At 62.7% G+C, this 57,158-nt stretch carries 53 protein-coding genes, 2 tRNA genes and 1 pseudogene (2 of these 56 cut by a window edge); 21 read left to right on the plus strand and 35 right to left on the minus strand.

Annotation, left to right across the window (positions count from 1 at the left end; genetic code table 11):
* Positions 1-860, minus strand: partial view of an O-antigen ligase domain-containing protein gene (locus E0H22_RS16235; protein ID WP_233022044.1) — the 5' portion only. 553 nt of this gene lie to the left of the window's left edge; the window shows 860 of its 1,413 coding nt (coding positions 1-860); the start codon lies at positions 858-860; its stop codon lies beyond the left edge, outside the window.
* Between the two features lie 107 nt (positions 861-967).
* Here E0H22_RS16235 and E0H22_RS16240 point away from each other — a divergent pair.
* Positions 968-1,044 (plus strand) — tRNA-Arg (locus E0H22_RS16240).
* A 230-nt stretch (positions 1,045-1,274) separates the two neighbouring features.
* Here the strand turns inward: E0H22_RS16240 and E0H22_RS16245 are convergent.
* Positions 1,275-1,769 (minus strand): DUF305 domain-containing protein, encoded by a 495-nt coding sequence (locus E0H22_RS16245; protein WP_233022045.1) that lies wholly within the window; start codon positions 1,767-1,769, stop codon positions 1,275-1,277.
* A gap of 299 nt (positions 1,770-2,068) precedes the next feature.
* On the opposite strand from E0H22_RS16245, the gene E0H22_RS16250 reads away from it, so the two are divergent.
* The 3 genes from E0H22_RS16250 (at position 2,069) to E0H22_RS16260 (ending at position 3,325) form a co-directional block, all read left to right on the plus strand.
* Entirely contained in the window at positions 2,069-2,356 is a 288-nt protein-coding gene (locus E0H22_RS16250; protein WP_233022046.1) for a hypothetical protein, read from the plus strand.
* A 288-nt stretch (positions 2,357-2,644) separates the two neighbouring features.
* On the plus strand, positions 2,645-2,956 hold the full coding sequence (locus E0H22_RS16255) for a PilZ domain-containing protein (protein WP_233022047.1): 312 nt from the start codon (positions 2,645-2,647) through the stop codon (positions 2,954-2,956).
* A gap of 153 nt (positions 2,957-3,109) precedes the next feature.
* The gene (locus E0H22_RS16260; RefSeq protein WP_233022048.1) at positions 3,110-3,325 is read left to right on the plus strand and encodes a hypothetical protein; all 216 of its coding nucleotides are present in this window, start codon (positions 3,110-3,112) and stop codon (positions 3,323-3,325) included.
* A gap of 83 nt (positions 3,326-3,408) precedes the next feature.
* Here the strand turns inward: E0H22_RS16260 and E0H22_RS16265 are convergent, their stop codons facing one another.
* Entirely contained in the window at positions 3,409-3,615 is a 207-nt protein-coding gene (locus tag E0H22_RS16265; RefSeq protein WP_430715281.1) for a hypothetical protein, read from the minus strand.
* A 388-nt stretch (positions 3,616-4,003) separates the two neighbouring features.
* Here E0H22_RS16265 and E0H22_RS16270 point away from each other — a divergent pair, with 388 nt between their 5' ends.
* Complete coding sequence (locus E0H22_RS16270) at positions 4,004-4,363, plus strand: GrlR family regulatory protein (RefSeq protein ID WP_233022050.1); 360 nt, start codon at positions 4,004-4,006, stop codon at positions 4,361-4,363.
* A gap of 58 nt (positions 4,364-4,421) precedes the next feature.
* On the opposite strand, the gene E0H22_RS16275 is transcribed toward E0H22_RS16270, so the two are convergent.
* Together E0H22_RS16275 and E0H22_RS16280 are read right to left on the minus strand one after the other, a co-directional pair.
* A complete protein-coding gene (locus E0H22_RS16275; protein ID WP_233022051.1) occupies positions 4,422-7,103 on the minus strand; it encodes a PAS domain S-box protein in 2,682 nt (893 codons plus the stop codon).
* A 115-nt stretch (positions 7,104-7,218) separates the two neighbouring features.
* Positions 7,219-9,324, minus strand: coding sequence for a PQQ-dependent dehydrogenase, methanol/ethanol family (locus E0H22_RS16280; protein WP_233022052.1), 2,106 nt, complete (start codon positions 9,322-9,324; stop codon positions 7,219-7,221).
* A 306-nt stretch (positions 9,325-9,630) separates the two neighbouring features.
* Here E0H22_RS16280 and E0H22_RS16285 point away from each other — a divergent pair, with 306 nt between their 5' ends.
* Positions 9,631-11,190 carry a class I adenylate-forming enzyme family protein gene (locus E0H22_RS16285; protein ID WP_233022053.1) on the plus strand — a complete coding sequence of 520 codons (1,560 nt, stop codon included), beginning with the start codon at positions 9,631-9,633 and terminating at the stop codon, positions 11,188-11,190.
* A 447-nt stretch (positions 11,191-11,637) separates the two neighbouring features.
* Here the strand turns inward: E0H22_RS16285 and E0H22_RS16290 are convergent, their stop codons facing one another.
* From E0H22_RS16290 to rpoZ, 8 genes are all read right to left on the minus strand, one after another.
* Positions 11,638-12,438 (minus strand): NUDIX hydrolase, encoded by an 801-nt coding sequence (locus E0H22_RS16290; RefSeq protein WP_233022054.1) that lies wholly within the window; start codon positions 12,436-12,438, stop codon positions 11,638-11,640.
* Positions 12,439-12,599: 161 nt separating this feature from the next.
* Positions 12,600-13,556 carry a dihydrodipicolinate synthase family protein gene (locus E0H22_RS16295; RefSeq protein ID WP_233022055.1) on the minus strand — a complete coding sequence of 319 codons (957 nt, stop codon included), beginning with the start codon at positions 13,554-13,556 and terminating at the stop codon, positions 12,600-12,602.
* A gap of 70 nt (positions 13,557-13,626) precedes the next feature.
* The gene (locus E0H22_RS16300) at positions 13,627-14,508 is read right to left on the minus strand and encodes an SDR family oxidoreductase (protein ID WP_233022056.1); all 882 of its coding nucleotides are present in this window, start codon (positions 14,506-14,508) and stop codon (positions 13,627-13,629) included.
* 169 nt (positions 14,509-14,677) lie between these two features.
* On the minus strand, positions 14,678-15,538 hold the full coding sequence (locus E0H22_RS16305; protein ID WP_233022057.1) for a MaoC/PaaZ C-terminal domain-containing protein: 861 nt from the start codon (positions 15,536-15,538) through the stop codon (positions 14,678-14,680).
* Between the two features lie 149 nt (positions 15,539-15,687).
* Positions 15,688-16,077, minus strand: coding sequence for a Zn-ribbon domain-containing OB-fold protein (locus tag E0H22_RS16310; protein ID WP_233022058.1), 390 nt, complete (start codon positions 16,075-16,077; stop codon positions 15,688-15,690).
* A complete protein-coding gene (locus tag E0H22_RS16315; RefSeq protein WP_233022059.1) occupies positions 16,077-17,225 on the minus strand; it encodes a thiolase domain-containing protein in 1,149 nt (382 codons plus the stop codon). Before E0H22_RS16315 ends, E0H22_RS16310 begins: the two co-directional genes overlap by 1 nt.
* A 996-nt stretch (positions 17,226-18,221) precedes the next feature.
* A complete protein-coding gene (locus E0H22_RS16320) occupies positions 18,222-20,564 on the minus strand; it encodes a RelA/SpoT family protein (protein WP_233022060.1) in 2,343 nt (780 codons plus the stop codon).
* A gap of 243 nt (positions 20,565-20,807) precedes the next feature.
* On the minus strand, positions 20,808-21,200 hold the full coding sequence (gene rpoZ, locus E0H22_RS16325) for a DNA-directed RNA polymerase subunit omega (protein WP_233022061.1): 393 nt from the start codon (positions 21,198-21,200) through the stop codon (positions 20,808-20,810).
* 412 nt (positions 21,201-21,612) lie between these two features.
* Between rpoZ and E0H22_RS16330 the strand changes: the two genes are divergently transcribed.
* Positions 21,613-22,239 carry a LabA-like NYN domain-containing protein gene (locus E0H22_RS16330; protein ID WP_233022062.1) on the plus strand — a complete coding sequence of 209 codons (627 nt, stop codon included), beginning with the start codon at positions 21,613-21,615 and terminating at the stop codon, positions 22,237-22,239.
* A gap of 43 nt (positions 22,240-22,282) precedes the next feature.
* Positions 22,283-22,942, plus strand: coding sequence for a uracil-DNA glycosylase (locus E0H22_RS16335; RefSeq protein ID WP_233022063.1), 660 nt, complete (start codon positions 22,283-22,285; stop codon positions 22,940-22,942).
* A 125-nt stretch (positions 22,943-23,067) separates the two neighbouring features.
* Here the strand turns inward: E0H22_RS16335 and E0H22_RS16340 are convergent, their stop codons facing one another.
* From E0H22_RS16340 to dapA, 4 genes are all read right to left on the minus strand, one after another.
* Positions 23,068-23,643: a peroxiredoxin gene (locus tag E0H22_RS16340; RefSeq protein ID WP_233022064.1), complete on the minus strand. Its 576-nt coding sequence runs from the start codon at positions 23,641-23,643 to the stop codon at positions 23,068-23,070.
* Between the two features lie 128 nt (positions 23,644-23,771).
* Positions 23,772-24,245: an SsrA-binding protein SmpB gene (gene smpB / locus E0H22_RS16345; protein WP_233022065.1), complete on the minus strand. Its 474-nt coding sequence runs from the start codon at positions 24,243-24,245 to the stop codon at positions 23,772-23,774.
* Between the two features lie 61 nt (positions 24,246-24,306).
* Positions 24,307-24,726 carry a large conductance mechanosensitive channel protein MscL gene (gene mscL / locus E0H22_RS16350; RefSeq protein WP_233022066.1) on the minus strand — a complete coding sequence of 140 codons (420 nt, stop codon included), beginning with the start codon at positions 24,724-24,726 and terminating at the stop codon, positions 24,307-24,309.
* Between the two features lie 82 nt (positions 24,727-24,808).
* Complete coding sequence (dapA, locus tag E0H22_RS16355) at positions 24,809-25,702, minus strand: 4-hydroxy-tetrahydrodipicolinate synthase (protein ID WP_233022067.1); 894 nt, start codon at positions 25,700-25,702, stop codon at positions 24,809-24,811.
* Positions 25,703-26,026: 324 nt separating this feature from the next.
* Between dapA and E0H22_RS16360 the strand changes: the two genes are divergently transcribed.
* A complete protein-coding gene (locus tag E0H22_RS16360; protein ID WP_233026393.1) occupies positions 26,027-28,396 on the plus strand; it encodes a lytic transglycosylase domain-containing protein in 2,370 nt (789 codons plus the stop codon).
* A gap of 224 nt (positions 28,397-28,620) precedes the next feature.
* Here the strand turns inward: E0H22_RS16360 and E0H22_RS16365 are convergent, their stop codons facing one another.
* Positions 28,621-30,114 (minus strand): porin, encoded by a 1,494-nt coding sequence (locus E0H22_RS16365; protein ID WP_233022068.1) that lies wholly within the window; start codon positions 30,112-30,114, stop codon positions 28,621-28,623.
* Between the two features lie 606 nt (positions 30,115-30,720).
* On the opposite strand from E0H22_RS16365, the gene E0H22_RS16370 reads away from it, so the two are divergent.
* From E0H22_RS16370 to E0H22_RS16380, 3 genes and pseudogenes are all read left to right on the plus strand, one after another.
* Positions 30,721-30,812: transfer RNA gene (locus E0H22_RS16370), tRNA-Ser, on the plus strand.
* 80 nt (positions 30,813-30,892) lie between these two features.
* Positions 30,893-31,301, plus strand: a pseudogene (gene arr / locus E0H22_RS16375) (NAD(+)--rifampin ADP-ribosyltransferase).
* 135 nt (positions 31,302-31,436) lie between these two features.
* Positions 31,437-32,075 (plus strand): class I SAM-dependent methyltransferase, encoded by a 639-nt coding sequence (locus E0H22_RS16380; RefSeq protein WP_233026394.1) that lies wholly within the window; start codon positions 31,437-31,439, stop codon positions 32,073-32,075.
* A 31-nt stretch (positions 32,076-32,106) separates the two neighbouring features.
* Here E0H22_RS16380 and E0H22_RS16385 read toward each other — a convergent pair whose 3' ends face one another.
* The 7 genes from E0H22_RS16385 to E0H22_RS16410 all read right to left on the minus strand — a co-directional run bounded on the left by E0H22_RS16385 (position 32,107) and on the right by E0H22_RS16410 (position 39,222).
* Positions 32,107-32,397 (minus strand): hypothetical protein, encoded by a 291-nt coding sequence (locus tag E0H22_RS16385; protein WP_233022069.1) that lies wholly within the window; start codon positions 32,395-32,397, stop codon positions 32,107-32,109.
* Positions 32,398-32,837: 440 nt separating this feature from the next.
* Complete coding sequence (locus E0H22_RS16390) at positions 32,838-33,107, minus strand: hypothetical protein (RefSeq protein WP_233022070.1); 270 nt, start codon at positions 33,105-33,107, stop codon at positions 32,838-32,840.
* 696 nt (positions 33,108-33,803) lie between these two features.
* Positions 33,804-33,932 (minus strand): hypothetical protein, encoded by a 129-nt coding sequence (locus E0H22_RS25945; protein WP_256438169.1) that lies wholly within the window; start codon positions 33,930-33,932, stop codon positions 33,804-33,806.
* 549 nt (positions 33,933-34,481) lie between these two features.
* On the minus strand, positions 34,482-35,966 hold the full coding sequence (gene gatB / locus E0H22_RS16395; protein ID WP_233022071.1) for an Asp-tRNA(Asn)/Glu-tRNA(Gln) amidotransferase subunit GatB: 1,485 nt from the start codon (positions 35,964-35,966) through the stop codon (positions 34,482-34,484).
* A 93-nt stretch (positions 35,967-36,059) separates the two neighbouring features.
* Complete coding sequence (locus tag E0H22_RS16400) at positions 36,060-37,025, minus strand: aliphatic sulfonate ABC transporter substrate-binding protein (RefSeq protein ID WP_233022072.1); 966 nt, start codon at positions 37,023-37,025, stop codon at positions 36,060-36,062.
* Positions 37,026-37,027: 2 nt separating this feature from the next.
* The gene (locus E0H22_RS16405; RefSeq protein ID WP_233022073.1) at positions 37,028-38,146 is read right to left on the minus strand and encodes an LLM class flavin-dependent oxidoreductase; all 1,119 of its coding nucleotides are present in this window, start codon (positions 38,144-38,146) and stop codon (positions 37,028-37,030) included.
* An 11-nt stretch (positions 38,147-38,157) separates the two neighbouring features.
* Positions 38,158-39,222, minus strand: coding sequence for an ABC transporter substrate-binding protein (locus tag E0H22_RS16410; protein ID WP_233022074.1), 1,065 nt, complete (start codon positions 39,220-39,222; stop codon positions 38,158-38,160).
* Between the two features lie 126 nt (positions 39,223-39,348).
* On the opposite strand from E0H22_RS16410, the gene E0H22_RS16415 reads away from it, so the two are divergent.
* Entirely contained in the window at positions 39,349-40,233 is an 885-nt protein-coding gene (locus E0H22_RS16415) for an aliphatic sulfonate ABC transporter substrate-binding protein (RefSeq protein ID WP_233022075.1), read from the plus strand.
* Positions 40,234-40,289: 56 nt separating this feature from the next.
* Here the strand turns inward: E0H22_RS16415 and E0H22_RS16420 are convergent, their stop codons facing one another.
* The 5 genes from E0H22_RS16420 to E0H22_RS16440 all read right to left on the minus strand — a co-directional run bounded on the left by E0H22_RS16420 (position 40,290) and on the right by E0H22_RS16440 (position 45,121).
* On the minus strand, positions 40,290-41,678 hold the full coding sequence (locus E0H22_RS16420) for a patatin-like phospholipase family protein (RefSeq protein ID WP_233022076.1): 1,389 nt from the start codon (positions 41,676-41,678) through the stop codon (positions 40,290-40,292).
* A 175-nt stretch (positions 41,679-41,853) separates the two neighbouring features.
* On the minus strand, positions 41,854-43,329 hold the full coding sequence (gene gatA, locus E0H22_RS16425; protein WP_233022077.1) for an Asp-tRNA(Asn)/Glu-tRNA(Gln) amidotransferase subunit GatA: 1,476 nt from the start codon (positions 43,327-43,329) through the stop codon (positions 41,854-41,856).
* Complete coding sequence (locus E0H22_RS16430; protein ID WP_233022078.1) at positions 43,330-43,563, minus strand: hypothetical protein; 234 nt, start codon at positions 43,561-43,563, stop codon at positions 43,330-43,332. It abuts the gene before it with no gap.
* A 20-nt stretch (positions 43,564-43,583) separates the two neighbouring features.
* The gene (gene gatC / locus E0H22_RS16435; protein WP_233022079.1) at positions 43,584-43,871 is read right to left on the minus strand and encodes an Asp-tRNA(Asn)/Glu-tRNA(Gln) amidotransferase subunit GatC; all 288 of its coding nucleotides are present in this window, start codon (positions 43,869-43,871) and stop codon (positions 43,584-43,586) included.
* Positions 43,872-44,044: 173 nt separating this feature from the next.
* Positions 44,045-45,121, minus strand: coding sequence for an NAD(P)H-dependent flavin oxidoreductase (locus E0H22_RS16440; RefSeq protein ID WP_233022080.1), 1,077 nt, complete (start codon positions 45,119-45,121; stop codon positions 44,045-44,047).
* A 201-nt stretch (positions 45,122-45,322) separates the two neighbouring features.
* Here E0H22_RS16440 and ruvX point away from each other — a divergent pair, with 201 nt between their 5' ends.
* Positions 45,323-45,814, plus strand: a complete 492-nt coding sequence (gene ruvX / locus E0H22_RS16445) for a Holliday junction resolvase RuvX (protein ID WP_233022081.1) — start codon at positions 45,323-45,325, stop codon at positions 45,812-45,814.
* Between the two features lie 2 nt (positions 45,815-45,816).
* Positions 45,817-46,752 (plus strand): AEC family transporter, encoded by a 936-nt coding sequence (locus E0H22_RS16450; protein WP_233022082.1) that lies wholly within the window; start codon positions 45,817-45,819, stop codon positions 46,750-46,752.
* 35 nt (positions 46,753-46,787) lie between these two features.
* On the opposite strand, the gene E0H22_RS16455 is transcribed toward E0H22_RS16450, so the two are convergent.
* From E0H22_RS16455 to E0H22_RS16465, 3 genes are all read right to left on the minus strand, one after another.
* The gene (locus tag E0H22_RS16455; protein WP_233022083.1) at positions 46,788-47,582 is read right to left on the minus strand and encodes a CPBP family intramembrane glutamic endopeptidase; all 795 of its coding nucleotides are present in this window, start codon (positions 47,580-47,582) and stop codon (positions 46,788-46,790) included.
* Positions 47,579-49,225 (minus strand): acyl-CoA dehydrogenase family protein, encoded by a 1,647-nt coding sequence (locus tag E0H22_RS16460; protein WP_233022084.1) that lies wholly within the window; start codon positions 49,223-49,225, stop codon positions 47,579-47,581. Before E0H22_RS16460 ends, E0H22_RS16455 begins: the two co-directional genes overlap by 4 nt.
* 186 nt (positions 49,226-49,411) lie before the next feature.
* Positions 49,412-50,158 (minus strand): M15 family metallopeptidase, encoded by a 747-nt coding sequence (locus tag E0H22_RS16465; RefSeq protein WP_233022085.1) that lies wholly within the window; start codon positions 50,156-50,158, stop codon positions 49,412-49,414.
* 491 nt (positions 50,159-50,649) lie between these two features.
* On the opposite strand from E0H22_RS16465, the gene E0H22_RS16470 reads away from it, so the two are divergent.
* From E0H22_RS16470 to dprA, 4 genes are all read left to right on the plus strand, one after another.
* On the plus strand, positions 50,650-51,603 hold the full coding sequence (locus tag E0H22_RS16470; RefSeq protein WP_233022086.1) for an aspartate carbamoyltransferase catalytic subunit: 954 nt from the start codon (positions 50,650-50,652) through the stop codon (positions 51,601-51,603).
* A gap of 99 nt (positions 51,604-51,702) precedes the next feature.
* Positions 51,703-53,004, plus strand: a complete 1,302-nt coding sequence (locus tag E0H22_RS16475; RefSeq protein WP_233022087.1) for a dihydroorotase — start codon at positions 51,703-51,705, stop codon at positions 53,002-53,004.
* Between the two features lie 167 nt (positions 53,005-53,171).
* Positions 53,172-53,765: a glycerol-3-phosphate 1-O-acyltransferase PlsY gene (gene plsY / locus E0H22_RS16480; RefSeq protein ID WP_233026395.1), complete on the plus strand. Its 594-nt coding sequence runs from the start codon at positions 53,172-53,174 to the stop codon at positions 53,763-53,765.
* Positions 53,766-53,867: 102 nt separating this feature from the next.
* Positions 53,868-54,983 (plus strand): DNA-processing protein DprA, encoded by a 1,116-nt coding sequence (gene dprA, locus E0H22_RS16485; RefSeq protein ID WP_233026396.1) that lies wholly within the window; start codon positions 53,868-53,870, stop codon positions 54,981-54,983.
* Between the two features lie 3 nt (positions 54,984-54,986).
* Here dprA and E0H22_RS16490 read toward each other — a convergent pair whose 3' ends face one another.
* The gene (locus tag E0H22_RS16490) at positions 54,987-55,373 is read right to left on the minus strand and encodes a winged helix-turn-helix transcriptional regulator (RefSeq protein ID WP_233022088.1); all 387 of its coding nucleotides are present in this window, start codon (positions 55,371-55,373) and stop codon (positions 54,987-54,989) included.
* Positions 55,374-55,471: 98 nt separating this feature from the next.
* Here E0H22_RS16490 and E0H22_RS16495 point away from each other — a divergent pair, with 98 nt between their 5' ends.
* Positions 55,472-56,080, plus strand: coding sequence for an FMN-dependent NADH-azoreductase (locus tag E0H22_RS16495; RefSeq protein WP_233022089.1), 609 nt, complete (start codon positions 55,472-55,474; stop codon positions 56,078-56,080).
* A 158-nt stretch (positions 56,081-56,238) separates the two neighbouring features.
* Here E0H22_RS16495 and E0H22_RS16500 read toward each other — a convergent pair whose 3' ends face one another.
* Positions 56,239-57,012, minus strand: a complete 774-nt coding sequence (locus tag E0H22_RS16500) for an SDR family oxidoreductase (RefSeq protein WP_233022090.1) — start codon at positions 57,010-57,012, stop codon at positions 56,239-56,241.
* 122 nt (positions 57,013-57,134) lie between these two features.
* Between E0H22_RS16500 and E0H22_RS16505 the strand changes: the two genes are divergently transcribed.
* On the plus strand, positions 57,135-57,158 hold the 5' end (the start) of the coding sequence (locus E0H22_RS16505) for a winged helix-turn-helix transcriptional regulator (RefSeq protein WP_233022091.1). 426 nt of this gene lie beyond the right edge of the window; only the first 24 of its 450 coding nucleotides appear in the window; its start codon is at positions 57,135-57,137; the stop codon falls past the right edge of the window.

The following is a 57,158-nucleotide window of genomic DNA, read 5'->3' on the forward strand; positions in this document are numbered from 1 at the left end:
CAGAACAGCAGGCCGAGCGCCAACCCGAGCCAGCTGGCCCGGTAGAGTGAAAGCAGAAGACCAAGCGCGGCCGGCCCCATGGCCAGCAGCGACTGCCAGCTCGGCCGCAGGAAACCGACCAGGAGCAGACCGGTCGCAGTAAACGTGCCGTAGGTGGCCGGACCGTTCATGGTGCTGAACACGCGCACCATATACGGCAGCGGATAACCGGCCGACGTGATGCTGGCATAGTTCATCCAGAACCGGTCCCAGGCGGGCGGATCAACATATTGCCAGATGCCGTAAAGCCCTGTGATCGGCAGCACCACGAAGAATGCGCCGGCCATCGCATTAACGAGCTCGCCGTCCGACCTGGCGCGCAGTTGCAAGGCGACGGCATAGAGGATCGGCGCGCTCCATTTCAGCACCCCGTTGGCCGCATTCGCCCAATCATTCTGCAGCATCGATACCGCCGCGGCATAGGCGACACAGAACAAGACGATCACCGGAGGGACCAGCCACGGATTTCGCGGTCGCACGGTCAGCGACAGCCAGGCCCAAATGCTCGGCAACGGCATCAGGATGAATATCAGCGGTCCGATCAGCATGATGCTGGCTTGGTCGAAGCCAATCGTGACATCGATGAAACGCCGCACAAACGGGGCGAAGGCGAACAGCACGATGGCCGCCTGAACATGTGCCGCCGCGCTCTGTCGCCAGGCATACCAGCCCGCGATCGCGCATCCGATCACAAACAGCGGCCGCGACAACGATCCCAGTGCCGGCCCGACCGCAATCGTCACGACGAGCAGCAGAACGGCCGGCAGCCATCCGGCAAACAGCAAGCCTAGGAGACGCGATGTGAGTCGGCCCTGATTCATGCTGACAGACTATAACGATCCCCGGAAGCGCTGAAGGCAGCCTTGCCACGGGAGAGCGCACGAAAGGGCTAGCTTTTGTCATCACGATGACTATGGTGCCCGCGCGTGCACTCGTAGCTCAGCTGGATAGAGCATCGGATTTCGATTCCGAGGGTCGGGCGTTCGAATCGCTCCGAGTGCGCCATCGCCACGCGCAAATTCTCGCAACATTTCAAAGTAGTTAGATCGTCGCTCGCGCACTGTCCGCGCGTCCGCGTCAAAGAATCTATCGGGACGAAACAGGATCGTCCGGAACACTTCGGGACCAAAGTCCCGTGGAGATTCCCAAGGTCTGCCGCCCTCCCCGTTCTCTCCGGGAGGTGCGCGTATGATCCGCTTTCCCCATCGCCGCAGCTATGGCGTTACTTCCGTCGCCTACTGCCCGACCTGTTTCGGCGGAAGATTTGCGGTACCGGATTTAACCGGGGTGCGTTCAAGGTCGGCGATCAGACTTTTCATCTCGCCGATCTCACGCACCTGAGCCTCGAGGATGCCATCCGCCAGCTTGCGGACACGCGGGTCCTTGATGTGCGCTCTGTCGCTGGTCATTATCGCGATGGAGTGATGAGGTATCATCGCTTTCATATAGGCGACGTCGCCGACGGTCTGCTGGCTGCGAACAAGCAAGAGCGACACGCCGAAGACGACGATGCTGCCCGCGAGGATGGCGACATTCGCATGACGGTTTTTGTACATGCCTCGCATAAAGAGCAGCATGACGAACGCCATCACGGCGCCCATCAGAAGCGCCATCCACATCCGGGTTTGGCTGAAAAATATGTGATCCATCGCCCACGTGTTGAGATACATGAGCCCGAACATCACGACGGTTGACGCCATGACCCTCGCGAAGAAACGGCTGTAACTCATGACGCAAGCTCCTTCCGCACTGCGGGGGCGCGCCGCTGTATAAAAGCCTCTACGGCGCGGCCATATTGCTTCTCTATTTCGTCTGCCCCGGCCCGCCAACGAGCGTCAGCGAGAACCGTTCGAGAGCGCGTTAGACGATTTGATGATCACATTGTGACCACGAGCGAGCACGACCAGACCATCAGTCAGCCCCGCGTACTCCGGTGACGCATTCTATGCGTTCGAAACGCAACGGCGCATCGTCGCCACATCGGGAACGTGTCACCGCGCAGATGATTGGAGGGCGAGAGGATTTCGCCATGCTCGAAAAGATCATCATTCTCATTGGCATTTTTTCTGCGGGATCCGCGCTAGCCGAGGAGTCTCGACAATCGCCAGCTCCTTTCCCACCCGGCCAATCGGTCACCGGTCCAGCTTCGGAACAATCGGTTTCCGGAAATGCTTCTGCGAATGCCAGTCGGAACAAAGCCGCCAAGCCATCTACAAGCGTCACACCGGAGAAAGCCGATGGGCAAAATGGTGGTGAAAGCGGTTTCTCCAGGGAAGAAACACCTGGCGTGAATAGCTCGGCCACGAACTCGTTCTAGGTGGCCAAGTGATGAAATTCAGAAAGCCTAATGATGAAGGCAATGAGCCTGCGCCGCCGATCCTCATTGCTGTGGCGGCCGTGCCGCCACTGGCTGTCGCGGTTTGGTTTCTAGGCGTTTTTGCCTGAGACCAAAACGCGCAATGACCGAGCTTCCAAATTGCACCTTTGCAGACAATCCGGCCCCCTGCGAATAGCTGCCGCGGCTTCCGAGCATTCAGGTTGCTTATTTATTTACCGGCCGTTTGCATCCTCGATTTAATAGGTTCTCCGCGTTGAGGATGGATGGATGATCCCTGATAAGCGAAATGCGGGCCGAGTGACGTTCGAGCGCGGTTTTTCGGTCTGGCTGATGGCCATCGACGGAACATGGCGGCGCAATTGCCTCATGATGGACGTCTCGGAAACCGGCGCTCGCCTTGTCGTCGAAAGCTCCATCGAGGGGATCAATCTCAAGGAATTCTTCCTGCTGCTCTCCTCAACTGGCCTTGCTTTCCGCCGCTGCGAGCTTGCCTGGGTCAATGGCGAGGAGATTGGCGCCACTTTCCTGCGTCAGGCGGCGAAGAAGAAGCCGGACCGAAAAGCCGAAGCTGAAGTCTAGACCGGCAAATATGCGGCCCGGCGCGATCACCATCGCGTGCAGCCGTCCGCTATGAAAATCATGTGACCATCCGGCAGGGAACCGCCGCACGTCTCAAATCTTGTCTCCCGCATATCAGGTGCGTTTAACCGCCACGATTTTCGGGAGCTCACCATGAAAGATTTTTCCAACGCTGCCTTTCCGCCAGAGACCATTTCGGTCATGAAGAAGGCGTTAGATGGGGCGGTCGCAACTTTGCCGCACCCCGTCAGTTCGACCCATGTGCAGTCGATCGCGGAGAGTATTCTGCGCACGACCCGCGACGGCGAGCGCGATCCCAAGAAACTGCAGACGATGGCGCTTCTCGAATTGCAGCTCAGCGAACGCTGAAATCGGCGTCATAGCTATGAAACGAAACCTGAGCCTTCCGCCGCGGCTGGCTTGCATCGCACAGATGATTGCAGCCTGCCGGATCAGTCGGCCGTACGCAGCCGCCGCATGGTGAATTCGATGTCACCGTTCGGCAATTCCCGCCAGTGTTCAACTTCGCTCATATAGGCTTGTTTTGGAAACCGGTCGAGGAAGGCTCGCGCGGTCCTGCGGGCATCGTCGCGCTTCTGGGTGAAAGTCTCACGCAGATAACCATCGTCCCGCAATCGCCGGCGCCGGCGTTCGGCCATTCCCTCCGCCAGATCGCGTGGCGTTTTCGGCACGGCGCCCCTCCACGGGCAACGACAACCTTCAGATTGGCACGGAACCGGCACCAATCAAGCGCAAAAAGAAAGGGCGTCACGACAAGCGCAGCGCCCTTTCCCTGGTCTCGCTGATCCGAGCGCCGAGGCGCCCGACCCGGTCACAAAGTGAACTTAGCGGGCGGCCTCAGCGAGGTGACAGCGCTTGGAATGAGACACTGGACCACCTCCTTTCGTTGTTGACGACGCAACTAATATAGACCGCTTCCTCCGATTGTGAACCCCTCGTCGGGGTTCCAATGCGTTTGACGCCAGAGCACTGGGTTGCCATAGTACAATCACGCAACCAAGGACGGGTTGGCGACACTGGGAAGCGATGAAAAACGGGCTGTACTCTATCCATGTCGTATTGCTGGATGGACGCTCCGGTAAGGGCAGCGGTGTCGTCACCTTTCGCGACGGCGAATTGCTCGGCGGCGACGCCTATCTGTTCTATGTGGGCAGCTACACCGTCAATCACGAGGCCGGCACCTTCAAGGGCGAAGTCTCGGTGATGCAACACACGCCAAGCCCCGATATGAGCCCGCTGTTCGGGAATCAGAGCCAGCCGGTCGGCATCGGCCTCACCGGCACTTTCACAGATAGTTCAGCGACCATGAACGGCACCGCACTGGTCGGCAAGAACAGCCAGATTTTTCACGCGACACTACGGAAGCTGGCAGAATCCGAAAAGTAACGCCTGTTTTCGAAAAGCGATCATCGCTTTCTGGATTGGATCATGCCCAGCGATATAGTCATTCCGCAGCCATCTCCGGTGGAGCAGTCCGCGGCAGGATGATCTGGATGCGCGTGCCCTGCCCCGGCTCGGAATGCAAATGCAGGCGCCCGCCAAGTCGATTGGTCACGATGCTGTAGACGATGTGCAGGCCAAGCCCGGTGCCGCCCTGATCGCGCCGCGTGGTGAAGAATGGATCGAAAGCGCGACGCCGCACATCCGGCGTCATGCCAACACCATTGTCCGAGAACAGGATTTCGACGTAACCGACGCCGGATTCCCGCACCTTGATCTCGACGGCACCGCCCGTTCCGTCAGGGAAGGCGTGAGCCACCGAATTCAGCAACAGGTTGGTCAACACCTGCCCATATGGACCGGGATAGCTGTTCATCGTCAGGTTCGGTCTGCAGTCGACCGCAAGCGTCAGCTTCTGCTTGCGCAGCCCCGGCTTCAAGCTCATCACCACCTGCTCGGTGAGATCGGCGAGATCGAACACGCGCTGGTCTGAATAGTTGCGATCCGCGGCCACCTGCTTGAATGACTGAATAAGTTCGGCTGCGCGATTGAGATTGGCGACCAGCTGTGACGCAGCATCACGATTGGCATCGACGAATTCGATGAGCGACGAGCGCCTCAGGTCGCCGCGCGCCATTTCCTCGGCGAACTTCGCCACACGCCGCTCCAAGGAGGATGCAACCGTCAGGCCAATCCCGACGGGATTATTGACCTCATGCGCCACGCCGGCCACGAGGCGTCCGAGCGCCGCCAGCTTCTCGGCCTCTATCAGAGAGTTCTGCGTTTCCCGCAGATTGCGCAACGCACCTTCGGCTGCATCCCGCGCCTTGCGCATCTCGTGCTCGCTGCGCTTGCGCTCGCCGATATCCAGCGCGACCGTGACAATGTTCTCGACCTCGCCGTCTGCACGCAGCAAGGGCATCTTGTTGACCAACCATTGTCGCATCACGCCGGATGCGTCGCGATACTCCTCTTCGTAAAAGCCGAGACCTTCCTTGGTGGCGAGCACACGCTTGTCGGGGCTATCGGTTTTCGAGGCGCCGTAGCGCGTCATCAATTCGCCGGTCGTCTGGCCGATCGCCTCGCCGGGCTCGATGCCGAAAATACCGGCCATATAGCGATTCATCAGGACATAGCGCAGATCGGTATCCTTGACATTGATCACCGCAGGCACCGTATCGATCACCTGCTGCAGGAGGCGCCGCCCTTCGCGCACGGCCGCTTCGGCGCGCTTCTGATTGGTGATGTCACGGACTGCACCCTCATAGCGCACGACTACGCCATTCTCATCGCGGACCGCGGTGGCGCTGTCCGACAACCACAGCACCGTCTGTTCGCGCTGATAAACCTGATACTCGAACTCGCGCACCATGCCGTCGCGCTCCATGCGGTGCTGATATTCGAGGCGGGCATTGGGGTCGACATAGATGTTCTTGGAGATGTCGAGCGTCGCTTGAATCAAATGCTCGGGCGTGTCGAATCCCATCATCCGTGCCAGCGCCGGATTCGCATTGAGCAGCGCGCCGGCGGGCGTCGTCACGTAGATTCCATCGATCGAGCCCTCGAACAGCTTGCGATAACTTTCCTCCGCGAGACGCTGTTCGGCAAGCGCGCGCACTGCCGCCTCGCGGGCGGCATCAGCCTCCACCAGTGTCTTGCGGAACACTTCCGCCGCGCGTGCGATATCACCTATTTCGTTGTTCAATGTCGTGGCCGGGATCGCGGTCTGCGGCTGCCCGCCGGCCAGCGCATGAATGGCGCGCGCAATGGCCTTCAGCGGACGAACAATCCGCCGCACCACGAACAGCGCCGCCATCAAGCCGATCAAGACACCGGCGGAGCCAAGCGTGATGCTCTGCCAGCGCGCCCCGGTGAGTGTCGCGGCGAATACGTCGGAGAGCTGACGCCCGCGGCGCGTCGTCAGTTCGCGAAGCAAGCCGGTGACGCGGCCGATCTGCTGCCCTTCGGCGCCAAGCACTTCGCGGTCGAGATCGGCGACCTGCCGCTCAGTCGTCGAAACTGCAATGATCGCATCCGCATAGGTATCGGCTGCTAGTCGAAGGGCCGGCGGGTCGATCGGTATGGCCCGCATATCCCGCGCCGCCTGCTCCGCACGCATGGCGTCGTGCGCCAGCAGCGCCGCGGTGACCTCGTTCTGCGCCTGAAACATACGCTTGGCGATCGCCATGCTGGCCATTTCGGAGACGGCGCTCTCGACGTTCTGCTGCAGACGCGGCAGCGTGGCGAGCAACGCGCTCCGGTGCGCGATCAAAGCCGCGATCCGAGCGATACCTTCCCGGAACGCTGTCAATCGCGCATCGACACCGTCGATCATCTCGCGCTGCTCGAGCGCCAGCTCGATGCGATTTTCCTTCAGCAGATCGCCAAGCGCTGCTGCGGCCTCTGATACCTTCTCGGGCTGCGCGTCGGGATCGGCGACATAGTCGCGTGCTGCGAGCCGCAAGCTGCCCAGGCGGCGATCGATGTTCTCGGCAAGATCGCCTACGGCTTGCAAGCGCTGCAGCTCGACAAACGTCATGTCGATGTGCCGAACGGCCACCACATTGGCGATACCCATCACCAGGATCACCGCCAATACACAGAGAAATCCGCTGAATGTCAGTTGACCGATCGAGAGCGAAGACGATCGGGCCTTTTCGAGAAATGCCGTGATGGCGGAAGGCATGATGCGGGGACCGGTCTGCTGACAGCACCAATATATCCCGACTTCACCTATGGGGAAACTTGTCGGGCGGCCCGCATACCGCGAACCGCCCGACATGGTTTCTATCGTCGCGTCATCACTTCGGCCGGATTGCGTCCGCCGTGCCCTGGATAAACGCCTGGATCTTGGTGACGTCCGCTTCCGTCAGCTTGCCGGTAAAATCCGGCATGCCCTTGTCCTTGAACGGGCCGTTGAAGACGATGTCCTTCAGGTTGCCGATGGTCTCGGTCGCCGAGTAGCCGAGATTAGGCACATTGCCGCCCTTGTCCACGCCAGGCACGCCATGACAGGCTGCGCAGGCGCTGACATAGATGGCCGTGCCGTCAGGTACGTCCTTGGGATCGTATGCAACGCCCTTGAGCAGGTTGCCGATCTGATACTTGGTAAACTCCGGCAACGGCGCCTTGCCACCGATGGCGAAGGTATAGACCGTGCCCGGCCCTTCCCTGTCCGTCGCGCGCTGGGTGATGCCGAACACACCACCCCAGCCGACGGCGATGGAGACGTACTGCTTGCCATCCACCTCATAGGTCGATGGCGCCGCGACCGCGCCGGTGCCGACCGGTGTCTCCCACAGTTTCTCGCCGGTCTTGGCATTGTAGGCCACGAAACGGCCATCGGCCGTGCCCTGGAAGACGAGATTGCCCGCCGTGGTGAGCGTGCCGCCGTTCCACGGCGCGACGTATTCGGCACGCCAGGCCTCCTTCTGCTGCACCGGATCCCAGGCGATGAGGCGCCCGAACGGAAGGTTCTTCGGCGGCTCCGCGTTGAGTGTGAAGCCGATATTCCATCCGGTCGTCGCCGCATATTTGAACGGTCCCGGTTCGTTTTGCGCGAACTTCTTCTCGCCGGTGAGATTGAGCGGCACGCCTTGTGCCGGCAGGTAGACAAGGCCGGTTTGCGGATTGAACGACATCGGATGCCAGTTGTGGGCACCGAACGGTCCAGGGATGCTGTCGAACGACTTGTCCGGCGAACGCGCTTCCGGCACCTCGATCGGCCTGCCGCTGGCGTCGTAGCCCGTCGCCCAGTTCACATCGACGAAATTCTTCGCCGAGATGAACCTGCCGTTGGTGCGATCGATGACGAAGAAGAACCCGTTTTTCGGGGCATGCAGCACCACCTTGCGCGGCTGACCGTCGATGGTGATGTCGGCAAGGATCATCGGCTGGGTCGATGTGTAGTCCCAGTTATCGCCGGGCGTCTCCTGGTAGTGCCAGAGATATTTGCCGGTGTCGGCATTCAGTGCGACGATCGAGCCAAGATAGAGATTATCGCCTCCCGCAGGGCTGCGAATGTTCCGATTCCATGGCGAGCCGTTGCCGGTGCCGATATAGACCATGTTCAGATCGGGATCGAAGGTGATGCTGTCCCAGGCCGAACCGCCGCCGCCATTGATCCAGTATTTGCCCGCGGGGTCCCACGTCTTCGCCGCCGCGGCCATCGACTCGTCCTCGAACGGCTTCGAGGGATCGCCGGGCACCGTGAACCAGCGCCACTTCTGATCGCCGTTATCGGCGTCATAGGCCGTCACATAGCCGCGGACGCCATATTCCGCGCCGCCATTGCCGATCACCACCTTACCGTTGAAAACGCGCGGTGCGCCGGTGATGGTGTAAGACATCTTGTGGTCGATGACCGTGTCCTTCTCCCAGACCTTCTGTCCGCTCGCGGCATCGATGGCGATCAACCGGCCGTCATAGGCGCCGACGAACACCTTGCCCTTGTAGAGCGCGACGCCGCGGTTCACCACATCGCAGCAGCCGCGATAACTTTTTTCGCGATCGACCTGCGGATCGAATGTCCACAGCCGCTTGCCCGTCCGCGTATCGACGGCATGGACGACGCTCCATGGCGCCGAGACATACATGATGCCATCCACCACCAGCGGGGTTGCCTCGACACCGCGAGTGGATTCGAGGCTGTAGGTCCACATCAAACCAATGTCCTTGACGTTGGACGCATTGATCTGATCGAGCTTGCTGAAGCGGGTCTCGGCGTAATCGAGGCCATAGGTCGGCCAGTCCTTCGACGTCGCCGCATTCGCCTTGATCGAAGCGCTGTCGATGGCGCCGACGGCCGCTTTGATATGCTCGGGCGTGCCTTTGGTTTGGGCGATGGCTGCACTGCCTAACAGCGCAGCCCCCAAAGCCAGAGCCAGCGATACGCCATGCCGCCGCATGGACGGATGTGTTCGAAGTGGCAGCTGAGTTGAAATGAGGGTGTCGCTATCGTTCGGACGCGTTGAATTATCCCGGCGCGCAGGTTCTCTCATGCGTTTCACTCCCAATGGCCTCTCACGGGCCTTGCGTGATGTTACGCGCTGAGCGTGTATCGTCAACAGACGAGAACGCCTCTCATCGCAGCAATCACGGTTGTGCATCGCACAGCGTAGCATCACATCGCTTGCCCATGATTTCGCCGTGTTTATGATTATCGGCGACACCACAGAGATGCGTGCAGCATCCGCACTGCGAGAGGGAATGCTATGAATATTACCCAGGGCCTGCGCCGCGTGCTGGCGACCGATCCGGGCGTCATCGCCACCATCGACGGCGAACGTCGCCGCACATGGCGTGAGGTCGGCGACCGCGTGGCACGGCTTGCGGGCGGCCTGCACAAGCTCGGCCTCCAGCACAATGACCGCATCGCTGTGCTGATGCAGAATTCCGACCGTTATTTCGAACTCTATCTCGGCATCGCCTGGGTCGGCGCGGTGATCGTGCCGACCAATACACGCTGGAGCCAGGCGGAAATTCTCGATTCCCTGCTCGATTGCCGCGCTTCGGCGATCATCGTCGACAGCGCCTTCGCAACGATGGGACAGGAGCTGGCCAGAGACGCCAAACTGACCCTGATCTATGCCGATGACGATGCTGGCCCGGTCGACGCCCACAACTACGACAAGCTCGTCGAAGCCAGCGCACCCGTACCCGATGCGATGCGCGGCCGCGAGGAACTGGCAGGTATTTTCTACACCGGCGGCACGATCGGACGCTCCAAGGGTGTCATGCTCAGCCATGGCAATATCATGAGCAATTCGCTGCATATGATGAGTGAAGGCCTGATCCCGATTGGATCGACCTACCTCAATGCCGCGCCGATGTTTCATGTGGCCAATGGCGGTGCCATGTTCACATCGCTCGCCAATGGCGGCACCAATGTGATTGTGCGCACCTTCAATCCCGAACTGGTGATGCAGGCCATCGCCCGTGAAAAAGTGACCGCGACACTGATCGTCCCAACCATGATCCAGATGCTGGTCGATCACCCGTCCTTCGCAAATTACGACCTGTCCTCGCTGAAGCAACTGATGTATGGCGCCTCCCCGATCAACGAGGCTCTGCTCAAGCGCGCGATGAAGGGCCTGCCCAATGCGGAATTTCACCAGCTTTACGGCATGACCGAACTCTCGCCGCTGGCGACGCATCTGCCGTGGGAGCAGCATTACAGCTCGGCCGCGGCATCGAAAAACCGCCTCCGCGCCTGTGGCCGCGCCGCGATCGGCTGCGAGGTCCGGATTGTCGATAACGACCGCCAACCCGTTCCGCATGGCACTGTCGGCGAAGTCGCCGTACGCGGCCAGAACGTGATGATGGGTTATTGGGAGCGACCGGAAGAGACCGCCAAGGCCGTCATCGACGGCTGGATGCATACCGGCGACGGCGGTTACATGGACGAGGAAGGTTTTGTCTATCTCGTCGACCGGATGAAGGACATGATCATCTCCGGCGGCGAGAATGTCTATTCCATCGAAGTCGAGAACACGATCACCCAGCATCCGGCCGTGGCGCAATGCGCTGTGATCGGCATTCCCGATCCGCATTGGGGCGAGACCGTGCACGCCTTCGTCATTCCGAAGCCGGATACGCAGGTGAATGCCGCGGAGATCGTCGCTTTCTGCCGCGAGCGGATTGCCGGCTATAAATGTCCGCGGACGGTCGATGTGCGCAGCGAGCCGTTTCCGCTGTCAGGTGCCGGCAAGGTGCTGAAGCGCGAGCTGCGGCGGCCGTATTGGGAAAATGCAGTGCAGGCGAAGGCTGGTTGACTAACCAGCCGCCACCAACGCCTACCTCATTCTGAGGTGCGCGCACTCGCGCGCCTCGAAGGATGGCCGCACTTTCCGTCACACCATCCTTCGAGACGCCGCGCAAGGGTGCGGCTCCTCAGAGCCTGACTGGAAATGCAGTCCGTAGTTTGGCGCTGCTGGTCGCCCAGACGGAGCGCAACAGACTCTGTCCCTCCCGCCTGAACGCAGTTGCGTTCAGGCTGAGGTGAGGAGGCGCGCAGCGCCGTCTCGAACCATGAGATGGCTTGGCTCGGCGCTCTTCGGCCATCCTTCGAGACGCCGCTACGCGGCTCCTCAGGATGAGGGGCGGAGACGCGAGATACTGAATTGAACGCGGCATTGTCCCGAGCAAAAACAGTCGAAAAGCGCCCCAGACCGCTTTATGAGTCAGACACTCAGGATGAGGTCGGAGTTCTACGGCCGCCTTTACGGCGCACCCGTCATCTCGAACACATCGCCGTCATATCCCGCTTCGATCGGAATACGCAACTGACGCTTGTCGCCGTCGCGGGTAACGATCGGCATGACACTCACGATCTTGTTGCGACGAGCATCATCCATTGCCGCATCGACACTGCCCTGCTTGCCGAGCTTGATCAAGTTACGCGTGGTCGGGAACGGCAGCGTGAAGCGCCCGGATGTATCGCCGTCCAGCGCTTCGCGCGGTGACAACCAGATCGAGTCGGTTGACTCCTTGCCGTCATGCATGCCGACCTGCTCCGGCGGCGCTTCGGCGAGGAAGAACCAGGTGTCGAAGCGCTTCTTCATGCCTTCCGGCGTGATCCAATGGGCATAAGGGACGAGCAGATCAACCGCGAGTTCGAGATCGTTCTCCGCGATGATCTCGGCAAATTTGACCTTGCCTTCGTTCAGCGCATCGCGGTGCTGATCGGCGATCGCACTTGCTTTTGTCGCAACAATCAGATCTTTCGAGCCGCGCGGCCGCGCCAGCAGGATACGGCTCTCCTCAAACGTCTCGCGGATCGCAGCGATGCGAAAGGCCAGCGCCTCGGCATCGAGATGGTCGCCGCCATCGTGCAGTTCCGGCCGCTTGGCGATCTCATGATCGCCGGCATCGACGCTGCCGCCGGGAAAGACCAGCGCGCCCGATGCGAATTCGATCTGATAGTGCCGCACCATCATGAAGACATCGATGGGATCGGTAGCGCCCTTGCGGAGCAGCAGAATGGTCGAGGCTGGACGGACGGCGCCGGGCTCGTGAAGCATGAACTTGACACTCCCAATGGCGAGCAATCTTCGTTGCTCTGCCGTTTCGCGATGTCCCCTCATCCTGAGGAGCGGCGAAGCCGCGTCGCGAAGGATGAGGGGTATTGGCATCTCATGGTTCGAGACGGCGCTTCCGCGCCTCCTCACCATGAGAGTCGAAGCTAGCCGGCCGCACTCGACTGCGGCTGCAAATTCGCGCGCTTGTCGAAACGGGCGACGCGCGACAGCAGGTAATCCACCTCCGCCTTTGCCGGCGCCGAGAGCACCGGACCTGGCTTGCGCTGGGCAGCGGAGGCGATGATGCCGCGCTTCTGCAGCACATATTTGCGCACGGACAGGCCGACGCCCGGCTGCTGCTCGTAGCGCACCAGCGGCAGATGCGCGTCGAACAGGTCATGCGCCTTGTCGCGCTCGCCCTTCTTGGACAGGTCCACCACGTCGATCAGCATTTCCGGGAAGGCATAGCCGGTCATCGCACCGTCGGCGCCGCGCTCCATCTCGAAATCGAGGAAGGTGCCGCCGTTGCCGGTCAGGATCGAGAGTTCACGCAAGCTGCCGTCCTTCTGGAAGCCACGCAGTGCGGTAATCTTTTCGAGACCCGGCCAGTCCTCGTGCTTAAGCATCACGCAGGACTTCGAATCCATGACGATCCTGCGGATCACGGCCGGCGTCATGACGACGTTCAGGGTCAGCGGATAATCCTGCAGCACCCACGGCACATCCTCGCCGATGGCTTCCGACGCCTGCTTGAAATAGGCGGTGATCTGGTCGTCAGTGCGCAGATGCGGCGGCGGGGCGATCATGACCGCGGCGGCGCCGGCATCCATCGATTTGAGCGCCAGCGAGCGCATGGCGGCAAAGCCCGGAGCGGAGACACCGACGATGATCTGCAACTTGCTGCCGGCGCGCTTGATGAAACGTGCCGCCACGCTTTCCGACTCCGCGCTCTCCAGCTTCGGCGCCTCGCCGAGAATGCCGAGCACGGTGACGCCGTCGCAGCCGATCGAGGCGTAGAAATCGATCAGACTGTCGATGGATTTGTCATCGATACGCCCGTCATCGAAAAACGGGGTCGGCGCGATGGCGAAGGTACCGGCAGCTTTGGACGTTAGTTTCATCATGGGCCTCTGTGTGGAAACTCTGCCACTCTAGCGCGAAACAAAGGCCTTGTCCGCCCCCTCGCCGCACTTAGAACCGGCGCGCGCCCTGCTTCGCGTCGGCGTCCGAGAAGAAGATCTCGGCCGCATGGGTCGCGATGTCCTGGGCATTCCAGGGCTTGTCCAACGGCGGTTTCCAGCCTTCCATTTCCATCATCTTCATCTCGCGCACGCCGCGCGGTCCGGAGACGCCGAGCACCTTGCCGGTCTGGTCGCCCGAGAGATCGCTGACCATGTAGAGCACCGCCGGCGCGATGCCGTCGGCATCGAGGGCGGCGCCGGGATTTTCGATATAGCGCGGCAGGTCGGCCGTCATGCGCGTCAGCGCGCCCGGCGACAGGGTCCAGATGCGGATGCCGTATTTGCGCCCTTCGATGGCCAGCACATTGGACAGGCCCCAGATGCCGCCCTTCGCTGCGCCATAATTACTCTGGCCGAAATTGCCGATCAGGCCGGATGTCGACGACGTGTTGACGATGACGCCACCGCCATGGTCGCGCATGAAATTGAACACGGGCTTGGTCACGCAATAAGTGCCCTTGAGATGCACTTTTATCACTTTGTCCCACGCCTCTTCCGTGGATTTGGCAAAGCTCTGGTCGCGCAAAATGCCGGCATTGTTGACGAGGATATCGACCTTGCCGAAGGCTTTGATGGCATCGTCGAACACCGACTGGCCGCCGGCTGTCGTGGAGATGTCGGCGCCGTTGGCGATGGCCTTGCCGCCGGCTTTCGTGATCGCATCGACGACCTGCTGCGCCATGGAGACATCGGCGCCGGAGCCATCGCGCGGGCCGCCGAGATCGTTGACCACGACGGATGCGCCTTCGCGCGCGAACAGTTTTGCGTAGGCTTCACCCAGACCGCCGCCAGCGCCGGTGATGATGGCGACCTTACCGTCGAGAAGACCCATGGCATTTCTCCCTGTGTTGTTTTTGTTGTCTTAGTTCTCCGTCATTCCGGGGACGGATCGACGTCGCAGGCGACGGGACGGAGCCCGGAATCTCGTCATGTGGATCACTGAACATATCGGGGTTCCGGGTTCGCGCGCGTTGCGCGCACCCCGGAATGACACCGCGTAGTTACGCCAGCACCGTGCGCCCGCTCTTGATCACCGTCACGCCGCGGTCCTTCACCTTGGCTTCGAAGCTGACGACGTTGCCGTCCTTCCACAGCTCCATGGTCACCGTCTCGCCCGGGAACACCGGCGACGAGAAGCGCGCGCCGTGCTGCTTGAAGGCGCCGGGATCGTAGTCGGCATAGGTCTGCAGAACGCCGCGGCAGGTGATGCCGTAGGTGCACATGCCGTGCAGGATCGGACGCGGGAAGCCGGCCTTCTTGGCGAATTCCGGATCCGAGTGCAGCGGATTGCGATCGCCGCAGAGGCGATAGACCAGCGCCTGATCTGGGCGCGTGGTGATATCGATCACTTTGTCCGGCGTGCGGGTCGGCACCTTGTGCGGTTCGGGCTGACCTTCCGACGGACCGCCGAAACCGCCATCGCCGCGCGCGAAGCGCGAAGCTACCAGGGTCGCGAGCGCATCGCCACTTTCATCGCGCAAGATGGTCTGGTGCAGGATGACGGCGCCCTTGTCCTTGCCCTTGTCGAACACGCCGAGCACGCTGCTGTCAGCGGTGATCTTGGCCTCGACCGGCAACGGTTTGTGGAAGGTGATGTCGCGTTCACCGTCGACCACCATCACACGGTTGAGCTTCATGTCGCCGGGACCAGAGCCCCATGCCGCGACCGACGCGAAAGTCGGCACGACCTTCAGCGGGCGCGGCGTGTAGGTGCCTTCATTGACGAAAGCGAGTTCGGTCTCGTTCATGGGATCAGCGCCCATGCCGATGCCATAGGCGTAGAGCATGACTTCGCGGTCGGTCCAGGAATATTTCTGGCCGATATTCTTCATCGCCATCAGCTCTTCATAGACGATTGGCATATGCGTTTTCTCCCGTTTCTTGTTGGCTCAGTCCCCTCATGGTGAGGAGGCGCCTTCGGCGCCGTCTCGAACCATGAGGAGTGTTGTGCGTGGCATCTCATCCTTCGCGACGCGCGCGAGAGCGCGCTCCTCAGGATGAGGGCGGAGTTTTACGCCGGCGTGAAGAACGGCAGTGGCGCGCCGTCGGTCGGCTTCCACACCACCTTCACCTTCTGGCCGATCTTCACCGCGGCCGGATCGCAGTCCACGATGTTGGTCTGCACCGAGGGACCTTCCTTCAGCGTCACATAGGCGATGACATAAGGGCCGGTCGCCGACTTGCGCATGTGGCTGTAGGTGTAGATTTCACCCTCGCCCGATGACTCTTCCCACTCGGTCTTGTCGGAGAAGCAGAACGGACAGATCGAGCGCGGGAAAAAATGCGCGTCGCCGCAGGTCTTGCAACGCTTGATCAGGAACTTGCCGTCCTTGGCCGCATCCCAGAACGGCTGGGTTTCCGGATTGCCCACTGGGGCTGGATACTTCTTGGCTTCAGTCATCACACGCGCTCCAGAATGGCGGTCGAGGCAGCATGGCGCACGCCGAGCAGGCCGCCGGTGCCGTGAGCAATGGCGAGGTCGCAATTGGGGACCTGCACCTTCGGATGGGCCTCGCCGCGCAGCTGGCGCACGGCTTCGAGGATCTTGGTCATGCCACCGCGATTGATCGGATGGTTGCTGCACAGACCACCGCCATCGGTGTTGAACGGCAGCTTGCCGACGCCCGAGATCAGGTTGCCGTCGGACACGAACTTGCCGCCCTCGCCCTTTTTGCAAAAGCCGAGATCCTCAAGCTGCATCAGCACGGTGATAGTGAAGCTGTCATAGATCGACGCATACTTCATGTCCTGCGGCGTCACGCCCGCTTCCTCGAAAGCGCGCGGACCGGACCACACGCCCGCCGAATAAGTGAGGTCGAGATCCTTGCCGCCGCGCGGGCCCTTCATGGCCTCGCCGTGGCCGATCAGGCGGACCAAAGGCTTCTTCAGGCTCTTCGCGATCGCTTCGGTGGTGACGATGAGCGCGCCGCCGCCATCGGTCACGACGCAGCAATCCATGCGGCGCAGCGGGTCGGAAATCATCGGCGAGTTCAGCACGTCCTCGACGGTGACGACATCCTTGAGCATCGCATGCGGATTGTATTGCGCATGATGCGAGGCGGCGACCTTGATCCAGGCGAGCTGTTCGGAGGTGGTGCCGTAATCGTGCATGTGGCGCATCGCGGCCATGCCATAGGCATTGTGCGTGGTTGCGCCGAAGGCCGTTTCGAAATCGGCCTCGGCACCCTGCGCACGCGGCGTCGGCGGCGAGGTGCGCGGCTTGCCGGCCAGCGTGATCAGCGCGACCGAGCATTTGCCCAAGGCGATCGCCTGCGCGGCGTGGCCGAGCGCGATGATGTAGGAGCAGCCACCGGTTTCGGTTGAATCGACATGGCGCGGCTTGAGGCCGAGATAGTCGGTCATCGGCCAGAGGCCGCCATTGGCATCGCCGGCGATGAACAGACCGTCCACGTCCTTGTGCGTCAGGCCTGCATCTTCGAGCGCGCCCTTGGCGACTTCGGCATGCAGCTGCCAGACCGATTTATCCGGCGCATGGCGCGTCGGATGCTCGTAGATGCCCGCGATATAGGCCTTGCCCTTGATACTCAATCGTCTCTCCGCTTGGTGTTTCGTCCCGGTTCAGTTTTTTCTGCCGGTTCGATGCAGGCTTGGCAAGCGACAACATTTCACACTGCGGACGTGAATTTCACTAAGCGGAATGGAGGCAAAACTGTCGCGGAGCTTTTCGCTTGTGTTGTAGCTGTTTGCCAATCTGGTTCGTGAGCTCTCACAAAAGCGGAGAGCAGGATTTCCGGAATTGGTGGGCTCGTCAGCTGCCGTGACCGTAAGGCGGATGAGCCGAAGGCGTCATCCGCCGTGGAGTTTCAGCTTTGGGCTCGGCTGGCGGATTACGCTGCGCTCATCCGCCCTACGGACGAGCGTTTATCTTCTCGCGGCGCTTGCGCGTCCGAGGTGTGAGCAGGTCTCCCCTCGAAGACATGAGGGGAGGCGGCACGCCGCAAGGCGCGTGGGGGTGGGACTGACGCGATCGGTTTGCACTGGATCGCCAGTGCTGGCCGGCCGCGCAACGCCTGACGGCGTGCCACCGCGGGACTTTTGGCTGGAGGACCGCTCTGTCGCACACCGGCACGTCCCTTACTCCTTGCCGCAGCAAGTTTCCGAGCCGCTGATCCCGACGGATTTCTCCGCCGTTCGCCTGTGCCGTCGCAGCCGACCTATCGGCTCCCCCTCGTATTGGGGAGGGACGGTGACCCCCGGCCTCCCGAGTCCTGCTTGCGAGGCAGGCCGCGGGCTCCGCATCCTGTCCCGCTCAAAGAACGCCTCATGAGAGCGCCCCCCGCGAACAAGACGGCAGGGATATAGGGCAACGAGAGGAATATTGTCAAGAACGAAATGAGAACATTTAGACTCTGCTTGTCATCCCCGCGAAAGCGGGGATCCAGTACACACCGACTGAACAGCTTGATCCGATCCCTGGGTGTCTACTGGATTGCCCGGTCCTCGCGCGCAATTGCGCGCACGACCGGCAATGACAGCAGGCGTGGAGGCCACCAGGTCAAGCGGGCAACGATAGGCAGAGACACCCTACCCGTTCACCCGCTCCACCTTCGCCACCACCGCTTTCGCGCGCAATTGGTTGATGATCGCGCTGAGATGCTTGAGGTCGTAGACGCCGAGATCGATGGTCTGCTCGGTGAAATCGGGCGAGCGGCGGTGCATGCTGATATTGTCGATGTTGCCGTCATGATCGGCGATCACCTGGGCGATCTGGGCGAGGCTGCCGGGCTCGTTGACGTTCTGCAAAAAGAGTCTGGCCGGGAAACGCTGCGGCGATGAATCGTCCACGTCCCACCGCACATCGACCCAGCGCTCCGGCTCCTCCTCGAACTCGCGCAGCGCCGGCGACTGGATGGGATAGATGGTGATCCCCTCGCCCGGCGTGACGATGCCGACAATGCGATCGCCCGGCACGGCGCCGCCATTGGGCGCGAAGCGCACCGGCAGATCCGAATTTACACCGCCGATGGAGATCACCGACAGGAACTTGCTGGCGCCCTCGCCCGAACGCACCTTGTCGGCCGTGCTCTTCTTGTTGGCCGCATAACGGCCGCCGACACGCTCTTCCTTGTAGTCCGGATACATGGCGCGGGCGACATCGGCCGCGCGAAGTTCGCCGCGGCCGACCGAGGCCATCACCTCGTCGATCGACGCACGCGCGAGGCGCGGCAACGCTCCCTTGAGCTGGTCGTCGCCATATTCGATCTTGGCACGCGCAAACAGGCGCTCGACAATACGGCGGCCGAGGCTGGCATATTGATCGCGCATCGCGGTGCGCGTGGCGCGGCGGATCGCGGCGCGTGCCTTGCCGGTGATGGCAAGCGACTCCCACGCGGCAGGCGGCGCCTGCTGCGCCTTCGAGGTCAGCACCTCGACTTCATCGCCGTTCTGGAGCTCGGACGACAGAGGCGCAAATTTGCCGTTGATCTTGCAGCCCACCGCGCTGTTGCCGACATCGGTATGCACGGCATAGGCGAAGTCGATCACATTGGCATTACGAGGCAGCGCGATCAGCTTGCCCTTCGGCGTGAAGCAGAACACCTGGTCGTGGAACAGTTCGAGCTTGGTGTGTTCCAGGAACTCTTCCGGATTGGTGCTTTCCGAAAGGATGCCGATGGTGTGGCGCAGCCAGGCGAAAGCATTCGACTCGCGCTTCAGCCGCTCGTTCGGCGAGCCCGCGCCTTCCTTGTAGAAGGCGTGCGCCGCGATACCGTATTCGGCGATGCGGTTCATCTCCTCGGTTCGGACCTGCAATTCGACACGCTGATTGCCGGGGCCGATCACCGTGGTGTGGATCGACCGGTAATCGTTCTGCTTCGGCGTCGAAATGTAGTCCTTGAAGCGGCCGGGCACGACGGGCCAGGTCGTATGCACGACGCCAAGCGCACGGTAGCAGGCCTCAAGGTCTTCGAGGATGATGCGGAAGCCGTAGATGTCGGAGAGCTGCTCGAAGCCCACCGATTTGCGCTTCATCTTGGTCCAGATCGAAAACGGCTTCTTGCGGCGGCCGGTGACGCGGGCCTTGATGCCGTTCTTCTGCAGCTTGCTCGACAGATGCGTCTCGATCATGCCGATGAGGTCGCGGTTGCGCTCGGTGAGCGCGTCGAGCCGCTGCATGACGACGAGGTGGGCGTCGGGGTCAAGCACCTTGAAGGACAGCTCCTCAAGCTCCTCCCGCATCGCTTGCATACCCATGCGGCCGGCGAGCGGCGCGTAGATGTCCAGCGTCTCCTCGGCAATGCGGCGGCGCGAGGCCGGTGGCATGAACTCCATGGTCCGCATATTGTGCAGGCGGTCGGCGAGCTTGATCAGCAACACGCGCACATCGTCGGCGATGGCAAGCAGAAGTTTCCGCAAATTCTCGGCCTGCTTGGCCTCGCGAGAGACCAGTTCGAGCCGTTTCAGCTTGGTGAGACCTTCGACCAGCGCGCCGATATCCGGGCCGAACAGTTTGTCGATCTCGGCCCGCGTCGCCTCGGTATCCTCGATGGTGTCGTGCAGCAGCGCCGCCACGATGGTGGCGTCGTCGAGCTTGAGGTCGGTGAGAATCGCCGCGACTTCGAGCGGATGGGTGAAATAGGGATCGCCGGAGGCCCGGGTCTGCTCGCCATGGGCGACCATCGCATAGACGTAGGCGCGGTTGAGCAGGTCCTCGTCGGTGTTCGGATTATAGGCGCGGACGCGTTCGACCAGATCGTATTGGCGCATCATGCGGGCGCCGCGTGGAGCCTTGCCAGCGCTGGTTGTATCGGGCGGCTGCGTGGGGCTCGGACGTGCGGGAGCAGCCGCCCCCTCTACCTGCCCCTGCTGGAGCGCTGTGGTATCGTTTGCGGCCTGCATCTGCCGTGACTGACGGCGCGACGTCGCCATTGCATTCCTCAATTCTGCCGGGGCGCGGATGGTTTACTGAAGTCTGCTTCATTGCGATGGCTCAGACTGCAGGATTTTCTCCGTCTGAGCACGATCTTATTCGAAAATCGGCATCCACTTTTCGGGATCGTGCTCGAACACTGCAGATAATTTGCCCCGAAACGTCACGCAAATGCAAAGGCCCGGACTTGCGGTCCGGGCCTTGTGCGAAACTGTGATGAACCGAGAGCGAAGCCTGTCGGCTTACTCGTCCTCTTCCGGCTGTTCTTCCGGCGGCGCAAGGCCTTCGAGGCCCTTGAGCAGCTCTTCCTCGGTCATGCGCTCGACGGCCACCTCGGTATCGTCGGCATCGACGCTGGCGCCGGCAGAACCGATCAGCGGCACCGTATCGGCTTCCGGCTCGTCCACTTCGACGAACTTCTGCAGCGAATGCACGAGCTCTTCGCGGAGATCTTCCGGCGAAATGGTCTGGTCGGCGATCTCACGCAGCGAGACAACCGGGTTCTTGTCGTTGTCACGATCAATCGTGAGTTGTGAACCCGATGAGATCATGCGAGCGCGATGGGCTGCCAACAGGACCAGATCGAAACGATTATCGACCTTGTCGATGCAATCTTCTACGGTGACGCGCGCCATGAAATGTCGCTCCGTTGTGGTTGAGAGACCGAAAAATGGGATTGTTGCGCGCTAGGTATAGCGGCTTCGCACCCAGCGCAAGAACGAAATTGGAATCCGGCTTCGCAGTTTCGTTTTCGACGGGATCATGTTACCCTCGAAAGCCCCTTACGATATTAGAGATCGATACCATTAAATAACGGTCTTTCCGACAGGATTTGGGACACCAAAAGGCTTTATTGCATCGGCAAAAAGATGGGCCTATCGCTCTCCCCTTCGCTTGCGTGATGTTCGGTCGGGCCGATCTGCCAGAAGGCGGGCATGGATTTGATGCCGACGACTTGATGCACGACCAGTATCACGATCCCGAATGTGCGGTGACGGTTTTGCTGCGCCAAAAACCACAAACTCAACGAACCCTAGAGAAAACTTGATGTCTCAATCTTCTAACAAGATCGCGCTCTTCATCGATGGCGCCAATCTCTATGCCACGGCGAAGACGCTCGGTTTCGACATCGATTACAAGCGCCTTCTCAAGGAATTTCAGAGCCGCGGCACCCTGGTCCGTGCGTTTTATTACACCGCGATCATCGAGGATCAGGAATATTCCTCGATTCGCCCGCTGATCGACTGGCTCGACTACAACGGCTACACCGTCGTCACCAAGGCCACCAAGGAATTCATCGATGCGTCGGGCCGGCGCAAGGTGAAAGGCAATATGGACATCGAGCTTGCCGTCGATGCCATGGAACTCGCGGAGCATGTGGATCAGATCGTGCTGTTCTCCGGCGACGGCGACTTCCGCTCGCTGGTGGAAGCGGTGCAGCGCCGCGGCGTGCGCGTGACGGTGGTCTCGACCATTTCGAGCCAACCGCCGATGATCGCCGACGAACTGCGCCGTCAGGCGGATGTCTTCACCGATCTGATCGAGTTGCAGAGCAAGATCGGCCGCGATCCGTCCGAACGCCCTGCGCCGCGCGAGCCGCGTCACCAGACGCCGCAATTCCTGCAGCGCTCGGCAACCGTTGCACCGCGAGGCGACGACGATTTCGAAGACTGAACTTTCAAGGACTCGGACGCAGCTCAGCAGGCAGCAGCCGGCGGTGGTCGCGACAGCGATCGCCGCCGGCACGGCCACCGATCCCGGACGGGACTGCGCGCTCTGCCCCCGCCTGGTCGATTACCGCATGGCGCTGCGGGCGCAGGAGCCCGACGCCTTCAACGCGCCCGTTCCCTCGTTCGGCCCTGCCGACGCGCAGCTCCTGATCGTCGGTCTCGCGCCGGGCGCCCAGGGCGCCAACCGGACCGGGCGCCCGTTCACCGGCGATTATGCGGGCGACCTGCTCTATGACACGCTGCTCCATTTCGGGTTTGCGGCCGGCAGCTACGCGGCGCGGCCGGACGACGGCCTGGTGCTGACCAACAGCCGCATCAGCAATGCGGTGCGCTGCGTGCCGCCGCAGAACAAGCCGCTGCCCGTGGAGATCGCCACCTGCCGGCCGTTCCTGATCGCGACCATGCAAACGATGCCGCGCCTGCGCGCCGTCGTACTGCTCGGCCGCGTCGCCCATGACACGATGCTGAAGACGCTGGGCCTGCGCGCCGCGGCAGCACCGTTCGCGCATGGTGCCGTCCACGATGCCGGGCGGTTCAAGCTCTATGACAGCTATCACTGCTCCCGCTACAACACGAATACCGGCGTGCTGACGCCGGAGATGTTTCGCGCGGTGTTCGCAAAGGTGAAGGCGGATCTGACGACCTGAGTCAGAACTCACCTGTCGTCACCCGGCTCGACCGGGTGACCCAGTACACTCCGCACCTTCCGTGTTTGCTGGATCGCCCGGTCAAGCCGGGCGACGACAGAAAAGTCCGCGCTGCGGCCGGCGATCTAAACCGGATGGGCCTTCAGCCAGGCCAGCACGTCGCCCGCATTCCGGTCCGGCGGAAACACCGGATAGAACACATGGGTGATGGTGCCGTCGTCGACGATCAGCGCGAGGCGCTTGATCAGCGTGAGGTCGGCGACATCCATGGTCGGCAGGTTCAGCGCATCGGTGAGTTCGAGTTTCTCGTCGGACAAGACCGGAAACGGCAGGTGCAGGCGCGCGGCCATCTCGAGCTGATAGGCATTGCTCTGGGTCGATAGCCCGAACACATGTTTCGCACCGGCAGCGCGGAGTTCGGAAAACAGATCGCGGAACGAACAGGCCTGCGGCGTACAGCCGCGCGCGCCGGGGATCATGTCCCAGTCGTCGGTGAGGCCGATCTTGCCGGGCTCGCCGGTGCGCGGATAGCCGAACACCACGGTGCGGCCCTTGAGCTCGGAGAGATCGACGACACTGTCGTCGGTGGCGCGCAGGCTGACCGAAGGGATCGTCATGCCGGCCAGATGGGCGGCGGCGCCATCATCCTCGGGCGCCGGGATCTTGCTCCAATCGACGTCGGTGAGATTCGGTTGGGTCATATCCACTCCCAATGCCACAATGACTCCAGCCTCATGGTGAGGAGGCGCCTTGCGCCGTCTCGAACCATGCGCCGCGACACTCATCCTTCGAGACGCCGCTACGCGGCTCCTCAGGATGAGGGACTGCACTATCCTCTCGCCCTGAGCAAACGGCCCTTTTCGCGGCTCCAGTCGCGCTCCTTCTCGCTGGCGCGCTTGTCGTGGAGCTGCTTGCCCTTGGCGAGCGCGAGCTGCAGCTTCACCCGGCCGCGCTCGTTGAAATACATCTTCAGCGGAATCAGGGTCATGCCCTGGCGTTCCACCGCGCCCATCAGCTTGTTGATCTGCTTGCGATGCAGCAGCAGCTTGCGCGGGCGCTTCGGCTCGTGGTTGAAGCGGTTCGCCTGCAGATATTCCGGGATATTGGCGTTGACCAGCCAGATCTCGCCATCCTTCGGATCGGCATAGGATTCCGCAATGGTGCTCTTACCGTTGCGGATCGACTTCACCTCGGTGCCGGTCAGCGCGATGCCCGCCTCCACCGTGTCTTCCACGGCGTAGTTGAAGCGGGCCTTGCGGTTTTCCGCGATGAGCTTGATCGGGCGTTCGTTCTTCTCGGACATCGTCAGTTCTTTCGGCGTCAGGCGCCAAATATAGGAATGCCCGCGCCCTGTCCCAAGCCGATCAGGCTTTCGCCTTGAGGAGGTCGCGAATTTCGGTGAGCAACGCGGCTTCGGCGCTCGGCTTCGGCGGTTCTGCCGGTTTGGCTTCTTCCTTGCGCTTCAGCGTATTCATGGCGCGGATCACCATGAACAGCACGAAGGCGACGATAATGAAGTTCAGGGTCAGTGTGAGGAAGTTGCCCCAGGCGAGCACGGCGCCCTGCTTCTTGGCATCGGCCAGGTTGGTCGCGGTGACCGACTTCGACAGGCCGGTGAAGTAGTTCGAGAAATCGAGGCCGCCGGTGATGGCGCCGACGACCGGCATGATGATGTCGGCAACCATCGAGGATACGATGGCACCGAACGCCGCACCGATGATCACGCCGACGGCGAGATCGACCACGTTGCCCTTCATCGCAAAATCGCGAAATTCCTTCAGCATACGCAATCTCCTTTGGCTTTCTGAGTCATCAAAATAGACGGCGCCGCATAAGCGACGATGACGCGAGTACGCCACTCAACATCTAGTTGATCAGGCCTGCATGAACCATCGCCGCGCGGATCGTCTTGCCGGTGCCTTCGGTGACCGGCAGCAAGGGCAGTCGCACGCTTTCGTCGCCGCGGCCGAGCAGCTTGAGGCCGTGCTTGGCGCCGGCGAGACCCGGCTCCTTGAAGATCGCATCGTGCAGCGGCGTCAGGCGATCCTGGATCTTGAGCGCACCGGCATAGTCACCCTTGAACACCTGCTGCATCAGTTCGGCGCACAGCTTGGGCGCCACATTGGCGGTGACCGAAATGCAGCCATGACCGCCAGCCGCCATATAGGACAGCGCGGTCATGTCCTCGCCCGAGAGCTGGATGAAATCCGGTCCCATGGCGTGGCGCTGCTTGGAGACGCGGCCGACATCGGCGGTGGCGTCCTTCACACCGGCGATGTTCTTCAATTCGTACAAGCGCGCCATGGTCTCGACGGACATATCGACCACGGAGCGCGGGGGAATGTTGTAGATGATGATCGGAATGCCTATGGCATCATTCACCGCCTTGAAGTGCTGATACATGCCCTCCTGGGTGGGCTTGTTGTAGTATGGCGTCACGACGAGAACGGCGTCGGCGCCGGCCTTCTCGGCATGCTGCGCCAGTGCCACGGCTTCACGGGTCGAGTTCGAGCCAGCACCGGCGATGACCGGCACGCGGCCCTTGGCCTCGTCGATGCACCATTCGACGACCTTCGCGTGCTCGTCATGGCTCAGGGTCGGGCTCTCGCCGGTCGTGCCCACGGGAACCAGGCCGTTGGAGCCTTCGGCGATCTGCCAGGCCACATGCGCGCGAAAACCTTCCTCGTCCAGCGCACCGGCTTTGAACGGAGTGACCAGAGCTGTGTAAGACCCCCGGAAAATCGTCTTGGTGGCTGCCATGGCCTGCTCCGAACGCGATGCGGCTTCCGCCGTCTGCTTGAACCTGTTGAACGAGCTGCGAGTCTTACCGGCTTCGGAGCTGCGGCGAAAGACCGCCGAAGGCGCGATCCGATCGGTTTTGCGGCGTTTCTGCCCCGATTTCGCCGCCGTGGCGCGGCACATCATGGTCCAAGGTGGCGGACATTGACGATTTGGTCACCCTTTCAATCAAATACATCGTGGGAATGCCGACGAAGATGTGATTCGCGGCGAGGAAACACCGTGACGCGACTGCTCCCAAATCCTGCGGCACGACGGACGGCGCTGCGCGCCGCCCTGGCGCTGATGATTGGCGTCTCGGTCCCCGCGCTCGAAGCGGGCGCCGCAGGCACGACCGATACCTCCAACACCTCACAGGCGGCGAAAGACGCCGCGGCCAAGCCTGCCGGCGGCAAGCCCGCTGCAGCCAAAGGCGCAACGGATAAATCGGCGGGAAAGCCTGCCCCGGCGAAATCGGCAGCCACCAAGCCGACCGACGTGAAATCGACGAAACCGAGCAGCGGCGGCAAGCCTGACGCGGCAAAGTCCAGCGCAGCCAAGCCAACGGCCGCCAAACAGACGACCACCAAACCCGACGCTTCCAAACCGATGGCCGCAAAGCCAGCGGCGACGCCCGCGAAGCATACGACGGGCACCATCAATCCAGCACCGACGATTCAGCCGGCGACGCGCCAGCATGCCGTCGCTCCGCCACCGGCCGCAAAGAAGCCGCCTGCCCGTGCCGCCATCGCCGCCACCAGTGCGACGCCGCAGGCCGATGCCGAGGCGCTAGAGAATGTCATCGAGCTCGTGCGCAAGGGCAAGAGCCCCGAAGCCGGTCAGGTCGTGCAGACCATCGGCGACCCCGTCGCGCGAAAACTCGGCGAATGGGTCTATCTTCGCAGCGAGAACAACAGCGCTTCCGTGGAGCGTTATCGCGCCTTTATCACCGCCAATCCGAGCTGGCCCTCGCAGACCTTCCTGCGTCGCCGCGCCGAGGCGGCGCTATGGGACGACAAACGTGACGACGGTGCGATCCAGTCCTATTTCGACAGCGAGAAGCCGATCTCCGCCAAAGGCAAATTCGCGCTGGCGAAGTCGCTGCTAGCGCGCGGCGACCGCGCCGGAGCCGAACGTCTGATCCGCGACGCCTGGCGCACCGATCCGATCTCCGGCGACACCGAGAACATGGCGATCGATATGTTCGGCGCACTGATCACGCCGGGCGATCACAAAGCGCGCATGGACATGCTGCTCTATGGCAGCGACGGCGATGCCGGGCTGCGCTCGGCGAAGCGCCTCGGCGGCGCACAGATGGCGCTGGCACGCGCGCGCCTCGCCGTGAACAAGAAGGCATCGAATGCAAAGGCGCTGCTCGATGCCGTGCCATCCGAACTGCACAACGATCCCGGCTATCTGTTCAGCCGCATCCAGCAGCTCCGCCGCGACGAACGCTTCAGCGAGGCCGCGCGGCTGATGTCGGCCGTGCCGAAGGATATCAGCCGCCTGCACAATCTCGACGAATGGTGGATCGAGCGTCGCCTGCTGTCGCGTAAACTGCTCGATGTGGGTGAGCCACGCGCGGCCTATGTGGTGGCGCGCGATGCCGCCCTGCCCGCGCGGGACATCTACAAGACTGAACAGGAATTCACTGCCGGCTGGATCGCATTGCGTTTCCTGAAGGACCCGGCAGCGGCATCGCAGCACTTCGCACGGATCGGTGTCGGCAGCGTCAATCCGACCGCCCTCGCCCGCGCCGGCTACTGGCAGGGCCGCGCGGCAGAGGCCGCCGGCCGCGCGCAGGAAGCCCGCGCCGCCTATACGCGCGCAGCCGAGCAATCGACGAGCTATTACGGCCAGCTGGCACGCGCGAAGCTCGGCCTGCCGCAGCTCGACATCAGCGGTTCGCTCGCCCCCCGCGCGCGTGGCCTGGAGCGGCTCGAGATCGTGCGCGCCGTGCAGCTGCTCTACGCGCTCGACGAGAAGGACATCGCGGTGCCGATCTTCGCCGATGTCGGCGAGAACGGCGATCCGGAAGCGGCGCTTGGCCTCAGCGAGCTGGCATCGCAGAACAAGGATGCGCGCGGCATGCTGCTGGTCGGCAAGGCGGCGCTCAATCGCGGCCTGCCCTTCGATCACTATGCCTATCCGACCGTCGGCATTCCAAGCTTCCGCCAGATCGGGCCGAACGTCGATCCTGCCGTGGTCTATGCGATCGCGCGCCAGGAAAGCGCATTCAATCCAGCCGTCGTCTCGCCCGCGCAGGCCTATGGCCTGATGCAGGTGACACCGAGCGCGGCGCAGTATGTCGCCAAGCGGCACGGTGCGACCTACGACCTCGCGCGGCTGAAGAACGACTCGACCTACAATGTCACGCTCGGCGCGGCCGAGCTCGGCGGCCTGCTCGAAGATTACCGCGGCTCCTACATCATGACCTTCGCCGGCTACAATGCCGGCCGCGGCAGTGTGCGCAAATGGATCGAGCGCTACGGCGATCCGCGCGATTCGAATGTCGATGCAGTGGACTGGGTGGAATCGATTCCATTCGCGGAGACGCGCAACTACGTCCAGCGCATCATGGAGAACCTGCAGGTCTATCGCGCCCGCTTCGGCGGCGGCCACAAGCTGCAGATCGATGCCGACCTGCATCGCGGCCGCGGCAGCAGCGTCGAGTAATCAAGCTCGATCGTAGACCGTAGGGCGGATGAGCCGAAGGCGTAATCCGCCACTGACGTCACCCAGCGCACAAGCCGCAACTGCAATCCGTAACACAAACTCCGCGGCGGATTACGCCTTCGGCTCATCCGCCCTACGACCTCTCGTTCCCCAAATAAAAACCCCCGGCAGTTGCCTGCCGGGGGTCTTGTTTTCAGATATCGATCGCCCGGAGGCGTTCGAACTTAGAACGAGCGCAGGATCTGAACCGAACCGTTGTAGATGTTCTGGTTCGAGAGCGCATAACCACCGACCGGAGTCGCCTTGCCGGTCACCGGACCGTTCCAAACGCCACCGAGGTTCTGCTCGAGACGGCTGTAGGTGAATTCAGCCGACAGGGTCAGGTTCTTGACAGGGGTCCAGGCGGTACGGGTACCGATCTGAGCGACCGCGAAGTCAAAGTTGCCAGTCGAACCGGTGAGCGTGCCACCATTGTTCGGACGGCCCGCAGCGAAGGCGGCGGCGAGCAGTGCGTTACCACCGTCACCATACGAGATGCTGCTGTAGCTGCCGAACAGCGACGTGCGCCAGGCCGGGTTCCAGTAGTGCTCGTAGAAGCCGACGACCGACCAAGCTTCGCTCTGCTGGATCTGGCCGCCCGGACCGAACACGCCGTCGAGCACGTAGCCGAAGGCAATCGTGTTGCCCGAAGCCGCAGCAAAGCGACCGCCGCCCGAAGTATCGGTGGTGCCGCCAGCAATTGCGTACTTGGCTGCGCCCTTGGCGTAGGTGGCTTCGAGCTTCAGGCTGTCGCCAGCGCCGGTCGGGAGGTTCTTGAACTCGACAGCGCCGTTGACCGCGAAGCCATACGAGTCGTCCGGATGACCGAAGGATTCGTTGGCGCCGTAGAAGCCCGGAGTGATCGTGTGCATCGCGGCGCCGAAGTGCAGCGTGCCCCAAGCCTGATCGAGACGCAGGTTCGCGACGACGTCAGGAATGTGGTTGCCGCCGTAGGAGTTGCCGACGAAGGTGTTCGACGTCACGCCATAGGAAGCAGCAGTGTTGGAGCCGAACGGAGCAAGGATCGCGGTCGCGTTGTTGTAGAGACCGGCGTTTCGGTAGGGCGAGGCGTTCTCGAGCGAGATCGTCGCCGACACGCCGTTACCGAACGAAGCGGTGTAGGCGATCTGCGGGATACCGGTGGTGTTGTTCGAACCGGCCAGGAAGCCCGACGAGATGTAAGGCTTGTTGAGAGCCCACTGCGGATCGAACTGCGAGACGGCCTTACCAAAGGTGAAGCCGGCGAACTGGATGAAAGCGTAGTCGACTTCGGTGAAGCCGCCAGCGATCGATTCACGGTTCTGCGAGAAGTCGAACTGGATGTTCGCGTAGGTACGAACGACGCCATATTCGGTGGCGGTGCGCGTATCGGTGGTCAGGTTGATACGTTCACGGGTCAGGTAGTAGTCCTTGGTCCAGACGCCGGCGCCGCCAGCGCCACCCTGCCAGAACGGGGTGTCGTAGGCGTTCGCGTTGAACGACGTATCCAAACGGATCGCGCCGCCGATCTTGATGCAGGTATCGGTGCCCGGGATGTAGTAGAAACCGGCGCCGTAGAGAGAGCAGACCTTCACGTATTCAACGGCCTTGGCCTTGACGGGAAGATCGGCCGCCTGAGCGCCACCCACAGCGAGGATGCCCGCTGCGGAGCCCAGGATAAGGCCCTTAATCGTCTTCATGTAACCTCCAAGTTGCTAAAGGGAAGGTTCCGTCACGGGGTGTAAGCACCCTGACGACAAGTTCCTAGATCCCTGACAACCCGCACCAAGACTCGCGATCGGCGCCACATGCCCGCGGCGCGAATCCATCATCAGTACGGGACGACCTCGGGATGCCCCCCTCCGTCGCATCGCGAACATCTCCCAAGGCCTGCCGCTTCGCAACAATGGAACGCCTCGAAATCGCCCCGCTTCGGCCATTTCCGGAAAAGTGTTGCGCAAATCACACGCACCCGTGATCGCGAAAATCACAACAACCAGCTGATACCGTTAGATAATTTTATAATGCAAAAAACCTGTCACAAACTTCGCGTGCAACGGGCGCCACACCAACTCTCGCGTCAAGACCGGATTTTGACGCGCGACGAATCGCGAATCGCCCGATCTCTGCGGGCGTCGGGCGGTGGACGGACAGGGCAACGACCTCTTCGCGGGCACGAGCTGACGGGCTGGATGTATATAGACGTGTGCGCCGAGCCCTTCCCGCCGCAAAATTGTCTGCACAGACGGGCAAGAGACGATCTGGCGCTTGCGGCTCACGGCGCTGTCGGGCATATGCAGCCGTATGGAGCTGTGGCCGAGTGGCTGAAGGCACCGCTTTGCTAAAGCGGCATACCTGTTAAAGGGTATCGAGGGTTCGAATCCCTCCGGCTCCGCCATTGGCCGCCGATTTACACCTCAACCTGATATGGCTTGGTCGGATACGAACCGGTCAGGACAGCAAGGGAGCGGCGAGTCTATGTCGGCGATCGCCAGCGTATTTGCACAGTCGTTCTTCCACGGAACCAAGGCCGATCTGAAGCCCGGAGACCTGATCGTCGTCGGCCATCAGTCCAACTTTACCGAGGCCCAACCGCTATCCTGGGTGTATTTTGCGGGTACGCTGGATGCAGCGATCTGGGGCGCCGAGCTGGCAGCCGGCAATGGACAGGAGCGGATCTATGTCGCCAACCGGGCCGATCATGGACGATCCCAACCTGACGGATAAGAAGTTCCCTGGTAATCCGACGCTGTCCTATCGCTCCCGCGATCCGCTACGAGTCATCGCCGAAGTGACAAAGTGGCAAGGACATCCGCCTGAACAGCTACGGCAGATGAAGGACGGCCTCGCCCGCTTGAAGGCCGAGGGCGCCGATATCATCGACTGACATGATGGAAGGATGGCAGCTCCCATCCTCCGCTTCATGAGGCTGTTGTTCCGCTCGTCGCCTCATTTACTCGCAACGCTTCGCGACGACATCGATGCCCGCTATGGCAAGGTCGCGAATTCGAGGAGCATCATCGTGAGCGCGACGAGCGACGCCCGTTTCTGGGACCGGACTGCACGAAAATACGCCAAGGGCAGGATTGCAGATCAGGCCGGATATGAGCGTACGCTGGATCGAACCCGCGCCCTTCTGGGGCCAGCAGACCGGGTGCTGGAACTGGGCTGCGGAACGGGAACGACGGCGCTGCGGCTCGCAGGCGGTGTCCGGCACTATCTCGCGACGGACATTTCCGCCGGAATGATTGCCATCGCAAATGAGAAACACACCGCCGCCCCCGTCCCGGCCCTGGTCTTCCGCATCGCCTCCGTGGAGGCGCTTCCGCCTGACGCTGCGCAGTTCAGCGCCGTTCTCGGCTTCAACTATCTCCACCTGGTGCGCGACCTGCCCGGCACACTGCGCCGCGTCCACACCCTGCTTGCAGCGGAGGGCCTGTTCATCTCCAAGACGCCCTGTGTCGGAGACATGAACCCGCTCATCCGGCTCGCCCTACTGCCCGCGATGCGCGCAAGCGGCCTCGCGCCCTATGCAGGCGTCTTTCGTGCAACGGAGCTCTGTCAACATCTCTGCGCCGCGGGCTTCGATATTCTTGCCACTGAAAGCCACGCCACCAGAGGCGACGACCGTCGCCCCTACATCGTGGCCCGCAAGAGGTGAACGGCCGAGACCGCGCTGCCGCCGGGTCCTGTCACCAGGTCTGATTGCGCGAATTGTCACCGACGCCATAGCCATAAACTGGCGGTGACCGCATGCCGATACCCGCCTCGTCGTCGATATAGGCGCCATAGGCATCGCGCACCGTGCTGCGCCGGAGGCGATCATGGCGATGGGCGGTGCCCATATCCATGAACTCCGTCGAGGCACGGTCCGTGCGCACCGGCGCGACGGAATCCGCCCGTGCCGGTTCGATGGCAACACATGCAACAGCGACAAGCAGCGCGACTGCACCAGCACGCAGTGAAAGGGGTTTGATCGACATGGCATCTCCTTGGGTTGCGGAGGCCGACCGGTCTTTGCACCGAAGCGGCGCCAAAGAGATCGGGAGATCCCTGCCCGTTACAAGCGAGACCGGCGTCACAAGCCCGTGACGCAGCGCGGCGCGACTGAGGCCGCGACGGCCTCGTCAACCATCTGTGGGATCGCGATCACGCGCCCGTAGGCGAATTGAGGAAAGAATGTGGAAACGGGTCGAACCCGATATCTCCGGAAGACACCCCCTCGTCGCGGTGCAAATCGACAGTGCCGAACAGCGGCGTCTATGTACCGGCGACGCGTCCGTCCGTGCACCTCGGCGATCCCGAATGTGGAGGAGGTCACGGCCTGCATGCGCAAGCAGACTGTTTATCCCAGCAGCAGCTGCAAGGCGGTGTTCGACAAACCGGTCGTCACCACCGTGAGCAGCAAGGTCCCGGCAGAGGATTAGTATGCAGTGGCCATCCAGGCGCGCGCATCGCGCTGCGCGGCGGCGATCTCGACATCCGACATCATATCGGCGACCTCGCGACGCATCGGAACGGCATCGACCCGGCCCTTGAGCGCAGCGAGATTGAACCACTTATGCGCGGCGACGAGATCCACGATCCCGGCGCGGCCGCTGGACCAATATATGCCGCGCTCGAACAATACGTCCTGGATCGCGGTCTCCGCGACCGGCGTCGCGGCCTCGAAATCGATCTGTCCCTGAAACATCGGTCATTCCTTTTCTTGTGTTTGCCGCCCCCACCGAGCGCGGCTCCTGTCCGTAATCTGACGTCTTCCCAACCGCCGGTTTGTCCGGCGTGTTGAGGCGATCATGACCGATCAAATTTGAATGGCAGTTTAAGTATCGCGATGAACGGTTTCTGAACGCAGCTGCCATGAAGGCTCCGCTGCGCAGTCGAAAACCCAGCATTCATGCGGGTTTTCTGCATTTTCGTGGATTCGGTTTACCCTGCCGGTTGGCGATCGCGTAACCATCGCGAACGGAGAGGCAGTTCGTAGGGCGGTGAGCCGAAAGCGTCATCCGCCATCCTTCGCCAAACGACATGGGCCGGCGGATTACGCTGCGCTCATCCGCCCTACGGCGCGACCGACTATCAAACAGGAAACGGGATCATCGCCGGGGATCGACCGCACCGGCGGAACAAGACGAGGGCGTCGGCAACACGTCAGGATCATGTCTGCGGCATGTGCCGGAGACTGCGGATCGATGACCCGCGGTTCGAGGAATGCCGATCACTGCATGACCGGCATCTCTGCCAGACCGCTGCGCTGAAGCCGAAGCCTTTCGCGACTACGATCCGGCCGTTCGACCTGATGTCTCGCCGACACCCTCTTTCGTCGACCAGAGCTATCGCTCTCGTGACGGCGCCGGCATTACTGCCGGCGTATTCCGGAAAGAAGAAGTTACTTCTTCTTGGCGGCCTTCTTCGCGACCTTCTTGGTCTTCTTGGCGGTCTTCTTGACTGCGGTCTTCGCAGCCTTCTTCACGGTCTTCTTCGCCTTGGCGACTTTCTTCACTGCCTTCTTAGCCATGTTGCCCTCCATTGAGATGGCTCAAATGCTGCGTGCAGTCGTGAATCGATATGCACACGATTCCGAATACACCAACGATTTCAAAAGAACAGTGGTCCGCTTAAGGAAGTGTTGAAGCTACGTCGCCCGGGTCAAGTCGATTCCCGCAGGTGCGGAGCGTTCATGCGGCTCGCGCATAGCAAAAGAAACGCCTGCAAAACCTGCGTCCCCGAAAGTCAAGTGCGACGCGCAGGCCTATTTTTGCAGCGCGCGCGCGAAGTGAACTAACAAACAACTACACAAAGTTCAGCCGCACGCGAATCGCGCCGACCGAACCGGAATCGCCCCCTCCCGAACGGCGGGTCGGTCTTACCGGCAACGAAAATATTTTTGGATAAGCGCGCCCGGAGCTCCCCTCAAACGCTCGTAACCGTCTCCTCCGGCGCGTCACTCACCGCGATTCGCGACTCGATTCTCCTGCCGGCGCCGCGCTCAGACACGTTCGGAAACGACGACGGCGCCGCGTCGGGCGGCGCCGTCGTCTCCAAACCGGATGTCATTTGGGCAACGTCAGAGCCCGAGCTTGCTCTTGAGTAGCTCGTTGACTGCCTGCGGATTGGCCTTGCCACCCGACGACTTCATCACCTGGCCGACGAACCAGCCCATCAATGCCGGCTTCGCCTGCGCCTGCGCCACCTTGTCGGGATTCGCCGCGATGATGTCGTCCACCACCTTCTCGATGGCGCCCATGTCGGTAACCTGCTTCATGCCGCGCTCTTCCACCAGTAGGCGCGGGTCGCCACCTTCCGTCCAGACGATCTCGAACAGATCCTTGGCGATCTTGCCGGAGATCGTCCCCTCCCCGATCAGGTCGATGATGGCAGACATCTGCGCCGCCGACACCGGCGAGGACGCGATGTCCTGGCCTTCCTTGTTGAGGCGGCCGAACAGCTCGTTGATCACCCAGTTGGCGGCCAGCTTGCCGTCGCGCGCCTTGTCCTTGAGACCGTCGATGACCGCCTCGTAGAACTCCGCGCTCTCGCGCTCGGCCACCAGCACGGCGGCATCGTAGTCCGACAGGCCGAACGCGCTGACGAACCGCGCCTTCTTGTCATCCGGCAGTTCCGGCAGGCTTGCCCTCAGCTCTTCGACAAGCGCTTCGCTGAGTTCCAGCGGCAACAGATCGGGATCCGGGAAGTAGCGATAGTCATGCGCCTCTTCCTTCGAACGCATTGAGCGCGTCTCACCCTTGTTGGGATCGTAGAGGCGGGTTTCCTGCTCGATCACGCCGCCGTCTTCGAGGATGCCGATCTGGCGGCGTGCCTCGTAATCGATGGCTTGGCCGATGAAACGGATCGAATTGACGTTCTTGATCTCGCATCGCGTGCCGAACGGCTCACCCGGACGGCGGACCGACACGTTGCAGTCGGCGCGCAGGTTGCCCTTTTCCATGTCGCCATCACAGGTGCCGAGATAGCGCAGGATGGTGCGCAGCTTCGACACATAGGCCTGAGCCTGCTCGCTCGACCGCATGTCGGGCTTGGAGACGATCTCCATCAGCGCCACGCCCGAGCGATTGAGATCGACCGAGGTGCTGGACGGATTGCGGTCATGCACCAGCTTGCCCGCATCCTGTTCGAGATGCACGCGCTCGATGCCGACGGTGGCGATGCTGCCGTCGGCAAGCTCGATGGTGACCTCGCCCTCGCCCACGATCGGCGACTTGTACTGGCTGATCTGGTAACCCTGCGGCAGGTCCGGATAGAAATAGTTCTTGCGGTCGAAAGTCGAGCGCCGGTTGATCACAGCCTTCAGGCCGAGCCCGGTGCGCACCGCCTGACGGACGCATTCCTCATTGATGACCGGCAACATGCCCGGCATCGCCGCGTCCACCAGCGACACATGGGTGTTCGGTGCGCCACCGAAGGCGGTGGACGAGCCGGAGAACAGCTTCGCCTTGGACGTGACCTGGGCGTGGATCTCCAGACCGATGACCATTTCCCAGTCGCCGGTGGCGCCCTTGATGAGCTTGGAAGGTTTGACAGGTGCGTTCATGGCGCGGTTCTACAGCGACGGAAGGCGCGGGAAAACCCCTTCCGTCGCCCTACCTTGACCCGACGCTTGGCAGGAGTGGCCGGCCGAACGGCGCTAGCGGCCCACCGCGATGACGTGATCCCTGATCGGCGCCGGCTTCGGCAGCAACTTGCTGCCGACCAGCCAGTCGTTGAGGCTTTCCAGCGCCACCAGTTCCTTTTCACCGACCGGGACGGGCTCGTCGTTCCGGTAATTGGCGACCCGTGTCGCGACCGCCGGGCTCAGCTTGAGCTCCTGCACCCAGAGCCGAGCAGCTTCCTCGCGATTCTGCTGCGCCCAGCGCGCGGATTCCCGGAGATCCTCAAGGACATCCTTCAGCAGTTCAGGATGCTCCGCGGCGAACGGCGTCCGCACGACATAGACCACCGCATTCTGCGAGCCGAACTCGCTTGCCTGCGCGATCACGCGCGCATCGCCATCGACCAGCGCAGTGGGAAAGAAGATGCTCCAGGCGGACCATGCATCCACATGCCCGTTGGCGAAAGCTACCGCGGAATCCACCGGGCTGAGGAAGGCGCGCTTTACCGCCGTCGACGCAACTCCGGCTTTCTCCAGCGCCTTGGTCAGCTGATAGTCACCTGTCCCGCCGCGATTGACGGCCACAGTGCGGCCGGCGAGATCCGCGACGGTCTTGATGTTTGATCCATTCCTGACCACGATACCCGAAGAGTCACCTGCATCCCACTGATAGGCGAACAGCGAGATGGGCGCGGTGCCGACCAGCGAAGAGATCGCAGCGCTCGAACTACCGATGGTGATATCGATCGCATTGGCGTTGAGCGCCTCCGCCGCCGGCGCATAGGCGAGGAACGGCCCGACCCAGGCGACCTTGATGTTCCTGGCAGCCAGACGCTTCTCCAGCGTGCCGCGCAGCCGGCTGATCGACAGCGGCTCAGGCCCGCGCAGGTAACCGAGCCGGAGCGTTACCGGCGCCTCCGGCGACGCGGCCTCGGCCACGGACACGGCGCCAAGACCAGCGAGAAACGCGGCAGCCACCCGCAAGAAAATAGAGCGTAACATCGTCATCCCCGTGCAGCATTGAAGAACGGACCGATCGCATGGCCAGCCTCGCGCCGGTCGCCGCGATCGAAGGGAAGCAGCGGCAGCAGCAAGTCCGCCACCCGGTAGGTTTCCTCCAGCAACGGCTGGCCGGATACGATGAAGGTGTCGAAGCCGACATCGCGATATTCCAGGATGCGTGCAGCGACGGTTTCGGGATCGCCGACGATGGCAGTGCCGGGCCCGTTGCGCACCAGCCCGAACCCGGCCCAAAGATCCGGATAGACCTCCAGCTCGCGCGCATGTTTCGGCTTCTGTGTACCGACGATGTCGCGCATGCGACGCTGGCCGACAGAATCCGAGGACGCGTTGCGCGCCTGGGCGCCGGCCACGGCGGTGTCGTCCATTCGATCGAGCAACCATTGCGCAGCGTCCCACGCCTCCTGCTTGGTCTCGCGGACGATCAGATTGATGCGAAGACCAAACTTCACCGTGCGGCCGAGCGCCTTGGCGCGCTCGCGCACCGCCTTGATCTTCTCGGCAGCCTGCGGCGGCGGCTCACCCCAGGTCAGATAGGTGTCTGCATGACGCGCAGCGACTGACAGCGCCGGCTCCGAGGAGCCGCCGAAGAACAACGGCGGATATGGCTTCTGCACCGGCGGCAACCGCAGCTGTGCGTTGCGCAGGTTAAGATACCTGCCCTGGAAATCGACCACCTCGCCCGCAATCAGGCGGCGATACAAACCCCAATATTCGTCCGTCAGGGCATAGCGTTCGTCATGACCGAGCTCGATGCCATAAGGCGGCATCTGGTGCTGTTCGCCGGTCACCATGTTGAGGATCAACCGACCATCCGAAAACTGATCGAAAGTCGCCGCCTTTTGCGCCAGCATAAGCGGCGCCACGATGCCAGGGTGCACGGCAATGATAAACTTCATTCGCGTCGTGAGCGGGATCAGCGATGCGCCTAGCACCCACGCATCGTGCTCACCGCCACCGGTCGCCAGCAACGCGCCGGTATAGCCGAGATGATCGACCGCACGCGCGACCTGGGCAAGATAGGCATGATCGATGACGCGGCGGCCTTTCTCGCTCCAGGGATACGGGCCGTCCTGCGGGATCAGGTACCAGTAAATCTCCATTCCAACCTCCCTTATCCCTGTCGCAACAGCTCATGCGCGAGCGCGAGCGGCTCTGGATTGATCCAGCCAGTCACGTCGAAATCTTTTGTGATGAAGCCATGACGCAGCAGGAAGTCCTTCTGGCTCGCCAGCCCCTGTCGCCGGATCTCGGACAGATCGAGACCAAAGTTGTGTGGCGCGCTCGCACCATAGGCGGCGCGCGCTTCGTCAGCCGATCGGCCAACCTCCTTACCGATGATGTCGAACACCTCGGCCGGATGCGCCACGGCCCAGTGTGACGCGTGCAGCAACACCGCGAGATAGCGCGCCACCAGATCCGGCCGCTCCTGCGCCGTGCGCCGATCGACCGTCACTGGCCGCGGATTACCGTTGTTCACACGGCGCAACGGATCCGGTTGCTCGGCCAGATTGATCAGGGGGCGCAAGCCATGCGCCGTTACCGTTCCGAGTCCAGGCGCGCCCTTCACATAGATCGCATCGACATCACCGCGCACGAGCGCATCCGCTTCCAATTCGTGAAAACGGCCATTGGCGATGCCCGCCGCCACCGCAAATGTCGGTTGATCGCTCGTGATATCGACGAGCTCATTCTCGGCGAGCTGAATACCAGCGACCGCAAGACCAGACTCGATTCCGCGGAGCGACATGGCGCGCGCAAAATCGACACGCTGGCCGTGCTGCTTGGGCAAACCTATCTTTCTGCCGCGCAGATCGGCGAGAGAATGAATGTCTGAATCCGCGCGAACGACGATAGCCTGATACTCGTCGATCCATGTCAGCGCCACGGTCACGGTGTCACGGCCTTCCGATCGTGCCCAGATCGCAGGAATGTTGCCGCCTTCGCGAAACAAGCCGGGCAAGGAGTGATCGAAATGCGAGATGTTCACGCGAGGATCGTCGGAGTCGCGGATCGACTTCAGCACAATTCCGGATTTTGCGAATTCATCGCGCAGCAACCCGAGATCAAGCGCAATGCCGGATGCGGTTGGAACAGGACAACGCGTGTACCACAGCTCATCGACAGAGGATGATCTTTCAAACTCGCTTGGTATCAGTCGTTGCGTCGTTACAGTCATCGACATCTCCTGTAAGAAATCGAGCGCGTCGTGACGTTTCGATAGACCAACATCGATGGGTGAACGACCGAAAAAGAACGACGAAGCGTAGTTTGAAATGAACGCGCTGTTCTGAGGAGAGATGCCATGACTTTTGTTCTCCGTGTTGGCGTCCACGCCAATAATCCCTCTCTGCTCGTGCTCAGCCAGAATGGGCTACTCGAACAACGCATCGCCGCGCGCGACGGGCGCGTGGAGTGGTTGAAGATCGCCGCCGGCGCACGCACTGTCGAATATGTCGGCGCCAATCTGATCCAGGTCGGAGGCACCGGCCTCACGCCGCCGATCGCTGCGCAAGCCAAAGGCGTGCCGATCGTCACTTTCGCAGCATCGGAAGCGCGCGCGGTGGGCGGGATCTATGTTCGCAAGGACAGCAAGGTGAAGACCATTACCGATCTCGCCGGCAAGACGATCTCGCTTGCCGTCGGGTCGTGGTTGCAGGCTTTGCTGGCTACGGCACTCGATCGCGACGGACTGAGCTGGAACGATATCGTTCCGCTCGATCTGACCGAGTCGGAATCGCGGCAGGCATTGCTGGCTGGCGACATCGATGCGTGGGTGTCGGGCGGCGGTTTACGCGGCGGCGCCGACGAGATCCGTGCGATCGCCAATACCGGAGACCTGGTCAGCAATCCATCGGTGTTCTTCGCACGTCGCGATTTCGCAGAAGCACATCCGGACACGATTGCCGATGTTGCAAGCGCCCTGCAGGATACCGATCGCTGGATTGCACAACATCCCACAGAGGCTGCGGCGGTGCTCGCTCGCGTCGCCGACGGCCCGCTCGATATCGGCGAATGGGAAACGCATATCGCCCGGCGCCCGTGGGGCATTCATCAGATCGATGATCGCTTCATCGCCGACCAGCAGAAAGCTGCCGATATTTTCTTCAGGTTCGGGTTGCTGCCGCGCAAGATCGACATTCGCGATGCAATCTACCGCCATCCGCTGAATCTCGATCGCGCAGCGTAAAGTGCACCGGCGAAGTGCAGGCAGCGGGATCAACGCCGCTTCCTGCACCTGCCTTCTCACATCCCCTGCACAAACGCCCGGAATACCGGGCTCGCGCGCAGCGTATCGCGTCCGGCGGCGATCACCTCGTCCACTTGCGCCTGAGGCAGCTGGAAACGTGTCGGAATCGCCTCGAGCATCGCCGCTCGCGCGGGATCGAGCTGGTCGAAGCCGAGCCGCCCGACGAAGAGCTGCAGATCGTTGCAGCGCCAGCCGGGACCGGCACCGTAGCGCGCGCGATCGGCCGCGGACAGACCGCACCGCCAGCGCACCAAGGCCGATTGCCAGTCCTTCATGGTACGCTCGAACGCGGTGTAGCTCGATCCGACACTGGCATCGATGGTGGTATCCACGGCGGCCTTGATGAGCTCGACGCCATTCGGCCCCTCCACCGTATTGATCCAGTCACCGGACAGGCCCGTTTTCGAATCCACCACCAACAAAACGCCACGGCGCAGCCGCACCGCTTGCTGCGGCGCCAGCGGGCCATAAGGTGTCTCGGAGGACTCACGCACGATGGTCAGCGGAGCAACACCGTAATTGTCGACCAGACCGCCATCCAACAGCTTGATGAACGGTACCGCGCCTTCGCGATAACGCAGCACCGCCTTTGCATAGGAACTCAGCATCGGCGACGTATTGGGATTGGAGGCCGCGCGCGTCACCCAGCGCGGCAGCGGCTCCTTGCAGGTACCGGGGAAGGCCTGAACCACCGCTGGCGCGAAAGCGAGCGGAACGGCGGCGGAGGCCGCCACGGCAGCCGACAGCGGATATTTGTTCAGGTCGCTGCAGATGGCGGAAAACGCCGTTTCGTTGAAAACAAAGGGCACCCGGTTATAGATGTCGGACGCATTGAGCCAAACCCGCAACGAGCCACGATTGCGCAGGCTTGCAAAGGTTGCGTTGTCGAACAGGTTGGCATCGAGCCAGGCCGTGAAGGCCTTTGAATCGTTGATGCCGCCTCCGAGTGCGCGGCCGATGGTGCCGAGCGAGAGCTGCGTGTTGAGCGGCGCTTCCGCATTCTGCAGCAGGAAGCGCTCGCGGAAATCGGACAGGGCCGCGCGCTTCTTCAAGCCGAAATAGGCTGCCGTCACCGAACCGCCGGAGACACCGGACAGAAAATCGATCCGTTCGAGCATCGTATCTGATGCGCCGCGCACCGGCATGCGGCTGAGTTCGTCCAGCACGCCGAACGAGAAAGCGGCAGCGCGCGTACCGCCGCCGGAAAACGAGAAACCGATCAGGAGATCGTCGCGCTCGGCGGGATCGGTAAAGTCGATGCCGTAGTCGGGATCGAGAACGGCGCCGGCCAATGGCACGTTGACGGGAATATTGTAGACCGAGGTGCAGCCGAGCAGCAGCGCACAAGTCGCAGCGACCGCACCGATCGAACGAAACACACGCATCACCGTCTACCGATCCCCAACCGGGTCGCATCCGCGCGACCGTCTCCGAACCATCCCCATCCGGAGCCGCCATCCGCACAATACCGCGAACCATTGCCAATTTACGCAAGCGGACAATCGCGCCCGCAACATGGCTAATGAAAGGTGAAACGGCAGGCGGGTCGGAGCAGCGCGCCTACCACCACTTGTTCGGCGTGAAGCGGCCCGATGCCTGTTCGATCACTTCGCCGAGCGAGAACAGCGTCTCCTCGTCGAAGGGACGGCCGATCAGTTGCAGGCCGAGCGGCAGCCCTTGCGCGTCCTTGCCGGCGGGCACCGCGATGCCCGGCAGGCCCGCCATATTCACCGTCACCGTGAAGATGTCGTTGAGATACATCTCGATCGGGTCGGCGCCGCCCTTCTCGCCGATGCCGAAGGCGGCCGACGGCGTCGCGGGCGTCAGGATCGCGTGGATACCCTTGGCAAAGCAGTCCTCAAAATCCTTCTTGATCAGCGTGCGGACCTTTTGCGCACGAAGATAATAGGCATCGTAATAGCCGGCGGAGAGCACATAGGTGCCGATCATGACGCGGCGACGCACTTCCGCGCCAAAACCTTCGGCGCGGGTGTTCTCATACATGTCGACGATGTTGCGGCCGGGCACGCGCAGGCCGTAGCGCACGCCGTCATAGCGCGCGAGATTCGACGAGGCTTCCGCAGGCGCCACGATGTAATAAGCCGGCAGCGCGTATTTGGTGTGCGGCAGCGACACCTCGACAAGTTCGGCCCCTGCTGCCTCAAGCTGCTTCGCGCCATCCTGCCAGAGTTTTTCGATCTCGGCCGGCATGCCGTCGATGCGGTATTCCCTGGGAATACCGATCTTCATGCCCTTCACGGATTTGCCGATGGCGGCTTCGTAATCGGGTACTTCGCGATCGACCGATGTCGAGTCCTTCGGATCGTAACCGGCCATCGAGCGCATCAGGATCGCGGTGTCGCGCACGGTGCGCGCAACGGGACCGGCCTGATCGAGCGACGACGCGAATGCCACCGTGCCCCAGCGCGAGCAACGACCATAGGTCGGCTTCAGGCCGACGATGCCGGTGAAGGCGGCGGGCTGGCGGATCGAGCCGCCAGTGTCGGTGGCGGTGGCACCGAGGCAGAGATTGGCAGCGACCGCGGACGCGGAACCGCCGGACGAGCCGCCCGGCACCAGATTGACGTCCGAGCCTTCGCGGCGCCACGGATTGATCACCGGGCCGAAGCACGAGGTCTCGTTGGCCGAGCCCATGGCGAATTCGTCATTGTTAAGTTTGCCGAGCATGACCGCACCGTCGCGCCAGAGCTGCGCGGTCACGGTCGACTCGTAAGGCGGCACGAAATTGCCGAGAATCTTCGAGCACGCCGTGGTGCGTACGTCCTTGGTCGCGAACAGATCCTTGATGCCGAGCGGAATGCCGCCGAGCGGACCGCCCTCGCCCTTCGCGATCTTCGCATCGGCCGCCTGCGCCATGGCGCGCGCCTGCTCCGGCGTCTCCAGCACATAGGCGTTGAGCACGCGGGCGTCTTCCATCGCCTTGAGATGCGCATCGGTGAGTTCCACCGACGTGAAAGACTTGTTCGCGAGGCCGTCGCGGGCCTCGGCGAGCGTGAGCGACGTCAGATCTGTCATCTATTTATTGACCGGGCTGCAGAAGAAGGGAGAGAGCGTCTTGTCGTCTTCGGGGGCCTCGCCGTTGAACTGGGCGCGGCGTTTCTTGTCGTCTTCGAGCTGCGCGGCCTGCACCTTGTCTAGAATGGCATCCATGGCGGCGTCCACATCCTTCATCTCGCCCTGACGTTCCATCTGGTCGAGATAATCCATGTAGAGGCTGTAAGCCTTCTCATCGTCGCAAAGCAGGCACATGGCCGTTTCCTGTCTCGCTGTTACTCGACGACTTTCGGCACCAGGAAGAAGTTGTCGTCGGCTTCCGGCGCATTCCGGGTGACGAGATCGACGATCTCACCATCGGTCACGGCGTCGATGCGCTTCTTCATCTCCATCGGCATCACCGAGGTCATCGGCTCGACGCCGTCGACATTCACTTCCTGCAGCTGCTCGACGAAGGCCAGCATGGCATTCAGCTCGCCCTGCAGATGGGGAACCTCTTCCTCCTTGACCGCGATGCGCGCGAGATGCGCGATACGGCGAACGGTGGCAGCATCAACCGACATTTATATAGGGCCTCTGGGCGAAATCTGCCTGCCGTATAGCAGACAGAGCTTTCGCGCCGCAACCGCACGCCGGAACCGGCGTAGCCGTAGGGCGGACGAGCCGAAGGTGTATTCCGCCGTTCTTCGCCAATATCCGCCCGGCCGGCGGGCGGATTACGCTGCGCTTATCCGCCCTACGATTTGAGCGCAGCCATCCGCGCCAGCGCGTCCGCAGCCAGTTTCCGCGTCAACTCCGCCGCCGGCAACGCGCCGCCGAGATGCACCGCCTGACCGGCCCATAGATTGGTGAAATCGACCTTGCCGAGTTTTTCGGCTGCGGTTTTGAGCGGACCCAGCGCCACCGCAGAATGCGGGAATGCCGGGGCGTCCGCCGAGATCGGCCCGACCTCGCGCATCACGCGGTTGATTACGCCGCGTGCCGGCCGGCCGGTCATCACATTGGTGATGACGGTCGAATCATCGACCGCCCCGGAATAGGCCGCCTTGACCGCTGCGCTCGATTTCGATTCCGGACAGCGCAGATAGGCCGTGCCGAGTTGCACGCCGGCGGCGCCAAGCGCGAAGGCGGCGGCAATACCACGTCCGTCGCCAATACCGCCCGCTGCGATCACCGGCACCTTCACGGCATCGACCACCTGGGGCAGCAAGGCGAACAAGCCGGGTTGGGTCTGGATGTCGTGCGTGAGGAACATGCCGCGATGGCCGCCGGCTTCCGCGCCTTGCGCGATGACAACATCGGCGCCGTTCTGCTCAAGCCAGACCGCCTCGCGCACGATGGTCGCGGATCCCATCACGATACAGCCGGTGGCCTTGACGCGCGCAAGCAGCGCGGGCGGCGGCAGACCGAAATGAAAGCTCACGACTTCCGGGCGCAGCTCCTCGACGGCCGCACACATCACCTCGTCGAACGGCGCACGATTGGCGACATTGGAGGGCGCGTCGCGGTCGAGCCCGAGTTCGGCGAAATAAGCCGACAACCGGTTGCGCCAACCGGCTTCGCGTCGCGGATCGGCATCCACGCCGGTATGGGCGAAGAAATTCAGGTTGACCGGTCCCGACACGCGCTGGCGAACGGTCTCAACCTGATCGCGCATCTTCTCGGCCGAGATCGCGGCACAGGGCAACGATCCGAGACCGCCGCCTTCGATCACCGCGATCACCATGTCGGTATCCACCGGCCCGATCATCGGCGCCTGCACGATGGGGGCTTCAATCTTCAGCAAATCGATCAAACGACGGTCCGGCCACATAGCAAAACAACCTGTTTTCGCGGGAAATGCCATCCGATGTTGCGGCATCCTTGCGGCAACCGTGAGACGGCTGAGAGGGCCCCGCGCGCCGTTGCCGGGTCGGAACCAGCCTTAGCACGGCACCGCAGCAACGGCTATTCACAGCGATGCGAAACCCGCGGCGACGTTTGACCACAGCGCGGCCCATGCTATTGGCGGCGCATGCCCGCTCCCATCCTCCCCCTCATCGACGCCGCCGCGCACTGGCCGGCTCGCGGTGGCCTGATCGGCCTCGATCTCGGCACCAAGACGATCGGCGTCGCGGTGTCCGATCCGGATCGCCGCCTTGCGACCGGCGTCGAGACCATCGAACGCAAGGCGTTCAAGGCGGATGCCGCGCGGCTGCTGTCGCTCGCCGCCGAACGGAATATCTGTGGCATCGTGCTGGGGTTACCCATCAACATGGATGGCAGCGAGGGGCCGCGGGCGCAATCGACACGGGCCTTTGCGCGCAACCTCGCGCAGCTCACCGACATGCCGATCGGGCTGTGGGACGAACGGCTGTCCACCGCCGCCGTCGAGCGCGAGCTGATCGCCAACGATGTCAGCCGCGCCAAGCGGGCCAAGGTGATCGACCAGCACGCCGCCATCTTCATCCTGCAGGGCGCACTGGACCGCCTCGCCGCGTTGTCGCGTTCGCCGGATATTCGCTGACCATGCTGACCGTGTTCGCGGCCCTCGTGCCGGTGTTCCTGCTGATCGTGCTCGGCTTCGGCCTGCGCCGCTCGCTGATCAAACAGGACGTCATGTGGATCGGGGTCGAGAACCTCGTTTACTACGTGCTGTTTCCGGCGTTGCTGATCCACAGCCTCGCACGCGCCAATCTGAAATCGGTGCCGATCGCCGGTGTCGGCGGTTCGCTGCTGCTGTCCGTGATCGCGATGTCGCTGCTGTGCCTTGCACTGCGACCCCTGCTCGCAAAGGGCATCGGCCTCAGCGGCCCCACCTTCAGCTCGCTGTTTCAAGGCGCGACGCGCTGGCAGACATTCGTCGCACTCTCCGTCGCCGGCAATCTGTGGGACCAGCTCGGCATCACACTCGCCTCGGTGGCCATGGTGGCGATGATCCCGCTGCTCAATATCCTCTCGGTCTGGGTGCTGGCGCATTACGCATCACCGCAAAAACTGGCCTGGCCGGTGCTGCTCAGGACCATCGCCAAAAATCCGCTGATCTGGGCCTGCATCATCGGCATCGCCATCAATCTCGCGGGCTTGCCGATGCCGCGGCCGGCGCATGAGTTCCTCGATGCGCTGGGCCGCTGCTCCCTTGCCATGGGCTTGCTGGTGGTCGGTGCCGGGCTGCAACTCGAAGGACTGCACAGGCCCGGCGCGGCGGCAATCCTGACGGTCGCGCTCAAACTAGTGGTGATGCCGCTGATCGCTATCGGTCTCGGCGTCACCTTCGGCCTCACCGGCACGAGCCTCGCAGTCGTCGCCTGCTGCGCGGCAGTGCCCTCGGCCTCGAACGGTTATGTGCTGGCACGGCAGATGGGCGGCGACGCGCCGATGCTGGCTCAGGTGCTGACGATCCAGACTGCCCTCGCCGTGCTGACGATGCCGGTGTTGATCGCGTTTGCGGAATCGTTGAAATAGCAGGGTGGATGAGCGCAGCGTCATCCGCCCTACGGTCAGACGGATAACACGCCATTCGCGATCAGCAGCGTCTGCACCGTCGCGGCAAAATTGTTCAGCGCGTGAAGCCAGATTGTCAGCCAGGTCGAGCCGCTGCGATGACGCAGCCAGCCGAACAGCAGGCCCATGGTGAAAACCTGGGAGAATAGAAACGGATCGTAATATTGCGCATGCATCGCCGTCCACACCAGCGATGAGGCGACGATAGCGCCGACCGGGCGCAAGAAAGACTCCGACCATCCGCGATACAAGAACCCGCGCGCGAGAATTTCCTCGGTGATTGCGGCGCCTGCTGTGAGCGCAATCACCAGCAGCCACAAGGTGCCATCGGCGCGTGACGAATTCACGATGTCGAGCATGAAGCCCGGCGCGGATTTGTGGCCGGTCAGTTTCGCCAGCACCTCACATGCGCCGACCAGAACGACCAGCGCGACGGTGCCGAGCAGCACATTCTTCCAGGTCGTGCCGCGCAGACCGAGATAATCCATGAACGAGTTTCGCGCGATGCGGATGGCGAGCCACAGCGCGAGACACACTGCAGGCAATCCCATGATCACCGACAGCGCCACCGTCGTCCCGCTGCTGACCGCCTTGACGATCAGTCCGAGATCGATCGGCTCGCCGCTGCGGATCACCTCGAAGGCGACCACCGTGAGCTGACCAATGGACATGGCCGCGAAGGCCAGCGCCCCCCACAGCGCGGTGCCCCAGAATTTCCAGACCCGCGGCGGCCTGGTCGCGGGCGGCAGGTCGGCCGATGCCGGTGCTGCGGGCGTGTCGATGGCGCTCACAACGGCAGTGCCCGCTCTAACAGACCGCGCGCCTGCACTTCCGTGAATTCAGCGGCGCCATAGAGCATGCTGCGCGGGCCATCGAGGCGCGTGCGCGCGAACAGTTCGGCATGCGGCGGATGGATCATGTTGAGCGCGGCGGTGGCCGCCAGCATCGCCAATACCTCCACGGCCTGGCGGGCGGCGCGCTCGCTATCCGGACGCAGCAGGCAGCGGATCACGAAGGAGGCGGCATCCGACGCGCCGGGCAGCCCCTGGGTTTCCAGCATCAACTCCTGCAGCACGCCCGTCGCGGCATCGCCTTCGCGGGACAGTGCACGCAGGACATCGAGACACATGACATTGCCCGAGCCTTCCCAGATCGCATTGACCGGCGCCTCGCGATAGTGCCGCGCGAGAATGCCCTCCTCGACATAGCCATTGCCGCCCAGGCACTCCATCGCCTCATAGAGAAAACCGGGCGCGGATTTGCAGACCCAGTATTTCACCACCGGTGTGAGGAAGCGCATGTAAGCCGCCTCCATCGAATCCTCCGGCGCCTGATCGAAGGCTCGGCACAGCCGCATCACCAGTGCGGTGGTCGCTTCCACGTGCAGCGCCATGTCGGCGAGCACGCTCTGCATCATCGGCTGATCGGCAAGATGCTTCTGGAACACGCTGCGATGACGGGTGTGGTGCAGCGCATGGACGAGACCCGAGCGCATCAGCCCGGCGGAAGCGATGGCGCAATCCTGCCGCGTCAACTGCACCATCTGGATGATGGTGCGGATGCCCTTGCCTTCCTCGCCGACGCGCAGCGCATAGGCTTCGTTGAACTCGACCTCCGACGAAGCGTTGGAACGATTACCGAGCTTGTCCTTGAGACGCTGGAAGTTGAGCGCGTTGAGCGAGCCATCCGGGCGGAAGCGCGGCATGAAGAAACAACTTAGACCGCTTTCCTCCTGCGCCAGCACGAGGAAGGCGTCGCACATCGGCGCCGACATGAACCATTTGTGGCCAGTGATCTGGAATGCATCGCCGTCGCGCTTCGCGAAGGTCATGTTCGCGCGCACGTCGGTGCCACCCTGGCGCTCGGTCATGCCCATGCCGAGGGTCATGCCTGTTTTCTCGAACCATGGCTTGAAGCTCGGATCGTAGGTCTCGCTGCCGATGATCGGCATCACCTGCGCCAGCACATCCGGTTGCGATGCCAGCGCGCCCACCGCGGCGCGCGTCATGGTGATCGGACACAGATGTCCAGTCTCGACCTGCGCCGCCATGTAGAACTTTGCCGCGCGCACGGTTTCGGACGCGCGCCCCTTCGGCTTGCCGTCCACGGTCCATGTCGAATTGTGAATGCCGGCGGCGACGCTCGCCATCATGAGTTCGTGATAGGCCGGATGAAACTCGACCTCGTCGCGGCGATTGCCGCGCGCATCGAAGGTGCGCAGCTTCGGCGTGTTCTCATTGGCGCGTCGCGCGCGGTCAGCCATCTCGGCGGAACCCCACAACTTGCCGAAACCGGAGTGCTCAATGAAGGCGCTGGAGGCATCGTTGAAGGCCAGCGCATCGACCAGCGGCCGGTCGAGCTCGAACAGATTGACGTCCTCGAAGGGCGGCGACTGATTGATCACCGCATGTTTGGCTGAGGCGGGAGAGGTCATCGGGATGTTCCGGCAGCAGGAGCGTGTTGCGAATCATTCTACGATGGATCGTGCCTCAATACGAGGCGCCGTAGGATGGGTAGAAGACAGGCGCGAAGCGCCGGAGCCAAACCCATCGGCGGAGCCCGCCGCAACGACGGACAGCATGGGTTTCGCTCCGCTCAACCCATCCTACGGCCGTGAGCTTTATCGTCTGATCGGGAAATCATACGCAGTGGTGCCGACACCCGGCATCGAGAAGTGCCACCACTCTTTCGCATAGTTCAGGACCCCCTGTTTGCGCATCGCCGTCAAGAGAATGCCGCGCCAGCGGCGCTGCGCCGCATTGATTGCGCGCGACGCCGTCCACGCCTTTACGTCGGAGCAATCGTAACCCGTGCCCATGTCGACACTCGCTTCCGGGGCGCGCTGCGCTTCGGGAGCGATGCAATTGCCATAAGCCTTGCCGGGATCGAACGGCGCAGACGCGCCCGCGCGCAGATCGACCAAAGTGAGATCGACGGCGGCGCCGGTGGAGTGACCGGAGCGCTCGGCGACATAGCCGAGACGAAACAGATCGACCTTGCTGAAGGAGGGATTGTAGCGCTTCTGCGCCGGCGTCTCGTTGCCGTCCTGCGCCCAAGCCACCATGTCGCGAGAGGCGCGTGCCGGGCGATAGCAGTCGAGCATCTTCAACGACAGGTTCTGCGCCTTCAGATCCTGCTGCACGCGCACGAGCGCCAGCCCGACCGGACGCTTCACTATGCATTCGGCGGCGTCATAACCGGCGAGCCTGCGGCCGACGAAATTGTTGAAGCCCGCATAGCGGATGTCCTGCCGGATGCTCGGATCGAGGTCACGCAGGAACACGAAGTCGTCCGGCAGCCCCGATGCACGCGCGGGCGTCGACGACAGTCCCAGCGCGAGGCAGCCGATCACGGACCATCGAGACATCGGCATCATCATGGAATCCCAGAACGTAGGGCGGATGAGCCAACGGGTCGCGCGAAGCGCGCCCGATGATAAACTCCGCGTAATCCGCCGCGGAGCCGAAGCAGCGGATGACGCTCTCGCCCCCCTTCCTTGGTCCAACATTCCGCCCTCATGGTGAGGAGCGGCCACAGGCCGCGTCTCGAACCATCGTCACCTGGCCCCGGGAGCCCGCGGCCATCCTTCGAGCCACACCATCTCATGGTTCGCGACGCGCGCAAGAGCGCGCTCCTCACCATGAGGGACAGAGTGTGTTGCGTTCCGTCTGGGCTAACAGCAGCGCCAAACCCACGGACGGCATTTCCAGTCAGGCTCTCAGGATGATGCCCGGAGACGGGTGCTAGGCCCCGAATTATTGCAATTCTACCATGACACCCACATCCCGGGGGATAACCCGGAACCGGGCGATCCAAGCTTGCCCCCTGCGGCAACGAGCCCTATAGGATTTGGCTTTAATGACCAGCGCCCCCAAATCCAGTTTCGTCTTCGCCCACCGGCATCTGCTGGGGATCGAAGGCCTGACCGCCGCCGAGATCACCGGCCTCCTCGACCTGTCCGAGGAATATGTCGAGCTGAACCGGCAAGTCGACAAGAAGCGCACCTCGCTGCGCGGCCGCACGCAGGTCAATCTGTTCTTCGAGAATTCCACCCGTACGCAATCCTCTTTCGAACTCGCCGGCAAGCGCCTCGGCGCCGACGTCATGAACATGTCGGTCGCCTCCTCCTCGATCAAGAAGGGTGAGACGCTCATCGACACCGCGATGACGCTGAATGCGATGCATCCGGACATTCTGGTGATGCGCCATCACGCCTCCGGCGCGGTAGAACTGCTCGCACGCAAGGTCGATGGCTCCGTCATCAATGCCGGCGACGGCGCCCATGAGCATCCGACCCAGGCGCTGCTCGACGCCCTCACCATCCGCCGCAACAAGGGCCGCCTCGAAGGCCTCGTGATCGCGATCTGCGGCGACGTGCTGCATTCGCGCGTGGCGCGCTCCAATATCATCCTGCTGAACACGATGGGCGCACGCGTCCGCGTGGTCGGCCCCTCCACGCTGCTGCCGCCGGGCATCGAACGCATGGGCGTCGAGGTCGCGCGCGACATGCGCGACGGCCTGAACGGCGCGGACATCGTGATGATGCTGCGTCTGCAACGCGAACGCATGAACGGCTCCTTCGTGCCGTCGTCCGGCGAATACTTCCAGTATTTCGGTCTCGACCAGAAGAAGCTGTCCTATGCCAAGCCGGATGCGCTGGTGATGCATCCGGGTCCGATGAATCGTGGCGTCGAGATCGATAGCCTGGTCGCCGACGGCGCGCAGTCGCTGATCCGCGAACAGGTGGAAATGGGCGTCGCCGTACGCATGGCGGTGCTGGAAGCGCTGGCGCGCAACCTGCCCAATGCGTGACGGCCATGGATACGCTGCCGCCGCTCGTGATCGGGTTACTGCAGCGGAAATTGAAGTTCGCGATCTTCAGATCTCTCATGTCGAAACGGCGATGATTTCATGCTGACCAACCGCCGCCCTCTCCTGCTCGCCAATGCGCGGCTGATCGATCCGTCGCAACATCTCGACACGGTCGGGGACGTACTCATCGTCGATGGCGTGATCCGCGACGCCAAACGCGGCATCGGCACCGCCGGCGTGCCGGAAGGCACCGACGTCATCAATTGCGCAGGCAAGGTGGTCGCGCCCGGCCTGATCGACATGCGCGCCTTCGTCGGCGAACCCGGCGCCAGCCACCGCGAGAGCTTTGCCTCGGCGAGCCATGCGGCAGCGGCGGGTGGCATCACGACGATCATCTGCCAGCCGGACACATCGCCGGCGATCGACAATTCCGCCACCGTCGACTTCGTGCTGCGCCGCGCGCGCGACACGGCGATCGTCAACATCCATCCGATGGCCGCGCTGACCAAGGGGCTCGAGGGCAAGGAGATGACCGAATTCGGCCTGCTCCGCGCGGCCGGCGCCGTCGCCTTCACCGACGGCCACAAGAGTGTCACCAACGCGCAGGTGATGCGTCGTGCGTTGACCTATGCACGCGACTTCGACGCGCTGATCGTGCATTACACCGAAGATCCCGCGCTGGTCGGCGAAGGCGTGATGAACGAAGGCGAGCGCGCCTCGCGCCTCGGCCTGACCGGCATTCCGACCGCCGCCGAAGCCATGATGCTGGAGCGCGACATGCGCCTCGTGGCGCTGACCGGCGGGCGCTATCATGCGGCCTCGGTCACTTGCGCTGACTCCATCGAGATCTTGAAGCGCGCGCGCGATGCCGGGCTGCGCGTCTCCGCCTCGGCCTCGATCAATCACCTGACGCTGAACGAGAACGATATCGGGCCGTATCGCTCGTATCTCAAGCTCTCTCCGCCGCTGCGCACCGAAGAGGATCGCCGCGCGCTGGTGGATGCGGTCGCCGAAGGCCTGATCGACGTCATCATGTCCGATCACAATCCGCAGGATGTGGAGACCAAGCGACTGCCGTTTGCGGAAGCCGAGCCCGGCGCCATCGGCCTCGAGACCATGCTCTCGGCCGGCCTGCGGCTGCTTCACAATGGCGAGCTCAGCCTGACGCAGCTTGTCCGCGCAATGTCCACCCGGCCGGCCGAACTGCTCGGCCTGCCCGGCGGCACGCTGCGCGCGGGCGCCGTGGCCGACGTGATCATCATCGACGCCGATGTCCCTTGGATGCTCGATCCCGCCGATCTCAAGTCGCAATGCAAGAACACGCCGTTCGATGAGGCGCGCTTCACCGGCCGCGTGGTGCGGACGATCGTCGGCGGGCGCACCGTCTATGAGCACGTCTGAATTGAGCTTACGGACCATCGCGGACTTGTCCCGGACGCGGTGCAGCGTGTAACGCTGCTCCGCAGAGCCGGGACCGTCGCAGGCTCCGGCGTTTGACACAGTCCCGGCTCTGCGAGGCAGCACTGCGTGCTGCATCGCGTCCGGGACACAGCAGAGATCATGGGACAATCATGAACCCGCTCTATATCCTCGCCGCCGCCTTCGGATATCTGCTCGGCTCGATCCCCTTCGGCCTGCTGATCACCAAAGTGGCCGGCACCCAGGACATCCGCAGCATCGGCTCCGGCAATATCGGCGCGACCAATGTGCTGCGCACCGGCCGCAAGGGCCTCGCCGCCGCGACGCTCGTCTGCGACGCGCTCAAGGGTACGATCCCCGTGGTCGTCATGGGCATCCTCGGCGGCCCGGTGCCGGCGATGATCGCCGCGGGCGCGGCCTTCCTCGGCCACCTCTTCCCGGTCTGGCTCGGCTTCAAGGGCGGCAAGGGCGTCGCCACCTATATCGGCGTGATGCTCGGCCTGTACTGGCCGGCGGCGCTGATCTTCTGCCTCGCCTGGCTCGCCGCCGCGTTCAGCTCGCGCTACTCGTCCTTCGCGGCGCTGACCGCCAGCATGATCACGCCGATTTTCCTGTGGTGGGTCACCAAGTCAGCGCCGCTCGGCCTGCTCGCCACCGCGCTGACCGTCCTGCTCTGGTTCATGCACCGCGAAAACATCAAACGGCTGCTGAACGGCACCGAAGGCAAGATCGGTCAAAAGTAACAGGAACAGCCGCGCGCCACGCAGGGGTCCCGCCCCGGGCGACAACGCCGATTGAATGCACCCTGAAGTTGATTAAGCTGGTCCCCGGGGGAGCGCAGCTTGATCGATACGCCGAACGCACCGATCCGCCTGACCGACGAGCAGCGGCGCGACTGGCTGCGGCTGATCCGCAGCGAACATGTGGGGCCGCGCACCTTCCGTGCCCTGATCACCCAGTTCGGCAGTGCGCACGCAGCGCTGGAGCGCCTGCCGGACCTGGCCCGCCGCGGCGGCGCACGGCGCGGCGGCCGCATCTGCAGCACGGATGAGGCGGAGCAGGAAATCACACGGAGCGGCCGGATCGGCGTGGCGCTGGTGGGCTCCGGCGAGCCCGGCTATCCGCCGCGGCTCGCGAACATCGACGACGCGCCGCCTTTGCTCGGCATGCGCGGCAACCGCGAGGCGATGGCACGGCCGATGATCGCCATTGTCGGCTCGCGCAACGCGTCCGGCGCCGGATTGAGATTTGCCGAGATGCTGGCGCGTGAACTGGCCGACGCCGAATTCGTCATCATTTCCGGCCTGGCCCGCGGGGTCGATCAGGCCGCGCATCGGGCCAGCGCCGCGGCCGGCAGCGTCGCCGTGCTGGCCGGCGGCCATGAGCGGATCTATCCGCCAGAGCACGAAGATTTGCTGCTCGACCTGTTTGCCTTTGGCGGCGCCATCTCGGAAATGCCGCTCGGCCATGTGCCGCGGGCAAAGGACTTTCCGCGCCGCAATCGGCTGATCTCCGGCGCGGCGCTGGGCGTCGTCGTCATCGAGGCCGCGGAGCGCTCCGGCTCGCTGATCACAGCGCGGATGGCCGCCGAACAGGGACGCGAGGTGTTCGCCGTACCCGGCTCGCCGCTCGATCCACGTGCCGCCGGCACCAACCGGCTGATCAAGCAAGGTGCGACTTTGGTCACGGGAGCTGCCGACGTCATCGACGCCGTCGCGCCGATCATGGAGCGGCCAATCGAATGGCCGGCTCGCGAAACGGAGAACGCAGGGTCATTCGACGAACCGGACGACAGCGATCGCGCCCGTATCATCGCCCTGCTGGGCCCGAGCCCCATCGGCATCGATGACCTGATCCGTCTGGCCAAGGCATCGCCGACGGCGGTGCGCGTGGTGTTGCTTGAGCTGGAGCTAGCCGGACGACTGGAACGTCACGGTGGAGGACTGGTATCGATGATGTAGGGACTAGGCGCGGTCGCCCTCACCGTCAAACTTTTCACGCGCTTGCTGGATTTCCGGCAGATGCGTGAGGGCCCAGCTACCGAGCGCCTTCACCGGCTCCGACAAACCATGGCCAAGTTCGGTGAGTTCGTAATCCACCCGGGGCGGAATAGTCGGATAGATCGTGCGCGTGACGAGACCGTCGCGCTCGAGCCCACGCAAGGTCAGCGTCAGCATGCGCTGGGAGACGCCGCCGATCATGCGCTTCAATTCGTTGAAGCGGCGCGGGCCGTCGACCAGCATCATGATCACCAGCACGCTCCATTTGTCGCCGACGCGCGACAGCACCGAGGCGACGCCGCGGCAGTCGCTGTGCTGCGGATCGGACAGATCGGCGGGCGGGACAGGCACATTTGTGTGCGCGGGTTTCAAAATAGTGCCCTCTTGTGCGGCTTCGGACAGTCACTCATGTAGCGTCGGTTACAAACCAATACCATAGGTGACTAACCATGAAACTTCTCCACATCGATTCCAGCGTCCTCGGCCCCCACTCCGTCAGCCGACAGGTTTCCTCCGCCATCACCGAACGCCTCACCAAGGCGCATCCCGGCCTTGCGGTGACCTATCGGGACCTTTCATCGGAACCGCTATCGCATCTCTCGGGGCCGCACCTGGCGGCCGCCCAGGGCGGCGCTGCTGATGCCGCGCTGCAGGCCGATCTCGCCGCCGGCCAGGCCGCCCTCGACGAGTTCCTTGCCGCCGATATCGTGGTGATCGGGGCTCCTATGTACAATTTTACCATTCCGACCCAGCTCAAGGCCTGGATCGACCGCATCCTCGTGGCCGGCAAGACGTTCAAATATGGCGCCAACGGCGCCGAAGGTCTCGCGGGCGGCAAGCGCGTGATCATCGCGCTGTCACGCGGCGGGTTCTACGGCAATGACACGCCCTACGCGGCCGGCGAACATCTCGAAACCTATCTGCGCTGGGTGTTCGGCTTCATCGGCGTAACGAATGTCGAGTTCATCGCCGCCGATGGCATCATGATCGGGCCAGAGATGCGTGAGAAAGCCGTGAACGGCGCGCTGCAGGCGGCGACGGATCTTCGCGCGGCGTAACGACAAGCCCGTCATTCCGGGATGCGCGTCTTCGCGCGGACCTCAGCCACTGCAATTGCAGCGGCGGGGAATCTTGGAATGCTTTTCAGCCTACCGAGATCCCGGGTTCACTCCGTCCGCTTTGCGGATGACGTGCCCCGGGATGACGGTACTACACCTTACCCACGAAACGCCGGCGCCCCTGCAGGCGATGCGGTGACGCCGCCATCGACGAAGATCTCCGCGCCCTGCACATTCGACGACTCATCGGATGCGAGGAACAGAACGGTCTTCGCGACCTCGTCCGGCTTGCCCATGCGGCCGAGCGGGATTGTCTGCGAGAGCCGTTTTTCAAAGGCATTGAACGCATCGGGCGTCGGCGCGACACGATCCCAGATCGGCGTCGCCGTGGCGCCAGGCGAAACGACATTGACGCGGATGCCGCGCGGCGACAGTTCGGACACCATCACCCGCGCCATGGCACGAACACCCGCCTTGCTTGCCGCATAAGCGGAATAGCCGGGATTGCCGAGCACCGAAATCACCGAGCCATTGAGAATGATCGAAGCGTTATCGTTCAGATGCGCAACGGCCGCCTGAACGGTGAAGAAGACGGCAGTGATGTTGGTCTTGAGCACGGCTTCGAAAACTTCGAGCGTCGTGCCGCCCACCGGCGTGTTGCCGGCGATGCCGGCATTGGCGAACACGATGTCGAGCTTGCCGAATTTGGCGACGGCCTCGGCCACGGCCCGCTCGGTCGCCACAATGTCAGTGGCGTCGGCGACAACACCGATGGCGTTGGCGCCGAGCTCCTCAACGGCCTTGTCGAGTTTCGCCTTATCGCGACCTGTGATCGCGACTTTTGCCCCTTCCGCAACGAACAATCTTGCCGTGGTCAGCCCGATGCCGCTGTTACCGCCGGTAATGAGCGCCGTTTTCCCTGCCAAACGCATGACGATCTCCTGTTCAATCTGGTTGCTTTTTAAAACCATATTGCCAGTTAGAGCGGACAGTTTCATAATGCAACCAGATGAGACGACCGATCACGGGAATGTTTGATCGGCCCGGAGACGCAATGGCGAAGCGCAACAGCCTCAAG

Origin of the sequence: Rhodopseudomonas boonkerdii (assembly GCF_021184025.1) — a bacterium.
GTDB classification, from domain to species: domain Bacteria; phylum Pseudomonadota; class Alphaproteobacteria; order Rhizobiales; family Xanthobacteraceae; genus Tardiphaga; species Tardiphaga boonkerdii.

Coding starts and splice junctions, on each gene's coding strand:
- E0H22_RS16340 (WP_233022064.1), bottom strand. CDS start 23,643: ATGACCCAACCGAATCTCACCGACGTCGATTGGAGCAAGATCCCGGCG.
- E0H22_RS16265 (WP_430715281.1), bottom strand. CDS start 3,615: ATGGCCGAACGCCGGCGCCGGCGATTGCGGGACGATGGTTATCTGCGT.
- E0H22_RS16285 (WP_233022053.1), top strand. CDS start 9,631: ATGAATATTACCCAGGGCCTGCGCCGCGTGCTGGCGACCGATCCGGGC.
- gatA (WP_233022077.1), bottom strand. CDS start 43,329: ATGACAGATCTGACGTCGCTCACGCTCGCCGAGGCCCGCGACGGCCTC.
- E0H22_RS16460 (WP_233022084.1), bottom strand. CDS start 49,225: ATGACCTCTCCCGCCTCAGCCAAACATGCGGTGATCAATCAGTCGCCG.
- E0H22_RS16310 (WP_233022058.1), bottom strand. CDS start 16,077: ATGACTGAAGCCAAGAAGTATCCAGCCCCAGTGGGCAATCCGGAAACC.
- gatB (WP_233022071.1), bottom strand. CDS start 35,966: ATGAACGCACCTGTCAAACCTTCCAAGCTCATCAAGGGCGCCACCGGC.
- E0H22_RS16475 (WP_233022087.1), top strand. CDS start 51,703: ATGCTGACCAACCGCCGCCCTCTCCTGCTCGCCAATGCGCGGCTGATC.
- E0H22_RS16300 (WP_233022056.1), bottom strand. CDS start 14,508: ATGGGTCTTCTCGACGGTAAGGTCGCCATCATCACCGGCGCTGGCGGC.
- mscL (WP_233022066.1), bottom strand. CDS start 24,726: ATGCTGAAGGAATTTCGCGATTTTGCGATGAAGGGCAACGTGGTCGAT.
- E0H22_RS16290 (WP_233022054.1), bottom strand. CDS start 12,438: ATGCTTCACGAGCCCGGCGCCGTCCGTCCAGCCTCGACCATTCTGCTG.
- E0H22_RS25945 (WP_256438169.1), bottom strand. CDS start 33,932: ATGGCTAAGAAGGCAGTGAAGAAAGTCGCCAAGGCGAAGAAGACCGTG.
- E0H22_RS16405 (WP_233022073.1), bottom strand. CDS start 38,146: ATGGAGATTTACTGGTACCTGATCCCGCAGGACGGCCCGTATCCCTGG.
- E0H22_RS16365 (WP_233022068.1), bottom strand. CDS start 30,114: ATGAAGACGATTAAGGGCCTTATCCTGGGCTCCGCAGCGGGCATCCTC.
- E0H22_RS16295 (WP_233022055.1), bottom strand. CDS start 13,556: ATGAAACTAACGTCCAAAGCTGCCGGTACCTTCGCCATCGCGCCGACC.
- E0H22_RS16260 (WP_233022048.1), top strand. CDS start 3,110: ATGAAAGATTTTTCCAACGCTGCCTTTCCGCCAGAGACCATTTCGGTC.
- E0H22_RS16390 (WP_233022070.1), bottom strand. CDS start 33,107: ATGTTTCAGGGACAGATCGATTTCGAGGCCGCGACGCCGGTCGCGGAG.
- E0H22_RS16420 (WP_233022076.1), bottom strand. CDS start 41,678: ATGCGTGTGTTTCGTTCGATCGGTGCGGTCGCTGCGACTTGTGCGCTG.
- E0H22_RS16360 (WP_233026393.1), top strand. CDS start 26,027: ATGATTGGCGTCTCGGTCCCCGCGCTCGAAGCGGGCGCCGCAGGCACG.
- smpB (WP_233022065.1), bottom strand. CDS start 24,245: ATGTCCGAGAAGAACGAACGCCCGATCAAGCTCATCGCGGAAAACCGC.
- E0H22_RS16495 (WP_233022089.1), top strand. CDS start 55,472: ATGAAACTTCTCCACATCGATTCCAGCGTCCTCGGCCCCCACTCCGTC.
- E0H22_RS16400 (WP_233022072.1), bottom strand. CDS start 37,025: ATGTTACGCTCTATTTTCTTGCGGGTGGCTGCCGCGTTTCTCGCTGGT.
- E0H22_RS16410 (WP_233022074.1), bottom strand. CDS start 39,222: ATGACTGTAACGACGCAACGACTGATACCAAGCGAGTTTGAAAGATCA.
- E0H22_RS16465 (WP_233022085.1), bottom strand. CDS start 50,158: ATGTCTCGATGGTCCGTGATCGGCTGCCTCGCGCTGGGACTGTCGTCG.
- dapA (WP_233022067.1), bottom strand. CDS start 25,702: ATGGCAGCCACCAAGACGATTTTCCGGGGGTCTTACACAGCTCTGGTC.
- ruvX (WP_233022081.1), top strand. CDS start 45,323: ATGCCCGCTCCCATCCTCCCCCTCATCGACGCCGCCGCGCACTGGCCG.
- E0H22_RS16250 (WP_233022046.1), top strand. CDS start 2,069: ATGCTCGAAAAGATCATCATTCTCATTGGCATTTTTTCTGCGGGATCC.
- E0H22_RS16275 (WP_233022051.1), bottom strand. CDS start 7,103: ATGCCTTCCGCCATCACGGCATTTCTCGAAAAGGCCCGATCGTCTTCG.
- E0H22_RS16305 (WP_233022057.1), bottom strand. CDS start 15,538: ATGCCAATCGTCTATGAAGAGCTGATGGCGATGAAGAATATCGGCCAG.
- E0H22_RS16500 (WP_233022090.1), bottom strand. CDS start 57,012: ATGCGTTTGGCAGGGAAAACGGCGCTCATTACCGGCGGTAACAGCGGC.
- E0H22_RS16430 (WP_233022078.1), bottom strand. CDS start 43,563: ATGTGCCTGCTTTGCGACGATGAGAAGGCTTACAGCCTCTACATGGAT.
- rpoZ (WP_233022061.1), bottom strand. CDS start 21,200: ATGGCGCGCGTCACCGTAGAAGATTGCATCGACAAGGTCGATAATCGT.
- E0H22_RS16330 (WP_233022062.1), top strand. CDS start 21,613: ATGTCTCAATCTTCTAACAAGATCGCGCTCTTCATCGATGGCGCCAAT.
- E0H22_RS16470 (WP_233022086.1), top strand. CDS start 50,650: ATGACCAGCGCCCCCAAATCCAGTTTCGTCTTCGCCCACCGGCATCTG.
- E0H22_RS16245 (WP_233022045.1), bottom strand. CDS start 1,769: ATGAGTTACAGCCGTTTCTTCGCGAGGGTCATGGCGTCAACCGTCGTG.
- E0H22_RS16385 (WP_233022069.1), bottom strand. CDS start 32,397: ATGTCGATCAAACCCCTTTCACTGCGTGCTGGTGCAGTCGCGCTGCTT.
- E0H22_RS16415 (WP_233022075.1), top strand. CDS start 39,349: ATGACTTTTGTTCTCCGTGTTGGCGTCCACGCCAATAATCCCTCTCTG.
- gatC (WP_233022079.1), bottom strand. CDS start 43,871: ATGTCGGTTGATGCTGCCACCGTTCGCCGTATCGCGCATCTCGCGCGC.
- E0H22_RS16320 (WP_233022060.1), bottom strand. CDS start 20,564: ATGGCGACGTCGCGCCGTCAGTCACGGCAGATGCAGGCCGCAAACGAT.
- E0H22_RS16450 (WP_233022082.1), top strand. CDS start 45,817: ATGCTGACCGTGTTCGCGGCCCTCGTGCCGGTGTTCCTGCTGATCGTG.
- E0H22_RS16440 (WP_233022080.1), bottom strand. CDS start 45,121: ATGTGGCCGGACCGTCGTTTGATCGATTTGCTGAAGATTGAAGCCCCC.
- E0H22_RS16255 (WP_233022047.1), top strand. CDS start 2,645: ATGATCCCTGATAAGCGAAATGCGGGCCGAGTGACGTTCGAGCGCGGT.
- E0H22_RS16280 (WP_233022052.1), bottom strand. CDS start 9,324: ATGCGGCGGCATGGCGTATCGCTGGCTCTGGCTTTGGGGGCTGCGCTG.
- E0H22_RS16270 (WP_233022050.1), top strand. CDS start 4,004: ATGAAAAACGGGCTGTACTCTATCCATGTCGTATTGCTGGATGGACGC.